Here is a 57,671-nt window from a genome sequence, read left to right as displayed (position 1 = left end):
TTGGAAGAATGGGCAGGTCAATGCTCTAACAACAGGAGGGAGGTATAGGAATGAATCATGTGTTAACCTATCTAGATTTAGCGGATTCTCTGTTGTGCTCCCTTCCCTCCAGGGCTCGGATTGCAGGAAGCCCTAAGCTCCCATGCAATCGAACCTTCCGAATACGAGTCGACAGAACGATGCCCTTTGAGTTTGTTGCCAATTTGATGCCTCCGTTTTGCGGATTATGGGAGGCTGATGTCTGTTTTGATTACTCTGATTATGATAGCGCTCTGTCCGGTATTGGAGGGGAAACTCAGGCGGATGTATATATCATCTGGTTAGATTGGCGGATCTACGCCAGCTCAATGAGCGCACAGGAAGCTGCACATTGGCTGAATGAACGGATCGTTAAACTGCGTATGGTAACGGATAAACCGATCTGGATAAATAACTGGCCGGAGTCCTTGGAAGATGCCGATAGGGTGCTCAGCTTCCGTGCCAGTGACCGTGGATGGTTCCGGAAGTTAAATTCGTATTTGTTGGAGTCCGTTGAGAACAACACAGGATGTGTTCTGATCGATTTAGCCGAATTGGCCCATGAAGGTACCGAGTCCTTCTATGATTATCGGAACGAGGAAATCAGCAGCTATCCATTTTCCAATCAGGCAACGATAATTATCTCCCGTCACCTTGGTGTACATCTCTTACCCGCTTCCTGTGTTCCGAGACTTAAAGCGATTGCTCTTGATCTTGATGATACGCTTTATCACGGGGTATTGGGAGAGGAAGGGGCTGAAGGGGTAACTTTAACGGAAGGTCATCATCGGTTGCAAAGGCTGCTGCTCAAACTTAAACAATCGGGAGTGCTGCTCACGTTATGCAGCCGTAATGAAGAAGAAGATGTTAAGGCTCTGTTTGATACCCGGAGCGATTTCCCGCTGAGATGGAACGATTTTGCCGCTGTCTGCGCGAATTGGCAGACAAAAGCAGAAAATCTGAATCGCTTGGCGCGAATACTGAATATTGACCCGTCTGCTTTCGTATTTGTGGATGACAATCCGGCAGAGTTGGTGAAGATGGCCGCTGTACTGCCAGAGGTTCGTCTTTTACGAGCAAAGCAAAACGGTGAAGAAACGATGTTTGGATTATGTCATTTTCCCGGATTATATCAACTTCACCAGGATAACATGGCCGTATCCAGAACAACCGATATTCAGGCCAATCAGACAAGGGAGAAGATTAGACAATCAGCATCGGACTATCGTTCCTATTTAGACAGCTTGAACATGGTTGTAACCATCTATGAGAATGAAGCTTCCCATGTCACGCGGCTGCATGAATTAAGTCATAAAACGAATCAGTTTAACCTGGCATTAAGGCGGATGACAGAAGTGGAGGCGAATGACGTTATGAATGCCTCGAAATATGCTACGATTACGATTCGCCTCTCCGATATACTGTCAGACAGTGGAATTATCGGCGCTTTTATATGCCGGTTGGATGGTGAGCAAGCGCATTTAATCGAAACGCTTTTTAGCTGCAGGGCGCTTGGCCGTGAGATTGAAACGGTAGCCTTTGCCTGGATCTTGGAGAAATTAATGGATCGAGGGGTGCAGCGTATCAATATCGAAATGGCTCAGGGGCCGCGAAATGCTCCTGCCTTGGACTGGATAAAGCGTTTTGTTACAGGCTCGCCTGAACAACTGGCGCTTAAAGATCTCTATGCACGTGTAAAAGCAGCTTGCGGAAGTCATCCTGCTAGAGTGGAGGTAAATCGATGACTACAGAATTACGCAAACAAATCGGGTCGATCTTATCCGAGGTATTAAACACTGCATTACCGCCTCATGATAATCCAAAGCGGGAAGAGCTGGCGAATTGGGATTCTTTAAAACATATGGAACTCATTCTTCGTCTTGAAGAACAATTTGATGTTCGCTTCTCCATTAGGGAAGTAGCGGGAATTCAAAGCTTGGATGACATCGCCAAGATCATTGAGGTGAAGTCGTGAAGCACAACATCAAAGTTGAACGCTTCGGGATTCGATTAAGACCCATTACGATGGACGACGCTGATTTTATTTTCAAACTAAGAAGATCCCCTGATTTATCCAAGTATATTGGAGAAATCGACTCTCGTTATTCTACTCATGAATCATGGTTGAAACAATATTTTCACAGAGAAGGCGACTATTACTTCTGCATTGAGCTTCTCTCGGGCGTACCTATCGGAACCATAGCGATCTATGATATTGATGGTCAAGCCGGGAATTGGGGAAGATGGATTATTTCCGATTCGATCCCTGCCGCTCCTGCCAGCGTATGGCTTATTTTTCACGTTGCGTTTGATATTCTGGGTTTGTCCAGTGTGTTCTCCAACACGGTTATTGATAATGCGAGTGTCGTTTCTTTTCATGATAACTGCGGTTTGCCCCGGACCGGAATTGAACGTAATGGCCTTACCATTAGAGGCGTATCCTATGACATGGTTATTCATACGGCTACGAAGGAGAACTGGCCTATGATTCAACAAAGATTAGAGAAGCCTGCAATATTGGCGGAGCGTCTGCTGAGGGAGAATCCGGAAGAATAATTAACATTACGGAATGAAAGAAAATATGACTTGTTTACTGACGACAGCGAAACAACTCGCTGTCTTTTCTGTATATATCAAACGAAAAGAATGACATGGGTAATATGTCTGGTGGATTCGCCGTTGCTTCTCTCAGGCGTATTTCATATTTTATCAGGAGAAGGAAATTTATGATGGCCCGGTAATTTCATCATGGGTGTTTTTTGAACAATGACTTACTCTTCAAGAAAGGATGGACAACCAGGATGAGCGAAATCTTGCATAAAATAAAAACCAAGACGGCAACGGTGGCCGTGATCGGTCTTGGTTACGTCGGACTATCTGTGGCAGTGGAGGCGGCAAGAGCCAATTACAGGGTGTACGGAATTGACATTGATAAGAATAAAACGGAACAGTTACAACGCGGAAAATCGTATGTTACGGATATAAAGGATGAAGATATCGATTCTTTGATCCATCAGCGCCTGTATGCCGTTCATGAGTTTTCAGTGCTGGCTGAAGCAGATATCATCGTTATTTGCTTGCCCACTCCGCTTAACATCAACAGAGATCCTGACGTTTCCATGATTCTGTCAGCGGTTGATTCCATCATCCGGTATGCTTCGAGAGATACGCTCATTATTTTGGAAAGCACCACCTATCCCGGAACGACCGAAGAATTAATTAAGAATGTGATTGAAGCCAATACGCAATGGGAAGCGGGTAAGGATGTTTTTGTATGTTATTCTCCGGAAAGAGTGGACCCTGGAAACCGTAAATTCAATGTAAAAAACACACCTAAAATCTTAGGTGGAATCACAGAGAAATGTACCCATCTCGGCCTTCAATTTTATCGTTCTTTTTTGGATAACGTGATTCCAGTAAGCTCAACGGCCGCGGCCGAAATGGTAAAGTTGCTCGAGAACACGTTTCGAAGTGTTAACATTGCGCTTGTGAACGAGCTGACGCTCATGTGTGATCGAATGGGGATTAACATCTGGGAAGTGATCGACGCTGCTTCGACCAAGCCGTTTGGTTACATCCCCTTTTTCCCAGGGCCGGGGATCGGCGGCCACTGCATCCCGATCGATCCGACCTATCTGTCATGGAGAGCTAAAAAGTTCGGCTTCTATAACAAATTTATTGAATTGACCAGCGATATCAACAGCAATATGCCCCGCTATGTCATATCGCAGATTACCGACATACTCAATGACCATGAAAAGCCGCTAAAAAACTCAAATATTATATGCATTGGAATGGCTTATAAAAAGGATGTCAATGATATGCGGGAATCGCCTGCACTCGAAGTGTTCAGGCTTCTACAGCAGAAGGGGGCCGCTGTAACCTATTATGACCCGCTCATTCCATGGTTTATAGACAATGGCCACAGGATATCCTCCATAGAACTTTTGCCGGATCTGATTGCCTCCGCCGACCTGGTCGTTATTACTACCGATCATAGTACGATCGATTACCAGTTTATTGCTGAGCATGCCGCTTTGCTGTATGACACGAAAAATGTGACTCGGTCGATTAAAGGAAACATCGTATTGCTCGGCGGACATAAGCGATTGGAGAAAAGTTTATCCCCGGTTGTGTCGATCAAAGATAACGGGGAAGGGAGGGAAGGGATTGATTGATGTTGTCATTTGTGTGCATAACGGTTTGAATGCGGTAAAACAATGTTTGAACTCCATTCAAAATAATACGACACAAAAAATTAATGTCATTATCATAGATGATGGAAGCGATCAAACCACAAAGCGATATCTGGAACAGTACACACGACAATTTCACTATACATTAATTCGACACGATAAACCGCAAGGCTATACTGCTTCTGCGAATCAAGGATTAAAACAGTCAACATCGCGATACTGCGTCCTCCTCAACAGCGATACGATCGTAACCGGTCAGTGGTTGGAAAGGCTGACGGAAACCATGGAATCCGATCGCAGGATCGGTATCGTCGGTCCGCTGTCTAATGCAGCCAGCTGGCAATCCATTCCCCATCGGGACTGGAACCGTAATGGATTGGAGCCCAACTTGACAATCGAACAAATGGCCGAGCTTGTCTATCAATCCTCCGATAAGAATTTTCCGAGAGTCATGTTTTTGAACGGCTTCTGTTTAATGATCAAGAAGGAAGTTATAGACAAAATCGGGTATTTCGATGAAAAGAACTTTCCGATAGGTTACGGGGAAGAAGATGATTATTGTCTTCGTGCCCGCGCTGCCAACTTTAAATTAAAGGTTGCCACTCATTGTTATATTTATCATCAAAAGTCGGCAAGCTTTGGAAAGGATAGAAGGAAGCGATTAGCACAGAATGGGAAAGCTGCCCTCATTCGCAAACATGGCGTGGAAAGGATTAAGCAATCGATACAAAAAATGGTCGATCATCGATTGCTCAAAGAAACAAGGGAAAAATTAAAATGGCTATTAGCTTGCAGACGACAAATCATCACAAGTAATCAACGAAAAAACGTAATATACACAGCGATAACCGGTAATTACGATAAGCTACAGGATCCTTTACAAATGAGCAAGCATTGTGATTACTATTGTTTCACGGATAATCCGAAATTAAAGTCCGGGACCTGGAAAATGATTAAGTTAGATAAAATATTCGCTGATACGGCCCGTCAAGCTAGATGGGTAAAAGTTATGCCACACTTATTATTCCCGACCTACAAATACAGTGTTTGGGTTGACGGGAATATCCGAATTGTCGGAGATATCGATCGGTTTATTGAAAAATATAGCGCCACTTCACCGCTGGTGTTCTACAAACATTCACATCGGAATTGTATCTATAAAGAAGCGGATGCTTGTATTGCCTTGAAAAAGGATAAGAAAGAGGTCATATTAAAACAAGTAGCCTTGTATAAGAATGCGGGATATCCGAGGGATAACGGACTAATTGAGTCCGGCGTGATCCTAAGACGCCATAATGATCCTATCGTTACGGGGGCAATGACCACATGGTGGAGACAAATCATAAGTTATAGTAAAAGAGACCAAATCAGCTTTAATTACGTTGCCTGGAAGAATAACGTTCCATTTACCGCGATCAATGGCAATATCCGTAATAATGAATTTTTTAATTGGAGCAAGCATCACAATAAGCCGGTTATGAAAAGATTGAAACGCTAATATGTATCTTAGGGGCTGTTATCGTACAACGGCCCCTTCGTCATGTCTTTAAGCATGGCGGTGGTTAGTGTGGTGGAAGGAAAAATGTTTTATTTAACGCCACCCAAATGCCTGCTTACGATATCATCCTTCTTCAGTTCGTCTAATACAATCTCCTGTACCCGGGAACTCTTCAGGGGGAGTTTCATTTGCCTGATCGATCCGCCGAGGTAGTAGTAGAGGCTGTAAGGAAAAATCGCGTCTATATAGTAGAGTTCTTCAAAGGACTTCCCTTCAGGAAATCTCGCAAAATACTCTTTATTATATGAAGACAACACAATCCTCGGTAATAAATAACGGATATCCTTGATGGGAGAGTCAATTCTTGAATGCTCCAGGTCAATAATCCATATATCTCCTGATGTTGTTTTTATTGCGTTTAAATGGGTTAGATCCCCATGTACGACCCGTCTTCTTTTGCTCACGGCTTTGAGATGGTCAGCGAGGAGGGGCGCTCTCCGGGAAGAAACTCTTATACATTTCTCAGCTAATTGTATACATGGTTGAATATGCTTCAAGGAGTACTGGTCTTTCCATTTCAACAATTCTTTTAATTTGAGTTGATATTCAGATATCCACCTGTTTATTCCGACCTTCAAGTCGTCCGGATTTTGTTTGGGTGTGAGTGAACTTGGACACCTGGCGTGTTGATGAAAATCTCCGATTACCCTTACGCGGTCAATTATCGATGCAGGACCGCCGGAGATATATCTAGACAAATAATAACGATGCTCACCTTGTTTCGTACATAGTTTCCGTTGATTCGTGGCGATTACCTCAGGAACCTTTAACCCCTGTTGGGATAGCGCGTATTGTAGAGTGATTGAAGGGGTGAACGTTTTACTTGATCTATAGTCCGACTTAAGGATATAGGTTTCGTTGTTATTGATTACCTTCCACACCGCTTTATCCGGCTCGTTCTGAATCCATTCGATTTTCGGCTTTTTGATATCATAATACTGGTTAAGAACCAACATTGCATCTTGAATTGTAGGCATGCCATCACCTCTCCATCGAGATCATAGGACAAGATCATCATCTAATCTATTACAGGTCCTATGGTACGTCGAGCAGGCCTTGAAACAGAGCCCTCCAATTTTCCGCATTCTGTTTGACCGTAAAGTTCTTGGCCACGGCATTTGCGGCCTTTTGTGAAATTTTTTTCCGAAGTTTGGGATTTTCGATCATTTCTCGAATCCCGACGTACCAACCTTGCTCTGTTTGAGGAACAAAATAACCCGTTTTTTTGTGGAATACCCAATCACGGTATATGGGGGATAATGAATAAATGCCGGGAATGCGGCAGGATGCGTAGTCGCGGAATTTCACATTACTTTTGCAGTGGTAGAACAGATCATCATCCATGGGTGCAAGACCGATATCCCAATTGGCCCGATACAGCCGCTGCATGAACTGGCTGTAATTTTCATTATGTTTACAATGCGAGACATTAGGATGACCCTTCAATTCTTCAGGACAGTACCCATAGAACTCCAGTCTGACAAAATCTCCGTATTCCTTAAGTATACGCTTCAATGCGGGAATAACGGGTCGGAAAGAACTCTCTTTTTTTGCACCTTCGTATCCGATCACGAGTCGATCTTCCTTTTCCGGACCTCTGGACAATTTTGTAAATGAAAGATCGATACTCCCTGGAAAATAGATCACTTTAGGAGTGAATTGCTTCTTAATCACTTCGCGAAAGACGGGTGATTCTACTTTGACCATGTGTACATTTCTTAGAAAGTAAGTATAGGTTTTTTTATAAGCGGGTTTTGCGTATATCTGGCCAAGTCGAGTGGTTTGAGGGATCGCGAGAAAATGGTCGTCAATGACGTATACGGTCTTCTTTCCCTCACGGTGTGCCCATTCTAAACATTGGAGCGCTGCTGGCTCAATGCTTCTTAGAAACAAAATAATATCGTATGAAGAAATGATAGATCGGGTTACCTGTTTATGGGGAAGGATCTTAAAACTGCAGTATCCTTGTCCTTCCAGATAACGGAGAGGTGGGAGAAGAATGATTTGGTACGATGCGGTTCCCTCTGAGCCGACCACAAGAATTCTTCTCATTTAGTGACCCCCAATCAACAATGATTACTGGATGCCCTTGCGGGTAACTCAGTTGAAAAATAGTGCTTGCCCTCACGAGGAGAGCAAGCGTAAAAGCCATACGTGAAACAAGGAATTTAGAACAAGTTATTATCTGTACCTGTTACGGAGATTTGAGTCGGGGTGTTACCCGTGAACCGATTTCCGAATGCGGTGTTTTCATTGCCTGAAATGACGAGTCCAAAATTCTGGTTTAATTTCATTTCGTTGAATTCCAGACTGTTGAACGCCGTGCCAATGGCGATACCGGTTTGAGTGTTTTCATCGGAATTGTTGGCTCCGAGAAGTCCGTTATCGCCAGTTGTGATCGAAATGCCGGTCCCCGTATTCTTTTCCACAATATTGCGGAGCAGTACGTTGTTTGCTGCTGCAACGGTGATTCCGCTTGTTCCGTTTTGCGAGACCGTGTTGCCGAATAACAGATTGTTCGCTGCGGTGCTCAAGATGCCGATCGTGCCGTTTTGAGAGACAGTATTACCGATAGCCGCATTATTGGCGCCGGCCAACAAAATACCCACACTTGTATTGCTGAAGGATACATTCTGTACGATCCAGCTGTCGGTGCTTACTACGTTGATTCCTGCAGCGCCGCCTGCGTCTTGAACACTGTTTCTCCACGCTACATGACCGGTACCGGCAGCTAAATCAATGCCAATACCAAGCGTGTTGTTAATGGTATTGCCAATAATGCGGTGATTGGTACCAGCGGTAACATCAATCGCATCGGCCGTGTAGTTTTGAATCTTAAATCCGTTAATTTCAACCCCCGTAGCTGCCGTGACAATGAACGCACTTGCCGCAGCGTTGAGTCCTTGGCGTATCGCCGAACCTTCATTTTTAGCTATAACTTTTACGTTGGAAGTCGCTACAGTCACCGCCGGCTCTGGATACGTTCCATCATTAACCAATACGACATCACCAGCGACAGCTGAAGCTACCGCAGTTGCAATTGGCGTCCCTGTAGGTGAAGGGAAGACCGAAATAATGGCCATCACGTCTACCTCCTTATATAGAATTGATTAAGGTTTTGTATTCTTAATCTAGTAACAGTTAATGCAATGGAAGAAAGTTATGTTAAGGCAGATGAATGAGATAAAATGCACATTTTTGAGAGGTTGAAAGGACAGATAGGTTAAAGCCTAGGTTCCTGCTGGCAAGACGTTATTTCATTTGATGATGTGCTTCTATCGGTGAACCTGGCCGCGAATTTCCCCATCCGGATTTTGGATCGTGTGAACAGGCGGTACCTCGTTTCTTCCTAATAATAAAGCCTGGAATGTTCTGATAGGTCTTCACTTTCTTTCTTTTTAATGTTCCAGTTTATTCAATGTAGATAGAGTTGGTATGTTTATTGGTCTATAGCTCAACCCAATTTATTTCGCCTCAGGTACGAATGCCGTTACAGTAAAAAAACCTATACATAAAATGAGGGGGAAGTCTTCTTAATCCAAACTTGGCAGGTGAGAAACATGAAGAAACGAAGTCCTTCGAGTCCCGTTAACAGAACAAAGAGGAGAAGATCCCTGTCCTCGATCAAAAATGCGGAGCTTCCGAAGGTATCCGTCATCATTCCTGCTATGAACGAATCGAAGACCATTGCGGCAGTCATTCGGCAAGCCTATCAAGTGCACCCCGACACGGAGGTTATCGTTGTTGCCAATGGTTCAACGGACGGTACAGCCGAAATTGCTCAAAGCATCGGAGCGAGGGTGATTCACCTGCCCTTTCCGCTCGGTCATGATGTGGGACGAAGTATCGGCGCTGCATCGGCTAGAGGAGACATCTTGCTGTTTACCGATGCAGACATTGTTATTCAAGCAAGTGATTTGACGCCTTTGACGAAAGCTGTGGAAGAAGGTGTGGATGTAGCTTTGAACAAGTACTTGGGTCCAACCGACAAGCATCACGTTCACAGCGTGATCCTCGCCAAGCATACGTTAAACATTTTGGTTTCCAATCCCGAATTGAAAGGAGCTTCTTTAACAACGATTCCACATGCAATGAGCCGTAAAGCCGTAAATCTGATTGGCATTGACAATTTGGCTGTCCCCCCGAAAGCTCAAGCAATGGCCATTTATAATGGTTTGAAGGTACGAGGGGTCCATTACGTGGATGTGGGAAGAAGAAACCCCAGAAGGGGTAGAACCAGAGGAAATGATCCCCTTGAAACCTTAATCGTTGGGGATCATTTGGAGGCGATAGATTGGTTAATCTCTAAATCCGGCATGCGGGGAAATCGGTCGGATCTCACACGAAAAAGAGAAAGCGTGTGGTGATGGGATGGTGCGAAGAAAGCAGAGACGAGTTATGATGCCAGCCTCATATTCTTTTCGTAGAGCAATGAAGCCAATAAGTAAAAGAACAAGTGCCAAGAACAAACGCAGCCGCCATAAATTAGGGGCTCGGATGTTCAAGAATCGTCTGAGTTCAAACGGAGTTATCGACTATTGGAAAGAGAAAGCATACACTGTCGGCTATCAACAAGCAGTCCATGAAGATATTGAGCGTGAAGATACTGACCCCCATATCAAATTGAATGAGAGTTGGAACCGCTGGTACCATTCAGTTAGGCCGCTACCATGGGCGATTTACCACGCGGCGGCCTCTAAATTTGTGGAAGGACACCGTAAGCATTCTGGAATCTATCCAGGAAATGCAGTACTCCTGCCAACGGACAAAAGAGTAGCGGCAATTGTCTTGGTGATGAACGAGAAAGATACGATTTTACAATTGCTGGAACAGCTTCATCGGCTGCCACTACATGAGATCATTTTTGTGGTGAACGGATCAACCGATGAAAGCTTTGAAATGATCCGTAACCAATCGAAAGCGATTATTGTGCACTATAAACAAGCGTTGGGACACGATGTTGGCAGAGCAGTTGGGGCGAAGTTGGCAGATTCTGATATTCTGCTGTTCCTTGATGGAGATGTTCCGATATTAGCCGAGCATCTCGTACCGTTCATCGATGCCATTGAACAGGGTAGCGATATTGCCTTAAATGATATTTCTCCATGGATCGGGATGTTTTCCAAAAGGGACTACGTAACCATAGTTAAGGAGTTTATTAACCGATCCATGGGCAGGGCGGACCTCGAAGCGAATTCGCTTACGGCGGTGCCTCACGCGATCAAGAAAGAAGCAGCGCAGATCATTGGGTACGCCAATTTATCCGTCCCACCGAAAGCGCAAGTCATCGCCCTTGAAAAGGGTTTAAAAATAAATGCACCGGCCAGTGTAGACGTTATTACAAAAAATCGACTCCGGGCTCGAAATGTCGGACTACAGAATGCCGTTTCCAATTTGATCATTGGAGATCACATCGAAGCTCTAAAAACAGCATTCGATTTAAAGGGATCACGGCTATCTTTTTCGGATCAGATTAGACAAAGGCAGCTAACCAAGGTTTAGAAGGTGGAAGCTATGCAAAAAACAAGTATCATTATTCCAACGTTCAATGGAAAGGATCTGCTAAAAGATTGTATTTATTCCATTAAACTTCATACGAAAGAGCCCTATGAGATCATTGTTGTCGATAATGGTTCTTCCGACGGTACCGTTGATATTTGCCGTCAGGAGGGGATTACCTTCATTTCATTGGCAAGTAACGTTGGCTTTCCGGCAGCATGCAACAAGGGATTAAAAATCGCAACCGGCGATACGATACTTCTGCTGAATAATGATGTCATTGTCACCCGCAACTGGTTACAGAATATGTTGAATTGTTTGAACAGCGATACGAATATCGGCATCGTCGGACCGCTTACCAACTATGCGAGCGGCAAGCAACAGATCGATATGCCTTATACCAGTTTAGAAGAGATGTCGAGCCAGCTGAATGAGCCGGATGCGAAAAAGTGGCTACAGGTGGAACGAATCGTCGGAATGTGCTTCCTGTTTAAACGGGAGTTAATGGACCGCATCGGACTGCTGGACGAACGTTATTCCCCGGGTCATTTTGAGGACGATGATTATTGTCACCGGGCCAGGAATGCGGGATATACGTTCAGGATAGCTGGGGATGTCTTTGTTTTTCATCATGGGAGTGCCAGCTTTGCCAAGCAGGACATGAGTAAAGTGAAGCATCTTGTTGATATAAACAGACAGAAGTTTATTGATAAATGGGGCGTCGATCCAACGATCTATGTATAATTATATAGTTTGCGAAAGGAAGGGTTATATGAAAGGCGTCATTCTGGCAGGAGGTACGGGCACCCGTCTTTATCCATTGACCAAAGTCATAAATAAACATCTGCTGCCTGTCGGGAAAGTTCCGATGATATGTCACGGAATAGAGAAATTCAAAAAAGCGGGTATTGAAGATATTCTCATTGTGATCGGCAAGCAATCTGCGGGTTTATATATAGACCTGATCGGCAGTGGAAAAGAGTGGGGAGTAAATGCCACGTTTAAAATCCAGGAAGAAGCCGGGGGGATTGCCCAAGCTTTATACCTTGCCGAACCGTTCGTAATACCAGGCGAAAAGTTCGTGGTACTTCTTGGGGATAATCTGTTTGAAGATCATCTAACCACTTATGTTCAAGATTTTGAAAAACAAGCCGATGGGGCGCGTGTGCTTCTGAAGAAAGTTCATGATCCAAAGCGATACGGAGTTCCAGTCTTTGAGAAAGACAACATCGTAATGATTGAAGAAAAACCGGAGGAACCCCAATCTGATTATTGTGTAACCGGTATTTATATGTATGATTCGACTGTGTTTGAAACGATCCGAGCCATTAAACCATCGGCACGAGGTGAATTGGAAATAACAGACGTTAACAATGTGTACGCGTCGAAGGGGAAACTTGCCTATGACATTTTAGAGGGATGGTGGACGGATGCAGGAACCTTCCAGTCCTTATACCAAGCCAGTGGCCGATTGTAGAGAACTCAATATTTGGAATGAATAAGTCCGGAGGCATGACTGCATGAGAATAATGAATGATCATTTGTTGCTTCAGGGAGAGGAACAATCGGCTCACATGGAAGGATACAGAAACGGTTTTACAGAGGGGAGGAGAGAGGGGTACCGGATTGGTTTTTCCGATGCAGTTATACGATCTTTACCCAAGGAAGAGGAGCCGATCCGGGATCTCCGAATTCTCTATGTCACCACAGGCATTGGCGTTCCGTATCCTGCGCTTGATCAAGCGGTGACTGAAGCTTTAAAGGTACTGGTTCGAAGTCTTTCGGTTGCAAATCCTTCAGATGATATCGTTCTTTTGGCTAAGAAATTTCAGCCGGATCTAGTACTAGCGTTAAACGGAGTTGTTTTGGAAGCTGATACGCTCAAGGAGCTGCGGGATAGCGGATTTAAAACGGCCATTTGGTTTACTGACGACCCGTACTATACGGACTGGACGGTATCGATCGCTCCCCGTTACGATTACATTTTTACGCTTGAATCAAACTGCGTATCTTTTTATCGAGATTTAGGTTGTGAACACGTCTATCATTTGCCTTTTGCAGTTAATCCTAATGTATTTTACCCGAAGCATGTACCCACCTCATATCAAACCGATATCTGTTTTATTGGAACAGCGTATTGGAACAGAGTGGAGTTAATGGATCATCTCGCCCCGATCCTGAAAAATAAAAAAGTGGTTATCTCCGGATGGTGGTGGGACCGGATGCAGCATTACGCCCAGCTGTCTGACAAGATCAAACTCGGAGATTGGATGACGCCAGAGGATACGGCCACCTATTATAATGGTGCCAAAATTGTGATCAACCAGCACCGTTCATCCGATGATGATACGATCAATGCCAACAGTAGAAAAGTACAGGCGCTTTCCGTTAATCCCCGCACTTTTGAAATATCCGGCTGTGGCACACTTCAGTTATCGGATATCCGCCATGATATGAGCCAGTTATATTCCCCTGGATCGGAGATAGAGACCTATGGTTCTTATGGTGATTTGATGGATAAAATCGACTATTATTTGCGTCATGAGGAAGAGAGACAGCGAATTGCGTTGAACGGCTTGATGAGAACAAGAAAGGATCATACCTATCATAAACGTTTGGATATGATGCTTCGTACTATTTTCCCCTAGTTGTCGGGTCAAAATGGATTGTTATACCCGTTTCCTAATGAATTCTAAAGAATATATTGTGCGTAAGACGGGGTGATTATCATACGACAGCACTTGGAAAAAAAAAGAAAAAGGTTGGTAAAGAGGCGACCTAAGCGGAAGTTAACTCTTCAAAGAACAAAAGTCCATGCACAAAACGAGTGCACCCAAAAATTGCTGGAGCAAGCTGCAGCTTCTTTTAATGAAGGCTTTGATACCGGTTATGACGAAGCCATGATGCGGTCGCAGCATTCCGTACCCGAAACAAAGGTCAAACCAAGCTCGGGAGAGGGGTACGCTAAGGGATACTATGATGGAGGAGAAGGGATTGTGGACTCGATTCTCCCGGAGCTCGAGGTTCTCCCCGAAATTTCGGTTCGCCAGGTTATTGAAGAAGGGATGAAGCAACTGAGTTCTCAGTATTATCGTCTGATGAGCGCGGCGGAAGTTGCGGAAAGGATTAAAGAAGCCTTAGATTCAAGTTCCCCGCTGTCTGTAATCCGATTAGGGGATGGAGAACTGCTTACGCTTGCGCAAGAAATGGTTTTGAACGAGGATGAGGTGCGAAAAGAAGGCCATTTTTTAAGCTATGCCGGTGTTAGTTTACCTGATCTAAAAGCAAGGGATATGCTGGCAGCCTCTGTGAGAAATGCAGATATTGTCGGAATTCCCAAATTAAGATTGTCAAACTTTCAACCTCTTTGCTTTTCCGTGTTTAGAGCTCACGGCATTGATTATCGAAAGTTACAGCTAACGTTATCGACAGTCAACTATGCATTACATTTGGAAGGTTTGTTGCCTGGGATCCTAGCAGGACGTCGAGTTCTCGTTGTGGGCAATTCTGCCCCTGGTCTTTCACGGGTGTTGTTAGATCATGGAATCAAGGTGACTGGCACGGTTGCTCCCGTTGAAGGAATGAACGATATTCCCAGAACAATGGATGAAATTCGAGGGCGTCCATTCGACATCGCACTTGTGGGTGCCGGCATTCCGGCTGTCGTGATTACAGAGCGCATAGCTTCCGAGCTCGGGAAAGTCGCTATGGATTTCGGGCATTTGGCTGATTCCTTGTCCAGTGGAGAATCAACCTTATGAGCCACATTAGCAAACATAAAAGAAACGGTTACAACGACGGAGCTAACAAAGGATTCAATTCCGGCTACAAGGCTGGATACACCCGTGGTCGGCATGTGGGAATAACCCAATTCACAAATGTCTTCGAAGGTACAAGTATCATTGTGCCGACCTATAATCAGCTTGACTATTTAAAAGAATGCATTGAAAGTATCCTCCACTATACTGATGCGCCGTATGAACTCATTATTATTGATAATGCATCTGATGACGGTACAGCAGAATTTCTCAAATCCTCCCAAGGACTCCGCTTTCAAATTAATGAAGAAAATTTAGGCTTTGCAGGTGCTGTCAATCAGGGACTTATGATGGCAAAAGGAACAACGTTGATGATCTTAAATAATGATTCCGTAGTAACGACCAACTGGCTCTCGAATTTGCTCAACTGTTTGCAAAGCGACTCACGGTTCGGAATTGTCGGACCGGTGACAAATTATATCAGCGGAGATCAACTGATCCATGTAAGCTACCAAGATATAGCTGAGATGCAGCAATTCTCCAAATCATACAATCAATCTAATGTGAACAGCTGGATCGTGACAGAACGATTGACGGGTTTTTGCATGTTGATTCGGCGAGATGACTTTAACCGATTGGGTTTTTTTGACGAAGGTTTTGAGATTGGAAACTGTGAAGACGACGATTATGGGCTGCGTGCCCGGCTTCTTGGCATGCAGCTAGTTATAGCAAAGGATACGTTTATTCATCATTACGGCAGCGTCAGTATGAAGACGTTAAATTCCAAATTCGAACAAGTGTATGCAAATAATCTTACGTTCTACTCCAGTAAATGGGGAGATCCCCATGATATGTTGTCCCTGAAGTGGCAGCAAAACATGAACAGCACGATAAAGCTGCGTACCATTGATTTGTATCCGACATGTATCTTCGTGAGAGGCGCCAGTTCGAAAACGTATTGGATAGAGAACGGGATCAGGTATCCGGTTCATGGTGCCAGCGGAATTCAGCCAGTCCGAGTTTCACAGGTTGATCTGCGTTGCTGGCCGCTTGGGGATGGTATTTCTGCGGAGGACGCCATTGGGCGTATGAAGACTGTATATTTCTCATCGGATTCATGGGAGCAAGAAGGCAGGCTGATCAAACTTAAGAATGACAGTGTATATCAGTACAAGGGGAAGAGACTGCACCGATTCATGAATCGACTCGCAGTGGCCGCTTGGCACCTTGATTCTTACGAGCCATTGCTAGTGAACGAGCAAGAGGTTCAGAAATATGAGGAGGAAGCTCCGATCATTTCTCCTCCGGTAATTAAGTCGGATAACATTTAATAAAGAGCAGAGGGTGAGATGAATGAAAGCACGGAGAAAAAATGGCGGTGTATCGCTCAGATTGAAAAGAAAAGGTATCCGTGGAAGAGGTTTAAGAGGTAAGGGAACAGATAGAGCTTTTGCTGGAAAGAGAAGGAGGGGAACCGGGAGAATAGCTCCGAGTCAAACGGCTGCCGAATACAATCAATCCTATGATGCGGGGTTTGATAAAGCGTATAATGAAGGATTTAACGTTGGTTATGCGGAGGGTATGGAGGCCGGTCATCAAGAAGCTTATAAAGGAGAAGGATAAGATGGCTTTAAGAAAAAAAACAAGGCCTCGAAAGCGAGTTGGAAAAGGAAAACGCCGACCTGTTCGTCTTAGCGCATATCAAATAGGGAGTATGGATGGTTTTCAGCGAGGAAAAGAGGAAGGTTTTGCACAAGGGCGCGCGGAAGCCCAGAAGAGGTCTCATAACGCTGTGGCCGTTATCGAGTCGGAGCTGCCAAAGATGGATGTTCTCGTTATCGCGGCAGGCATGATACCTTCGCTTGAAATCGGCGTTATTCAGCCCCTTAATGCACTGAAAAAACAAGAGAATCTGCAATTCGACGTGAAATTGGAAACCGATGTGACCCATGAAATGGTTGCTGCCGCAAACACGATCGTATTTGTTCGTAATGTTGAGCCAGCCGCTTATGCATTACTGGAGATGGCCCATCAGCTGAAAAAAAGGACGGTATATGTTATTGATGATAATTTTTTGGAGATTCAGCCGACGACTTCAGTGGGGGAATATTATAACGATCCGATCCGAAGAGAGACGTTTATTAAGTTTTTGAAAAACACGGAAATCATTAAAGTAGATGCGCCTGATCTCGGCACCTATATTCATGAGCGATACAATAGACATGTCATTTATTTTCCTGCCAGCATTGATTTTGAGTGGCTGGATCAGAACGACAGGGGAGATAAGAGTCAGGAGCAAGTTGTCATCGGTTATGCAGGAGGGGACAAAGAGGAAGATTTCGTTCCCGTCATTTCCGCTCTGAACAAAATTTTGGATTACTACGGGGGATTTGTGAGTTTGGAATTTTTTGGCTACCTTCCGCCTTCATTGGCGGAACATCCAAGCGTTAAGTATGAAGGCGGGGGGATGGAATACAAGGAATTCATGAAGAAATTAAATCAAAGCAACTGGAACATCGGAATTGCGCCCCTCGCCAACAATTCATTTAACAAAGGCAAAACGAATACGAAATTCCGTGAATACGGCGCCTGCGGTATTCCGGGTATATACTCGAAGTCTCCTGTTTATATGCATTGGGTCGAGCAAGGGGAAACAGGCTACCTAGTTGAGCATAACGAGGAGCATTGGTATGAGGGAATCAAGGCCATGATAGAAGATCCAGAGATGCGGCAGCGAATCAAGGAGAATGCGCAAAGGGCAGCTCGGCAGCATTTTGCACTTCAGACATGCATCGATAACTGGAAGAAATTCATATTCAAAACGTAAAATCGGGGGAGAGAGCGGGAACATGGGGAAAAGAGGGGATATAAACGTTCTCATCATCGGATCGGATAAAATCGCATCCTATAAAATCGGCATTGAGCAGCCGCTTCGCCATCTGCAGAAGATGGGAGTCTGCGAATTTGACGTCAGATCCGATAATGAGATGGACAGATCAAGGCTGGCTGATGCGGATATCGTGCTCTTCTTCCGAACGGTTCAGCCTGAAGCATATAAGTTTCTGGAGATGGCCCGGGAGATGGGGAAAAAAACGGTGTATGTTATCGACGACCATTTTATCGCGATGTCTCCGGGGTCGGATATGGGAAGATACTATCATGATTCCTCACGAAGAAAGGCGTATGTTAATTTTCTGAAAAACGCTCAAATCGTAAAGGTAGCTTCCGGTTTTTTTGCCAAACATCTTGATACGCATTTTAGTCCCCAGAAAATCGTCTATTTTCCGGGAAGCGTTGATTTCGCTGCTATCTCCGGGTTGAGAAAGAAACGCAAGGAAGAAGGTAAAGTTGTGATCGGGTATGAAGGTGGAAAAAAACAGGCGGCTTTTGAACCGGTTACCAGTGCATTGATTAAAATCATCGAGAAATATGGGGATAAAATCAAAATGGAGTTCTGCGGGTATGTTCCTGATGAACTCAGAGAGAAGCCACAGGTCTTTGCGGAATCCTATGACGAGAACTATAAAAACTTTCTAAAGCGTCTTTACCGGTCCAACTGGGATATCGGGTTGGCGCCGTTGGAACGAACGCTGCTGCATGATTGCAAAAGCAACAATAAATTCCGTGAGTATTCCGCCTGTAGGATTCCGGGCATTTATACTTCCTCTCCAGCATACGAAGAATGGGTAACCGGGAAGGAAAACGGTCTGATTGTTTCCGGTACTAGTGATGATTGGTATGAAGCTATGGTCCAACTGATAGAACAGCCAGAACTGCGTCAGAACATTGCAGACCATGCCGAACAAGTAGCATGGGCAAATTTTTCAGTGGAAGCTTGCGCCGAACGATGGCGCTCACAAATTCTAATGTCGGAATAACGAGGATAACGAAAGGGGAGGTTCACTTGGACCATAAGCTGATACCTGTTCTTCAACCGAGTATAGGTCAAGAGGAAATTGACGCTGTGTCGGATGTTTTACGGTCCGGATGGCTTGGTCTTGGCCCCAGAACGGAACAGTTTGAGCAAGAATTTGCCAAGTATGTCGGCAGTCGTTTTGCGGTTGCTCTTAACTCCGGTACGGCTGCGCTCCATCTAGCCATGGACATTTTAGGGATTGGGCCCGGTGACGAGGTAATCGTTCCTTCCATCACGTTCATATCCACAGTCCATGCGGTTAGCTATGTGGGAGCAACGCCGGTTTTTGCGGATATTGAACCCGATACGATGAACATATCACCGGAAGATATCAAGCGGAAGATAACAGATAAAACCAAGGCAATTATCGTCGTTCACATGGGCGGGCATCCCTGCGATATGGATACCATCCATGAGTTGGCGCATGCCAATGGAATCAAGGTAGTAGAAGATGCTGCGCATGCATGCGGCGCGGAATATAAAGGCAAAAAGATCGGCTCCATCAGCGATATTACCTGCTTCAGTTTTCACGCCGTCAAAAATTTGACGAGTGGTGAAGGCGGCGCAATCACCTGCAATACCGAGTGGATGAACCGTAAGCTGCGTGAGAAGAGGTGGGTTGGCATTTCACGCGATACGTGGATACGGTCGTCACATGAGAAGGTGTATGCATGGCAGTATTTCGTTGATGACGTAGGATACAAATATCATATGAACGACATGCAGGCTGCCATCGGGCTCGTTCAGTTAAATAAGCTGAGCCAATTGAACGGAAGACGAAAAGAAATAGCGGCTCGTTACCAATCCGAACTGAAGGATTTGGAATGGCTGGAACTTCCTCATGAACAGCCGTATGCTCAAAGCTCCTGGCATTTGTTCCAGGTTAAATTCAGCAAGGAAAGCCAGAGGGACCGTATGATTGACCACTTGCAGGAACACAATATCGCGACGGGCGTCCATTATTATCCGTGCCATCTGCATCCGAGCTACCTGCATCTAAAAGCGATCGTGCCGCTCTCCTCAGAGATCTGGAAAAGAATTCTGACCCTTCCTATTCATCCGAACATTACGGAGGAGGACTTGGATCGGATCATAACCCGTATAAGGGAGTTTAAGCCATGAGAAAACTGTTGGTTCTAGGTGCGGGAATCTCCCAGCTCCCATTAATTGAAACCGCGAAAAGAATGGGATTATACGTTATTGTTGTGAGCCGCCAAGGAAACTATCCCGGGTTTGCCAAGGCAGACAAGGTTTACTACGAGGATACGACCCATATGGATAAGATTGTCGAAATCGCCCGGCATGAAGGAATTCATGGAATCTGTACAACGGGTACGGACGTGGCCGTCAAGTCGATCGGCAGAGTCGTGGATGAATTGGGAGTTAGCGGATTGAGTTATGAGTCCGCTCAACTCTCCTCAAATAAATGGAAGATGAAACAGGCCTTTATGAAACATGGCGTAAGAACAGCCCGGTTTCTAAAGGTCACAACTTTAGAGGAAGCTTACAGCGCTTTCGAAGTATTGTCGCCGCCGCTTATCTTTAAGGCAGTGGACGGGGGAGCAAGCAAGGGCATTGTGAAGGTTTCGGATATCGCCCATGTAGAATACGCATTTGAAACCGTGCGCAAGGATACGAAACTGGATTTTTTCATCGTTGAAGAGTTTATTGAAGGAACCGAGTTCGGCGCACAGGCATTCGTTTACGATAACCAAATTCAATTCATCATGCCGCACGGGGATTTCGTCTTTTATGGGGATACCGGTGTTCCCATCGGTCATTATGTCCCATATGAATTGCCCGAAGAAGTGCAGCAAGATCTGTTTTTCCAGTTGAAACAAAGTATCGAAGCGCTGGAATTAAATCATTGCGCAATCAATGCGGATTTTATTTTGAAAGACGGGCATGTGTATGTTCTTGAAATCGGAGGCAGAGCAGGAGCTACATGCTTACCCGAACTGGTGTCCACTTTCTATGGATTCGATTACTATGAGCAGATCATCAAGGCTGCTCTTCGTATGAATCCGTCATTTCCCTCTCATACTTCACAGCCTTGTGCGTGTGAACTACTGATCTCCGATAAAGATGGGGATATTACTGGACTTGAGAACGGAAATGATCAGCATGAGAATATTATTCAAATATCATTTGATTATCATATAGGCGAGAAGGTAAATAAATTCAGGGTCGGCACAGACCGAATCGGCCAGATCATCGTGAAAGGGGACCGTTTGGAAGAAGCGCTGAGCCTGCTGGAAGAAGTTAAAGAGAAGATAAGAATCGACTTAGGATAGATCTCATATATATCATATCGAAATCTCGATCTGCAGCGGCGATCGGGATTTTTGCATGGGGGAGTGCATTGCCTATATCCTAATTTGGGATAAGACATATAAATAATTGAGAGAGCGGCAACCGACGTTTTCGGTAAAGCTCTCTAATCCATGTACCGGAGGCAGCAGATGAAAATCACGGATACAAAGCTTCAAGGCGTGAAACGGATTGAACCGGCCGTTCACCAAGACCATCGGGGATTTTTTATGGAAAGTTTCAATGATCGAGTTCTTAAAGGATGCGGCATTAACGACCATTTTATTCAGGACAATCACTCGATGTCACGTGAGGCGGGTGTTATTAGAGGACTGCATTACCAACTGTCTCCCGAGGGACAGACGAAATTGATCCGCGTTGTAAGCGGGGCGATCTATGATGTGGTCGTTGATATTCGGTCGGGCTCTCCTACCTATGGGCAATGGCAAGGTTTTATCTTATCTGCAGCCAATTGCCTTCAACTTCTCGTTCCCAAAGGATTTGCCCATGGTTTTTGTACCCTTGTTCACGATACGGAAGTCATATACAAGGTCGATGCCTACTATTCGCCAGAGCATGATCGAGGTATAGCCTGGAACGATCCGGATCTTAATATCGATTGGCCTGTGAACAAACCTGTTCTCTCAGACAAAGATTCAAAGCATCCTCGATTGGCTTTGGCAGAAAATAACTATATATACGAGGGGTGAGGTGGCATGAAGATCGTTGTCACAGGCGGTGCGGGATTTATAGGCAGTAACTTTATACGATATATGCTGTCTCAACATCCGCATGACGAATTTATTAATGTGGATAAACTAACGTATGCCGGCAATTCAGGAAATCTGAGCGAAGTGCGGACGAATCCTAAATATCGTTTTGTGAAAGCGGATATCAGAGACCGGGCAGCTTTAGAACCCCTCTTTAAGGAGGGGGTTGATGCGGTAGTTAATCTTGCAGCTGAATCTCATGTCGACCGCAGCATTTTGCAGCCTGAATTGTTTGTCTTGACGAATGTGGCAGGAACTCAGACGCTCCTCGATCTGTCGAGGCAATATGGAGTCGGCAAGTTTGTCCAGGTCTCTACAGACGAGGTCTATGGAACGCTGGGAGCCACCGGCCTATTTACCGAAGAATCACCGCTTCAACCCAACAGTCCTTATTCTGCAAGCAAAGCAGGCGCTGATTTGCTTGTTCGAGCTTATTATGAGACGTTTGGATTACCGATCAATATCACGCGCTGTTCAAATAATTACGGCCCATATCAGTATCCTGAAAAGTTAATACCGCTTATCATTTACAATGCTTTGCATAACAAGCCCCTTCCGGTATATGGCGACGGTTTGAACGTTCGCGATTGGCTGTACGTAGAAGATCATTGCCGGGCAATCGATCTGGTTTTGCGCCGCGGCGTTGATGGAGAAATATATAATATTGGAGGACACAATGAAAGGAATAATTTGCAGGTCATCCGTACGATCCTGACTGAACTGAACAAACCTGAATCATTGATTCAGCACATTGAAGATCGCCTAGGACATGATCGTCGTTATGCGATTAATGCTGATAAGATAAGGAAGGAGCTTGGTTGGACTCCCCAATATAATTATGAAAGCGGCATTCGTGCGACGATCCGATGGTATCAGGACAACATAGCTTGGCTTGAACAAGTGTCAACACCGCTTGAAGAGGGTGATTAACAGGGTTTGCCCTGATTTCGTTTAACTGAATAAACCCGGACATTATAATGGAATGAAACACCGATGCGGCGTTTTTGGTGCATAAAAGGTCTAGTCAGCATTTATCTTCCATGTTAAAACCTTTCAGCATACCGGCTCTGCTGCAAGGTCATCCTATACGATGTTAACACACTCACTATAGAGATGGAGGATGAATCATGATTAAGTCCAAAGCCCTCAACCTGACCGTCTCCACAGCATTGCTGCTTAGTATGGCTGCGGTAGCAGGGTGCGGTAACACTACTGACGGCAAAACGACGCGTACCCAAAGTGTGGACGGTGGCCGTGTCGGTGTGAAATCCGTGCGGAATAATAACCTGCACGTGCGAAGCACGCAACAGCATGACCTGACGAACCTGAAGTACAGCAAAACGTTGTCCAAAAAGGTGTCTGATCTTGGCGTTGGTACAGCACATGTATTTGTGACCAACCACAACGCCTACGTTTCACTGTCCAAGGATGGGGCGCACACCAACAACATTGACGGTCATGTGACGGGTATGAGCACTCCAAACCGTTATACAGACGGCCGGACGACGACAGGCATGAACAGAACAAATGTTAGGAACCGTACGTTCGGAACTTCAAGCACGGGCAGCGTTGGCCTTCTGAACAACATGGCTAGGGGTACAGAACGTGTCGTGGGAAAAACCACACGTGCTGTAGAAAACACAACAGGCCTTGGTCGCACTGCTGATAACCGCGGCTTCGGTGTAAACGGAACGACCACCCATGGCGGATTTGGCGGCAGCAATTATAATACGTTAAACGGAACACGCACGAATGGACTTATGGGTACTAACGGCACACGCACTGATGGAATTATGGGAACACGCACTGACGGACTTACGGGTACTGACGGTATACGAACCAACAGCCTTACAGGAACTAGGGGAACGACTAATAACACTTATATGGGAACAGGCATCAATGGCGTTCCTTATGGAACTTACAACAATAACAACATGGGTATGATGAGCACTCGTGAAGAGGTTCCTCAGCATGTTCGAAATGAAATTACGAGCAAGATTCGCAAAACCGCTCCACATATCAGTCAAGTATATGTTTCCACAGATGAAGGATTTTATCAGCATGCCCGTCGTTTTGGAACGGATGGTCATGCAGCGAACACGGTTGGAACGCTTTCGCGCGATTTCGGCACATGGATTAACCGCGTGTTTCCGCTTCATGTTGGCGGTCGTGACGGCATGAACGATACCCGCGGTAACCTGATGAAGAATGATACGGATGACGGTTGGTTTGGCGGTAATCGGAATAGCCGGTAAAACCTCTATACCAAAAGGAGCTGCTCTTTAGGAATGAAATTATCCCTAAAAAGGCAGCTCCTTTGCTTTGTTTGCTATAGGCAATCATCAATCAGATTAATGTTTGCGTTGTCCTTGAATCCAAACGCCTTGAAGCTCTAGATCACTTGAAAGGATTAGCACGTCGGCAAGCTTGCCGACTTCAAGCGAGCCTGTAAGATCAGCGATGCCGATTTTTGTGGCGGGATTCAGACTTCCGACGCGGGAAGCCTGTTCAATGCTCAATCCAACCTCTCGGACCAACAGTTGAAAGCCTTTGATCATCGTCAGCGTACTGCCAGCCAGGCTGTCTCTGTTGCTCTTGAGCGTGGCGATGCCGTTCTCCACAACGACCGGCAGGTCACCCAGCGTATATTCGCCGTCAGCCATACCGGTAGCGGACATCGCATCGGTAATCAGAATTAGATTTCCGTCCTGCTTCATACGGGCTAGAATTCGAATGGCAGCGGGGTGAACATGGATACCATCAGCGATAATCTCGCAGCTTAAGCGATCATCACTCAGCATTGCGCCCACCACGCCAGGCTTGCGGTGATGCAATCCTGTCATCGCATTAAACGTATGCACGCCATGGCTAAGACCTGCTTCCACGGCGGCTTCGACTTCCTCATAGGTGGCATCCGTATGCCCCAGAGCGGCTACGATCCCGTGGTTGTTCAGCCAAGAGATGGCCTCTAGTGCTCCCTCACGCTCCGGTGCCAGCGTCACCTGGCGAACCAGGTCAGGGTAAGTGGATACCCACTCTTCCAGCCAATCGATATTAGCATGGACGATATGCTCCGGATTTTGTGCGCCAGGCCATTTTGGACTGATAAAAGGGCCTTCCAGATGTACGCCTACCAGTCTTGTGTAAGGCATATCTTGGCTCTGGTAGTCTTTAACTTCTTGCAATACATGGTCGATGGCTGCCTTAGGGGCCGTCATCGTGGTAGCAAGCATGGCCGTAGTGCCCTGAGAGCTGTGGAACGACGTGATTTTATCCAGGACATCCTTGGTGGCATCCATGAAATCTTCACCGTTACCCCCGTGTACGTGGATATCAATAAAACCGGGAATAATGTAGCCATCCGGTTGATTGATCACTTCCGCTGCTGCCTGCTTCAGATCAGCAGGGAGCCCGGAAGTATCACCGGCGTATGAAATGCTCTCTCCTTGAATGGCCAGCACGCCGTCTTTGCAGATACCGTTTGGCGTCAGGACTTGACCATACAGCAGTTGGACAGATTCTTTTCGTTCGCCACTCATACCATCAGTCTCCCTGCGCCTTGATCCAGAAGGACAACCACGTTCGGATGACATTGAAGCAGCGATGCCGGACACTCTGTGGTAATCGGTCCTTTCAATGCGCGGTGAACAATTTCCGCTTTATCCTCACCGCGGACGAGAAGAAGGATTTGACGGGCTTTCATGATCGTAGCAACACCCATCGTAATCGCATGGGTTGGCACATCATCCAGGGTAGGGAAGAACCTTGCGTTGGCGTGACGTGTTTTCTCCTGCAGCTCAACCACATGCGTACCGCCGCTTAAGGATTCGCCAGGTTCGTTGAAACCGATATGTCCGTTATGTCCAAGGCCTAGAAGCTGGAGATCAACCGGGCCGAATTCTTCCAGCATTTTATCGTAATTCAAGCATTCTTCTTCCGGATTGGTGGCATTACCGTTTGGTACATGGGTCCGTTCGATCTGGATGTCCACATGATTAAAGAACTTCTCATTCATGAAGGTGCGGTAGCTCTCGGGATGATTCTCGGGAAGGCCTACATATTCATCCAAATTATATGTTGTGGTTTGGGCGAAGCTGACCAGGCCTTGACGATTCATTTCAATCAGCTTGTTATAGAGCCCGACCGGCGTGCTTCCTGTAGCCAGTCCCAGTGTGGCGCGCGGATTGGTGTGGAGCAGGCTGGAGATCTGGTTAGCGGCTGTTTGTACAAATTGTTCTTCATCGCTGAATGTGTAAATATTCATTGGTTATTGTCCTCCTCGGCTTTTGCGATAGTTTTGAACATTAAGATATGATTGCTCCAGACGGGGAACATACGTAGAGAAGTCCCGACTGGCCATACCCATGAACAGGATGTCAATAATGTGAAGCTGGGCGATACGCGAAGCCATGTCTCCCCGACGCATTCCTTCCTCTAATGAAGATGAATACAGTGTGATGTCTGCCAGAGCGGAGATGGCACTGCTTCGGTACGACGTGATGCTGACCGTGAAGGCGCCGGCGTCTTTGGCACAATTCAACGCATCGATGGTCTCCGGCGTTTCGCCGGAGTATGAAACAGCCACGGCAACATCGCTTGAAGTCAGTGTGGAGGCTGATGTGATCTGCATATGCGAATCTGCAAAAGCCGTGCAGTTTTTGCCGATCCGGATCAGCTTCTGGTAGAAGTCCTGTGCCACAATGGAAGAGGTAGCCACTCCATACAGATCAATGCGCTTCGCGCGGCATAGGGCATCCACCGCACGCTCCAGCTGACCCAAATCGAGCAGCTCTGTCGTATCCCGGATCGAAGTCAGATGATTGGATTCAATCGCCTCGACGATGCCGGCAAGCGGGTTGCCAGCAACGATATCCTGGTAGCGCGTATTTCCCGTGCGCGAAGCCATCTCGGCATGAGCGATCTCAGCCGCGAGCTTGAGCTTAAAATCAGGATACCCCTTACACTGAAAGTTCTTACAAAAACGGGTTACAGTGGCAGCGCTGACCTCACACTGCTCTGCAAGATCTTTAATGCCCATATGCACAATCTCGGATGGAGCTGTCAAAATAAACTCTGCGAGTCGTCGTTCCTGACGGGGCAGACTTTCCTTTTCGACAGAAATAATATGCAAGATTGGTGTCATCAAAAGCCTCCTTCAAGGTTCCCGGTGAGCTTATTGCCTGGGCATAACGAATGGGATTCTCATTTTGAAAATAATTTTTAAAAATATGAAAAAAAAAGAAAATAATTTTTACACCCCCATCATAGACCAACTTACGAGAGGAAGCAAGGACAAAAATCGCCATTATGGACCAATCGCCCAAATTGTTCACCTCATTCGCACCTTCTCTCCTGATCTGACATAAGATGAGTTGACTGTATCCCTTACCCTTGTTAGACCACACATACCCGGGCAAGGAGGGGTGACACCATTGAAGGGGACCGACCACAACAGTAAGTTCTTGTTAACCCACCGTGAACGCGAAGTTTTTGAATTGCTAGTGCAGGACAAAACGACTCGCGATATCGCCGGGCAGTTGTTTATTAGCGAAAAGACGGTGCGTAACCACATCTCCAATGTCATGCAAAAATTAAACGTCAAGGGCCGTTCGCAAGCTGTCGTTGAGTTGATAAAACTCGGTGAGTTGAAGATCTGACACCATGCCGGTTGCATGAACGAAAGCACAGCGAAAGCCTTCCTTCCCGTAGCAACGGGAGTGAGAAGGCTTTTTTGTGTTTTCATTCCGGGAAAATATATTCTGTGATTGGAAATGGTAGGAACCGCCATGACAAATAGAGATATGTTAAAATGTTCGCAGTTGGTATTAGTTGTAGCATTCGTCGTTTATACGTGATCATGGGGTGCGAATCTGCTAATCGTTTGGTAGCTATTTTGTACAAATAGCCTGTACATGTCGGAGGTGAAATAAACATGGGATGGATGATCGGGATGATGGCCGGAGTGGTTCTTGTTCTTCTTGTATTTGTAGGGTTCCGGCGCAAGAAAAGCAGCGGAAGTGAGCGTAATGTCATTCATTTGAAAACAAAAACGCGGACCCGCAGCGGGCAGGATGGACAAGCGTGCAGTAAATGCCGCCGCAAGCGCCAATTAATCTTTTGCGCGGATGACTCCGGCGCTGTAAGAGGGCTGTGCACCGATTGCAAAAGAGAGCTTGAACGGCATCAGGAATTATATCCCCTTTAGTGAATAACAGTTCCCAATCGAAAGGGAGTGCAGAACTTGAACAGGTTTGGCAGGCTGAATACACTGCGGAATCAAATTTTCCTTGGATTTATGCTGGTGATGGTTATCGTATTGGCATTGGTCGGGGTGTTTGTATATGATCAGGTTTCGGCCTTGCTGCGCACCAGTGCGGAGAAGCATATTCAGCAGACGGCCGTGCAGGCCACGGGTAAGCTGGATGCGCTGCTCAAGCAGGTGGATACATTGACGGCTCAAGTCTCGACGAACGCAACGGTTCAGCGTTTTCTGGCGCAGGAGACCGCGGGTAAGTCGATTACATTCGGAGAACGGCAGTCCCTTCAACAGGAGGTTCGTAAATATGAAGCCTATGCTACGGGCATCCGGTCGCTGGAATTATATACGAAGGACTATCGGCGGCTGTTTCCGCTGGATGAAGGCCGTCTGACCAGCCGGGTTAGGGGCGATTGGATTGCTACGGCAGACCAGGGCATGGGGAAGCTGGTATGGTTCGGTCAGGATCCCCGGGATCCGGATGTGGTGGTAGCGGTACGGAGAATCCGTCTGATTGACCATTCCTTTGCCCACGGCGGGTACTTGCTCGTGAAGCTGGAGAAGGACTATTTTGCGCTGGCGGATTCGGCTGGCGGTACGGGCAGCGATTCGCGTGAAACGATGGGATTGTTTGATCAGGCTGGGAATGAAATCTCGTCGGATTTTGTTACCCCGGTGGATGCGAAGGAGGTTTTGCAACGCGAAGGGGAGACGGTTACGCTTGGTCATGAAAATTACATTGCCGTACAGAAACAGTCTGAGGCCACGGGTTGGAACTTGGTCATCATGACACCTGTTGATTATACGACTGAGGGGATATCGGTGCTGCGAACCGCGATTATCGTATCCGGGGGCGTTGGTGCGCTGCTGTTTCTGATTTTAAGCTTTATTCTGACCACGATGATCATCCGGCCGATTTTGAATCTGATCAAAGCCATGCGCGGCGTGAGGCTGGGGACGCTGAGGCCCATTGCCGTCACCTCGAAGACGATGGAGATCAACGAGCTTAACAATTCATACAACCAGATGGTAGATTCGCTGAACGAATTAATCGAGGTCGTGTATCAGAAGGAAATCATTCAGAGCCGGACAGAACTTAAAGCGCTGCAGGCACAGATCAATCCGCACTTTCTCTTTAACACATTGGAAGCGTTTTATTGGGCGCTGGATGATCAAGGCGAAGAAGAGCTGGCCCAAATCGTGGTTGCGATGTCCGGCTTATTCCGTTACGTCATTAACCGCAAAGACGAGGATGAGTGGGTAACAATCAGGGACGAGCTGGATCATGCTGAACGTTATTTGATGATTATGAAAATGCGGATGCTGGACCGGTTATCCTGGAAAATTGAGGCCGATGAAGCTAGCAAAAGCGTGCCGATTCCGAAGCTGTTGATTCAGCCGATCGTGGAAAATGCGATCCTGCACGGGGTTGAACAGCGATTGGGGCCAGGCGCCGTCATTGTGCGGGCGAATGCCTCCGATCACCCTGGATATACGGTCATTTCGGTTACCGACGACGGCCCCGGAATGGACGAGGAGACGGTGGCCTCTCTTTATTCCTCCATGGAAAAAGGATACACGGAATCTTCTAAAAAAAGCGGTGTCGGCATTGCCAATGTAGAGCAACGAATCCGGTTGTATTACGCTTCCGGACAAGCCGGCCTGCTTATTCACAGCGTGGTGGGTCAGGGAACGACGGTCTCATTTCAAATTCCGAATGATGTTCAGGCTAACGATGCCAAGGGGGAGAAGCATGAAAACGATACTGATCGTGGATGATGAACCGAGAACGAGGGAAGGGGTAAGAAAGACCCTGGAGGCATGGTCGTCTGGCCGCTGCAGAATCGTGACGGCATCAAGCGGCGTAGAGGCGCTGGAGTGGCTGCAGGGACAGGTGGCTCATCTGGTGGTGACGGACATCCGCATGCCGGAAATCGGGGGACTCGAGCTCATAGAGAGATTGCATGAATTAGAGCATCCGCCGGTCATTATTGTCATATCCGGTTATTCGGTATTCGATTATGCCCGGAAAGCGCTGCAATATGGCGTCGTGGATTACCTCCTGAAGCCGCTGGATAAGCGGAAGCTGGTGGCTGCGGTCGAATCGGCTCTGGAACGCCGGGAAAAAATAGATCGGATCGAGCGGATGGAGAAGCTGGTGGATCCCAAACTGCTGGAGACGTCGCAGCAGGATAAGCGCTACAGCATCCAGGTACAGGAAGCGCTGAAGCACGTGGATCAGCATCTTCAGGAGTCGGTATCGCTTAAGGAAGTTGCAGACGTGCTTCATCTGAATTCCAGTTATTTCAGCGTGTTATTCAAAGAGCAGACGGGGCTCACCTTCAGCGAATATCTGACGCGCCGCAGGGTGCAGCGGGCCAAGGAGCTGCTGGCGGGCACCTCGCTGCCTGTCGCGGAAATTGCAGAGAAGGTAGGATACCAAACGGCAAAATATTTTGTGAAGGTGTTCCGTGATCTTGAGGAAGTAAGCCCGAGTCAATACCGCCAGAGCGTATCCGATAACGGGGCGGAAATCTAATAAAAGTGGAATTAGTCCCAATCATTATGACCTTATACAATCATCCCCTCACTGATAAAATTTGATTAAAGCGGTTTCAATACGCGAACAGCATACTAGAAAAGGGGTTGTAAACGTGTTCAATAAAAAATGGACGGTTCTGCTTTTAACATTGTGTCTCGCTCTGGTTGCGGCTGGTTGTGGATCGAGCAACAGCAGCACGGGGGACTCAGGCAGCAGCGGCAGCGAAGGCGAGAAAGTTACGGTGAACTTCATGCACTTATGGCCGGCAGGCGTTTCTGCAGGACAGAACAAAATCGTGAATCAGATCATCGAAGAATATCAAAAAGAGAATCCGAACGTGACGATCAAACAGGAAGTTCTGGATAATGAGCAATACAAAAATAAATTGAAAGTGCTTTCCGCGTCGAACGAGCTTCCGGACGTAGGGGTGACCTGGGCAGCCGGATTCCTGAAGCCTTATGTAGAAGGCAGCTTGTTCGCGCCGGTAGATGATTTGCTGGGGGGTCAGCTTAACGGTAAATTCGTAGCTGGCACGACCGAGGCTTATGCGATTGACGGCAAAACGTATGCGCTTCCACTCGAGTTCAATATCGCGCCGGTATATTACAACAAAACGATATTCGAACAGCTTAACTTGGAAGTGCCGCAAACCTACGAAGAATTCAAGAATGTTGTGAAGGCGCTGTCCGATAACGGGATTGCTCCTATCGCACTAGGCAACAAGGACCGCTGGACCGGTTCGCTCTGGTACATGTACCTGGCAGATCGAATCGGCGGACAAGAAACGCTTTCCAGTGCAATTAGCGGTTCGGGTTCCTTCAAGGATGAATCGCTTGTAAAGGCAGCCGCAGAGGTTCAATCGCTGGTGGATGGCAATGCGTTTGTCAAAGGGTTCAACGGCTTATCCAACGAGGAAGCGAAATCCGAATTCCTGAACGGCAAAGCGGCCATGTACATGATGGGCACCTGGGAACTGCCTAACTTTACGACCAATGAAGAGATCCCGCAAGAGTTCCGCGACAGCGTCGGTTTCTTCAAATTCCCGACGGTTGAAGGCGGCAAAGGCGATATTAACAGCTGGGTAGGCGGACCGGGTGTTGGCTTGTTTATTGGCGAGAACTCCAAGGTGAAAGAGGAATCCAAGAAGTTCGTTGAGTATTTCGTAACCAAGTGGGGCGAGCAGTCCGTTACAGGTGCTGGTGTCATCCCGGCAACGAAGGTGGATACCTCAACGCTTGAGCTTCCACAGCTGTACATCGATCTGTTTGATGAAATGAATCAAGCAAGCAGTATCACCTTGTTCGCGGATGTACAGATGGAGGCGAATGCCGCCGAGACGCATCTGAACATGATTCAGGCGCTCTTCGGCAAAGCCGTAACGCCGGACAAATTCTCCGAGGAGCATGATGCAGCGATCTCCAAAGGGAACTAAGACTCTTTAGGACAACAAAGAAACGGGACCCTGGTTTATCCGGCAGTGATGCCGGATAAATCTTTCCTCTAGACCATATGGAGAAAGGAGTCGGACACTTTGGATAAAGTGATGTCCAACAAAAAAATCATCGCGCTGTACGTGCTGCCTGCACTGCTTGTGATTATGGCCGTCGTTTATATTCCAATTCTATTGACCGCCTATTACGGACTGAACGAATGGAACGGCATTGGTGCAATGACCTTTATCGGACTCGATAATTACCAGGCGCTGCTCTCGGACGGCAAGTTCTGGGATAGTGCATGGCACTCTCTGCTGTTAGCCGTATTCTCGGCTGCAAGCCTTATGATCTATCTGGCCGTGGCGATGGTGCTGGCCTCCAAGATCAAAGGCGCCAACCTGTTCCGCAAAATCTATCTCATACCCATGCTGCTGTCCTCCGTTGCGATCGCGCAGCTGTGGCTCCGCATTTACCACCCGACGAACGGGATTGTGAACAGCTTCCTGGAGTCCATCGGGATCACGAACCCGCCTGCATGGCTTGCTGAGTCGTCGCTTGTCTTGTTTGCTTTGTTTATTCCGATTCTGTGGCAGTATGCCGGTTTTTATATTTTGATCTATTATGCAGCTCTGAAGAACATCCCGGCATCGCTGGTCGAAGCTGCAAAGATCGACGGGGCAACCTCCATGCAAATTGCGTTCCGGATCAAGCTTCCACTCATCATGGAAGTGATTAAGGTTACGATCGTGCTGGCGGTGGTAGGTTCCTTGAAATATTTTGACCTCATCTTTGTCATGACGGACGGGGGGCCTAACGGCGCGAGCGAAGTGATGGCTTCCTATATGTATCATACGGCTTTCCGCGCTTATGATTTCGGTTACGGCAGCGCGATCGGGTTCTTCCTGCTGGTGATCTGTCTGATCGTAACGTGGGTCATCCGGAAATTAACGGCATCAAAAGAAACGATCCAATATTCATAAGGAGGGAAACTTCATGATATCCGGAGCCACAGGACAACTCCAAGACCGGCGCGCTCGGTCCGGAAACGGAGTGGGAGGTAAGCTGGGTTACACGCTGCTGTATATCGTGCTGATCGGAGTAGCCGTATTTCAGCTGTTTCCGCTCGTATGGCTGCTGCTGTTCTCATTAAAAAACAATCAGGAAGTATTCGATCTTCCTCCGCTGTCCCTTCCGATGAATCCGCGCTGGGAGAATTACGAGAAAGTATGGAGTGCCGGCAACATCAGCGTTTATTTTCTGAATAGCGTCTGGATTACCGTCGTAGCAACAGCACTAACGGTCATATTAGGGAGTCTTGTCACCTTCGCGATTACCAGAATGAAGTGGAAGGGCAGTTCCTTTGTCCTCGGTTTGTTCATGGTTGCCATGATGATACCGGTTCATTCCACCTTGATCCCGCTGTTCAGCATGTTCAACAAGGTTGGCTTGACCGATCATCCGGTTTCTTTGATATTGTCGTACGTGGCTTTCAATATGCCGATTACGATTATGATTCTGCTCGGGTTTTATTACACACTGCCAAAGGAAGTGGAAGAAGCAGCGGTCATGGACGGCTGCTCGGTTCACCGGGTCTTCTTCCGGATTGTGCTTCCGATGACGGGCTCGGTGCTGGCGACAACAGCAATCATTAACATGATCTACAACTGGAACGAGTTTATTTTCGTGAATACGTTTATCAGCTCAGATATGTTCAAGACGCTTACCGTCGGCGTACAGAATTTTATCGGGCAATATACAACCGATTGGGGTGCTATCGGCGCAACCTTGATGATCAGTATTTTGCCAATTCTGCTGATGTTCCTTTTCCTCAGCGATCGTATCGTGGAAGGCATCGCTGCAGGGTCGGTGAAAGGTTAAGTTTCATAGAACTCATCTATTTCCGGATGAAAAAATATCGAGCCGCTTCAAGAGACTTCTTGGGGTGGCTCGTTTGCTTTATATATGTTTCTATTTGCAGCATGGCTATCAGAAGAAGAGGCATCCCAAGGTTGGATCAACCTTTTGGGATGCCTCATAGAATGTACGATTTTGCTTTGTTTGATGCAGATTCCATCCCTATCGTTACGTTAAACCCATCCCAATGCCCGGGCCACCTGAGTAACAAGGAAGGTAACGCCGATTGCGATAGCCGTCGGGATGGCAAAGGACAGGAACGTCCACTTCGCGCTTTTGGTTTCCTTCCAGATGTTGACGAGCGTGGTTCCGCAAGGATAGTGGAGCAGTGAGAACAGCATCATGTTTAGCGCGGTCAGCCAGGTCCAGCCTTGATCCAGGAAGATTTGCTTAAGGGCAAACATATCGGTAACCTCGGTCAGGGAGCCCGTAGCCAAATATCCCATCAGCAGGATTGGCAGCACGATTTCATTTGCGGGCAGTCCGATGATGAAGGCCATCAGAATGAAGCCGTCGAGTCCGAGCGCTCGCGCAAACGGATCAAGGAATTCAACGAAATGAACCAGAATGCTGGAATCGCCAATATAGATGTTGGCAAGTACCCAGGTAAGCACGCCTGCAGGCGCTGCTACGATAATGGCTCTGCGCAGGACATAGATGGTTTTATCCAGGGTTGACCGGAGAATCGTATTCAGAATCTTCGGTTTACGGTATGGCGGCAGCTCCAGGGTGTAGTGGGAAGGAATGCCTTTCAAGGCGGTTTTAGATAATCCCCATGATACCGCGAGCGTGACAACGACACCGATCAGCACCATGCCCATAACAACGGAAGCCGTCACGAGCGTCTGGGCTCCTCCCGAAAAACCTGCAGCCATGAACAAGGAGGCCAGCAGGATCAGGGTTGGCCAGCGGCCGTTGCAGGGTACGAAGTTGTTGGTCAGAATGGCGAGCATTCGCTCCCGCGGCGACTCGATAATCCGGGTCGACATAATGGCCGCCGCATTGCAGCCGAATCCCATCGCCATGGTAAGGGACTGCTTGCCGTGCGCCCCCGTTTTTTTGAACAGGCGGTCCAGGTTAAAGGCTACCCGAGGCAAATAGCCATAGTTCTCAAGCAGCGCAAAGGCCGGAAAGAAGATGGCCATGGGAGGCAGCATGACACTGACGACCCAGGAGGTACCCCGGAACAATCCGAGTATCAGCACACCATAGAGCCAATCGGGAGCATGGAGAGCCTGAAAGGCCATCGTCAGGTATCCTTCGATCCAGCCAAAGAAACTTGCCAGCATGGAGGAAGGCACGTTAGCGCCTGCGATCGTTAAGTAAAAAATAACGCCGAGCATGGCCAGCATGATCGGAAATCCCCACAGCTTGGAGGTGAAGATGCGGTCCAGACGCTCGGAACGGTACAGAAGCTCCCGGTTGGTCACGGTGACGGCTTCACTGCACAGCTCGCGGGATTTTCTGAATAACTCACCCACGATATCTTCCCGAACATCCTCTACCTGCTCAGCAGGAATGATGGCTGTTAGAGCTTCCAAGCGCTTTAGCTGTTCCAAGTGAAATCCCCCCTTTATCCGAAGCTTTTAATCGGTCTTTCAGCGTCGCGATCAGCCTCCGGTCTCCATCGAGAAAACGGATGGCCAGCCATCTGGCTGGATATTCATCGCCGAAAATGTCTCGTAATTCGGACTCCAGGCCGGAAATTTGCGCTTCCAGCTGTTCGTTATATTTCATCCGGTACGGCGTAGTCGGAGTCTGCCCTGTGCACATTAGAAGCAGCTGCTCGGACAGGGTATCCAGCCCATCGTTATTTCTGGCTGATATCGGAATGACGGGAACGCCGAGCTGATCCGTAAGCTTGCGTGTGTTAATCTTGATTCCTTTTTTCTTCGCTTCATCCATCAGATTCAGGCAGACGATGACCCGGTCGGTCATTTCCAACACTTGAAGCGCAAGGTTAAGACTTCTTTCCAGCGCCGTAGAATCCAGAACCAGCAGGGTAACGTCCGGTTTCTCAAAAATAATATAATCGCGCGCCACTTCTTCATCGGCCGAGTTGGAGAACAAGGAGTACGTTCCGGGCAGATCGATAAATTGGAAGCGGGTGTCTTTGTAATCGTAATTGCCGCTTGCGAGACTAACCGTTTTGCCGGACCAGTTGCCGGTGTGCTGCTTTAGGCCGGTGAGGGCATTAAAAAGCGTGCTTTTGCCCGTGTTCGGGTTGCCAGCCAGTGCGACAGTAAAAGTTCTCATGATGACATCACCTTACCCCAGATTAACTGACTTTCTTCTTTTCTTAATGCAATGACGGTACCTGCTACTCTATAAGAGGTGGGGTCACCGAGCGGGCTGGCTTTCAGCACTTCGATAACGGAACCCGGAACGAATCCGAGGTCCAGAAGCCGCCGTTTATGCTCCCCGCGGATATCCACCTGTTCAATCAGAAACCGCTCGCCGAGCGCTGCCTGATGCAAATGCTGCCTATTCTTTGTCTCATCCATAAAGTTTAACCTCTCCCTACTAAATTGGGCCGAGCATATAATGTTTCCTCAAAGCAACTTTATGCCTATATTATGACTGAATGCGTGTGTTGTCAACTGAATTCATCAGATATTTATTCGAGTTTCATGCGGCGTTTGACGATGCAATCACCATTTTATGCTTGAAGGGAGAACAAGATCCATGTAATATGTATATATGAGCAATTATTCATATAATTGGAGTGATACCAATATGATGTGGGATGTAATCGTTATCGGCGCGGGGCAGGCAGGATTGGCAACCGGCTATTGGTTGCGGCAGGCAGGGATGAAGTTTCTGTTGTTGGATCGGGGATCGGAGGCAGGCGATGCATGGAAGACGAGATATGATTCGCTGAAGTTGTTTACACCGAGAACTCACAGTGCATTGCATGGAATGAGGATAGATGGGGATCCGGACGGGTTCCCGGACAAAGATGAAATGGCTTCCTATCTGAAATCCTATGCAGAACGGTTTAAGCTGCCCATCCAATTTGAGACGGATGTGAAGTGTGTCCATAAGGAAGAAGATAGGTTTATAATCGAAACCCATGAGGGAGAATATCATGCGAAGTCGCTGATCATCGCTACCGGGCCGTTCCGGCAGCCTCGTATTCCGGTGTTTGCAGCATCGGTTCCAGCGGATATTGTCCAGATGCACTCCTCCGATTACAGGCGACCTTCCCAGCTTCAAGAGGGCGGCGTTCTTGTAGTTGGCGGCGGGAACAGCGGGGCGCAGCTAGCGGTCGAACTGTCTGGCGGTCGGGAAACGTATTTGGCTCTTGGACAGCAGCCGCGGTATTTACCCATGACCGTTGGGGGCAAGGGGATGTTCTGGTGGTTGGACAAACTCGGCATTTTATCAGCCAGCGGTTCCTCCTGGGTGGGACGTAAGCTGAAGCGTCGGGGAGACCCGATTTTTGGATATGAATTGAAACAAGCGGTCAAGTGCGGTAAAGTGGTGTTGAAAAAGAGAGTCGTTGATGCCGGCGCTTCCGGCATGCGATTCGAGGATGGAACGGAGCTTAAGGTCCGGAATATCATCTGGGCAACCGGCTTTGTTTCCAGCTATGATTGGCTTCATGTGGATCAAGCGCTGAATCATAAGAAGGCTGTTATTCATACACGCGGTATCAGTCCGGTGAAGGGGCTCTATTATGTAGGTTTGCCTTGGCAGACGCACCGGGGCTCCGCACTCTTGGCAGGAGTTTCACGGGATGCCCGCGAAATCGTTCAAGCCATTATGGAGAAGAGGGGATTAGTTTATGGAAAAAGAGCACCATGAGCTGCTGCACGAAGACCAGGCCATGGAAGCGTCACGACTGCTGAAGGCCATTTCGGATCCGACGCGGATCCGGATTCTTCATTTGCTCTCGCAAGAAGAATGCCCGGTCGGCCATATTGCCGAGGTGCTTGGCATGAGTCAGTCGGCGGTATCCCACCAGCTTGGCTATCTGCGCAGTTTAAGACTGGTCAAATACCGCAGGGATGGAAATACATATTTTTATACGTATGAAGATGAGCATGTCATCGGGATCTTACGGCAGGTGCTGGACCATATCGCTCATTAGAAATGCCTAACCTAATCATGCTTGACATTCCAACCGTCCGGCTGTAATGTATTGGAAAATGAATTTCCCGTGAATAACGATCATCAAGGACATGAGGATGCATGATTCGGCGAGACAGAAAAGAAGCCCCCGGCTGAAAGGCTTCCACCGCTTGGCTGCGTCCTTCCTACCTTGTAGTTGCCCGCTGTCAACAAGCGGAGCCGGTTCGGCCCGTTACCGCCTGATGAAGCATCTTGCAAGGAGCGCCTTTTGCGCCTCACAAGATGGAATCAGGGTGGTACCACGAGCACATTCGTCCCTAGGAGCGAATGTGCTCTTTTTTGCGCTCAGGCAGGTTCATTCATGGATATAAGAAGGAGTATGAGGAAGATGCGGCAAAGCCAATTATTGATGACAACGATGCGTGATGTGCCTTCCGAGGCGGAGGCACTGAGCCATCAATGGATGCTCCGCGGCGGCTATATCCGTCAAACGGCGGCAGGAATCTATTCGTATCTGCCGCTGGGATGGCGGGTCTTGCGGAAGATCGAAGCGATTATTCGGAAGGAAATGGATGCCTCTGGCGGGCAGGAGATGCTCATGCCCGCTGTCCAGCCCGCCGAGCTGTGGAAGGAATCGGGCAGGTACGATATTTACGGATCGGAACTCATCAGGCTGCATGACCGCCATGACCGGGAGTTCGTGCTTGGGCCAACCCATGAAGAAGTGATTACGTCTATCGTTCGCCAAGAGATTTCTTCCTACCGGAAGCTGCCGGTCAACCTGTACCAAATTCAGAGCAAATACCGGGATGAGCGGCGTCCGCGATTCGGCCTGCTGCGGGGCCGTGAATTCCTGATGAAGGATGCGTATTCTTTCGACCGGGACTGGGAGGGCCTGGATGTGTCCTACCGGAACATGTATGAAACGTATGAACGAATCTTTAGGCGCTGCGGTCTGACGTTCCGGGCGGTGGAAGCTGATGCAGGTGCCATTGGTGGGCAAGGGGAAACCCATGAGTTTATGGCGCTGGCGGATATAGGCGAGGATACCGTTGTTTCGTGCAGCGATTGCAGTTATGCAGCAAATCTGGAGCGTGCGGAGTCTAAGGTTCCGGCTGAGCAGGCTGATAGGAAGTCCGCGGCCGCTGACGTTCATTCTGCCATAGAGCAGATATTGACGCCAAATGTGAAGAGTATTCAGGAATTGACTAACTTCCTCCAAGTCGGCTCGGAGCAATTGATCAAGACACTGATTTATCAAGTGGACGGAGAACGAGTCGCGGTCCTTGTCCGGGGAGACCGTGAAGCGAACGAGGCAAAAGTGAAGTCTTACCTAGAAGCAGAACTCGCGGAATTAGCGAGTGCCGAAGAGGTGATGCAGGCGACGGGAGCCCCAGTCGGGTTTGCGGGACCGGTAGGCCTTTCCCTAAAAGTATTGGTCGATTGCGAAGTAGCAGCGATGGCAGAGGGGATTACCGGTGGCAACCAAGGGGATCTCCATTTAAAGGGGGTCCGCCCAGGACGTGATTTTTCGCTGGAGTATACCGGCGACTTTCGGAATGTAATCGAAGGAGAACCTTGCCCGCGCTGCGGAGCACCGCTCGAATTTCATCGCGGGATTGAGCTTGGACATGTGTTCAAGCTGGGTACGAAATACAGTGACGCCATGAACGGTATGTATCTGGATTCCGACGGGCGGGAGAAGCCGCTGATCATGGGCTGCTACGGTATTGGCGTCTCCCGCGTCATGGCCGCCATCGCCGAGCAGCGTATCTCGGATGAGCGATTGGTCTGGCCGATGTCCGTCGCTCCGTTCAAGGTGCACATTATCCCGGTTGCGGTTAAGGATGAGGCCCAAATGAAACTGGCTGAACATATCTACAGCGAGCTGAACAAGGCTGGTCTGGAGCCGCTGTTGGATGACCGGGACGAACGGGCCGGCGTCAAGTTCAAGGATGCCGACCTCGCCGGCGCTCCGCTGCGTCTGATCGTTGGCCGCGGTGCAGCTAACGGAGAGGTCGAATGGATGGGCGAGGACGGAATCAAGATCCACCTGCCTGTCGAGGAAGCCATCCAGCGCTCACGCGAGGAGGTAGCCCGCCAGCTGAAGTGAATACTACGGAGCCTCTCAATATGAGTTGGGTATTCATTAAGCTGGAGATGAGTAGAAGGTATTAAATTTAAGTCGCCCAACGGCAGGTCCTATATTGGAGATTAGAAGCTCGGAAATGTAGTGGGCACCGTGCAAGTCAGTAGGAGAGAAGGCAACCCAAACAGTTTTTGAGGTTGCCTTTTTGTTTTGTTAGAAGGGGAATGTGTGCATAGGCTTTCATGATTATGTTATGAATGACACAGCCGATCTACGCTTTATTATGAACGAGCACGAAGCAGCGGAGCGGACGAAACGATTCCGGAAAAGCGGCAGCGATTGGAGGAACGATACGTAGGTGCAGCGTCCTTTAATGGAAAACAGTAGCACTCTATACGAGGGACCCTTCTATACATATCCTGAATACAAGCTTATGATGAAAGAGTCGAATTTGAAGTCATAATGCGGATGGAGGTTGCATCTACAATGAATCAGGAAGAGAAGGGATCAAGCCCGGACATTCATTATATAGAAGAACATCAGCTCAGTCAGGTGAAGATTACATTGTCCAATCCCTTAAGATGGGTGAACAGCTATGTGCTGCGCGGAGATGACGGTATGACCGTCATCGATCCGGGGCCGCGTACGGCTGCTTCGGAGCGGGAATGGCTGGCGGCGATGGAGCAGCTCGGGTTCGGATTTAGCGACATCAACTCGATCGTGCTGACCCATCATCACCCGGACCACTATGGGCTTGCCGGGTGGTTTCAGGAGCGGTCGGGCGCCAAGGTGTGGATGTCAGAGCGGGCGCATCGGGAAGCGATGCTCATGTGGGGAACAGATTCCACGATGGATCACGAGCTCCCGGCGTTCTTCCGGCAGCATGGCATGCCGGAAACCAAGCTTTCCCTGCTGCCGGAGCATCTGAACGGCTTCTTCCCGCAAGTCACGCCGCAGCCGGACATATCGTTTATCGGCGAGGACCTGCCGTTTCGGATGGGCAACCGGATATGGGTACCGGTGCAAACGGCCGGCCATGCTCCGGGGCATCTGTCGTTCTTCCATGCGGAGAGCGGCGTTCTGTTATGCGGCGATGCCGTGCTGCCGCAAATTTCGCCCAACGTGAGCCTGCTGCCCGGCAGCGACGCCGAGCCGTTGGCGCTTTTCCTTGCAGGGCTGCGCCGCCTGCACGAACTGCATGTCCGGACGGCGTACCCCGGACACCGCCACCCGTTCACGCATTTCCGTGAACGGATCGATGCGCTCCTCCTCCATCACGAGGAGCGCCTGGCGACCATCGCCGGCATGCTGAGCGCTGCCGGACGGCTAACGGCCTTCGAGGTCTGCACCGCCCTCTTCGGCGAGAAGCTCGGCATCCACCAGCTGCGCTTCGCCATGTGCGAAGCGCTGGCCCATCTCGCCGAGTTGACCCGCCGCGGGGAAGCCGAGATGATCGAAACCGGGGACGGAATGCGCTATTTTTCTGTACGGAAATAGCCGTATTTCTGATATAATCAAGACATGAATAAAACCGTCTGCTTGTACGTTGACTTCCATCATGCGTAGAAAGGGCGGTTTTTTGTTTAATAGATTTAGAAGGTTACAATGTGGAGCATCCGTTGTCTGATACGGACCAGATCGTTACCCGCATAAATGCCGCAATCAGGATGCTTGGAAAGCGGCACCACGGCACTTTTTCTCTAGAGAAGAGAAGGCGCGTTCATTCCTAAGAAGGGGCTTTCTCCTGATTAGAGTCAGAGTTTCTCTCTACCCCGCATATAGTTGATATACCTTGCTGTTTAAGCAAGGCATCCCCTCAAGCGTTTTTTTCTTAATTACTCATCACCATGATCCACTCCACCATATTCGTATCGAAGCGTTCCCTTGGTTTAATCCGCAATTTTCATGTTCTAGGATTCGTATCTTATAAAGCCCCTTAAAGGAGAATCTGCCATGAAGAAAAAAGATGTGGTCGCCATGCTGCTCGCAGGAGGTCAAGGCAAACGGCTGAAAGGTCTGACGAAGACGCTGGCCAAGCCGGCTGTTTATTTTGGGGGTACATACCGGATCATTGATTTTCCGCTGAGCAACTGCTCCCATTCGGGAATCGACACGGTCGGGGTGTTAACCCAGTATGAACCACTGGTTCTGCATTCTTACATTGGCGTAGGAAGCGATTGGGATATGGACCGGTTGAATGGGGGCGTATTCGTGCTCCCGCCCCATGAACGCGAGGACGGGACGACCTGGTACCGCGGGACAGCGGATGCGATTTATCGGAATCTCAAGTTTATTGACCAGTACGATCCCGAGCACGTTTTGATTTTGTCGGGAGATCACATCTATAAGATGGATTACGACCGGATGCTGATTTATCACAAGGAGAAGGATGCCGATTGCACCATCTCCGTCATTGAGGTGAGCCTGGATGAAGCGAAGCGGTTCGGCATGGTGAATACGGATGAGAACTACCGTATTTTCGAGTTCGAGGAGAAGCCTGCGCACCCGAGGAGTACGACGGCATCCATGGGCGTTTATCTGTTCCGCTGGAAGCTGCTGCGATCTTATTTAATGCGGAATGCGGAGCTTTCGGATACAAGCCATGATTTTGGCAAAGACATTCTCCCGAGCATGCTAGAGGACGGCAAAACGCTGTACGCTTATCCGTTCGAAGGGTACTGGAAGGACGTCGGCACCATCGAGAGCCTATGGGAAGCTAACATGGATCTGCTCTGCAAGCACCCCAAGCTGGACTTGAACGATCCGATGTGGCGCATTTACACCCGGAACCCGAATCAGCCCGCAGAGTATATTTCTCCAACCGGCGTCGTCCGGAACAGCATGATTAACGAGGGCTGCACCGTATGTGGCGAGGTAGAGCATTCGATCCTCTTTTATGGGGTGGAGGTAGGGGAAGGCAGCGTCATTACCGATTCCGTCATCATGCCCAAGGTGCGCATCGGCAGCCATGTACGCATACACCGGGCTATTATCACCGAGGACATGGTTATTCAAGATCATGCCGTCATCGGTCCGCCTAAGGAAGATCCATCCCGAATTGTGCTTGTAAGCGATCAAGATGAAGACGTCCTGAAGCTGCTTCAATCGTCGTCTTCGTCCCATAATAATCAAGGTTAGGACGGGATACGCAGATGAGAGAACTCATGGGTATCATTAATTTGGAGCACGAACGGGATGTGCTGAGTGAATTGACGTATTACCGGTGCGGGGCTGCTGTGCCATTCGCGGGAAGGTATCGCCTGATCGACTTTGTGATGTCGAATATGATGCATGCGGGCATTGAGGATATTGCGCTGTTCGTTCGCAGGAAATACCGCTCCCTGATGGATCATCTGGGTGAAGGCAGGCCGTGGGATATGCACCGCAAGCGTGGCGGCCTATTTATACTTCCGCCGGATTGGAATGATGAAGCGGATGTGTCCGCTGGCGAGCTGCGGCATATCTATAACAATCTCGATTTTTTTGAGCGTGGAGCTGCAAAGCATATCGTGCACTCCGGCAGCCAGCATATCAGCACAGTCGATTTGAACGAGGTGTACGAATACCATCTGGAGCAGGGTGCTGACGTGACGCTTGTTTATACTAGGGTAAATGCGCCGAGGGAAGAGCATCGTTCCTGCACCCGGCTCGATGTCGATGAGGACGGCATGGTCACGGATATTCATTACGATCATAAGCATGATGCGGTATACATGGAGATGTTCGTGATGGAGAAATCGCGGTTTCTTGAGATGGCCGATCATTGCATCGCTCATGGGGGCAATCACTTTTTCCGGGACGCGATTATGCATAACATGAACAAGCTGAACATTGCGGGATATGAATACCGCGGGTATCACGCGGTGATCAATTCGCTCGAAAGCTATTATCGTACCAGCATGAACCTTCTGAACCCGAAGGCGTACAACAGCTTATTCCGCAAGCAGGCGGTCCACACCAAGATCAAGTATGAGGTTCCCGCCAAATATTTGAATTCAGCCGATGTGAGCAACGCGCTGGTCGCCAACGGTTGCCAGATCGACGGGGAAGTAAAGAACAGTATTCTGTTTCGCGGAGTACAGGTAAAGCGAGGCGCAAGCATCCATAACTCCATCATCATGCAAAAATGCATCATAGGCGAGAACGTGAGGCTGGAGAACGTCATACTCGATAAAGATGTGATGATCTCGCGAGATCATAAGCTTCAAGGCGATTTTCGCAAACCTTTTGTCATTGCCAAGGACATCTCGATTTAATCGCAAAATAATACGAATCCGTCAGGAGGAACTTTCTTTTGTTTAACAACAAGGAAACATTCAAGCAGGTCTTTACGGAGCAGTTGGTGAGTCGGTTGGGGAAGGGACTTGAGGAAGCGACGGCTGAGGATGTATACAAAATACTCGGCGGCATGATTCGGGAGTATGTCGGACGGGAATGGGCGGCTGCCAATCGGATATACCGGGATACCGGGCAGAAGCAGGTGTATTATTTCTCGCTTGAATTTTTGATCGGGCGGCTGCTGGGAAACAATCTGCTGAACCTGGGTGTACTGGATATGGTCCGCAGCGGCCTTTTGGACCTGGGATGGAATTTGGAAGAGATTGAGGAGCAGGAACCGGACGCGGGGCTCGGCAACGGGGGGCTCGGACGTCTTGCGGCATGTTTTCTCGATTCGTTGGCGTCGCTAAGCTATGCAGGCCATGGGTGCGGCATCCGGTATAAGTACGGATTGTTTGAACAGAAGATAATTGACGGCCATCAAGTCGAGCTGCCGGACAACTGGCTCCAGCGGGGCAACGTCTGGGAAGAGCGGCGGGCTGACAAGGCGGTGGAAGTCCAATTCTGGGGTTGCGTGGAAGTGGGTGTGCAGGAGGGGCGAACTGTATTTCACACGGTGGATTATGAACGTGTTCAGGCTGTACCGTACGACGTTCCGGTGATCGGTTATGGCGAGGGGCAGGTAAATACGCTGCGGCTGTGGAGCGCCGAGTCCGCTTCGGATATATCCAGAATCCGTTCGGCCCATCATCATAACAGCTATTATAAATTTTTGGAATATAACCGTTCGGTCGAATCGATATCGGAGTTTCTGTACCCGGATGATTCGGCATACGAAGGCAAGCTCCTTCGGCTGAAACAGCAGTACTTCCTCTGTTCCGCAGGCGTTCAAAGCATTCTTAGAACGTTCGACAAGCTGGGACGGACCTATCATGAACTTCCCGAGCATGTTGCCATTCATATCAATGATACCCACCCGACGCTGGTGATTCCGGAGCTGATGCGGATTCTGATCGATGACAAGGGCTTCGGTTGGGATGAGGCCTGGGACATCGCGAGCCGGACCGTATCCTACACGAACCACACCTTGCTTAGCGAAGCGTTGGAAAAATGGCCTGCCGGGATGGTTCGTGAGCTGCTGCCGCGCATTTACATGATGATTGAAGAGATCAATAAACGCTTCTGCGGCATGCTGCTGGAACGCTATCCAGGGGACCATGAGCGCATATCGCAGCTCGCCATCATCGAAAGCGACCAGATCCGCATGGCCAATCTGGCGATTGTGGGTAGCTATCATGTGAACGGCGTAGCTGCGCTGCACACGGAACTGCTGAAGACCCAGGTGATGAAGCCGCATTATGAGCTGTATCCGGAGCGATTCAGTAATAAAACCAACGGGATTACCCACCGGCGCTGGCTGATGCACAGCAACCCCGGCCTGAGTCAATTGGTCTGCGACGGTATCGGCACTTCATGGATCACGGATCCTCATCAATTGATCCAGCTCAAGTCACTCAAGACCGACACCGCCTTTCAGCAGGGGATTCAGCGGATCAAACGGAGCAATAAAGAACGGCTTGCCGAATACATCGCGAATAAGCAAGGGGTCGTGATCAATCCCGATTCCATATTCGATGTCCATGTGAAGCGGCTGCACGGTTATAAGCGGCAATTGTTGAATATTTTACGAGTGATGCACGTGTATAACGAGATTAAGGATCAGCCAAGCGCGGATCGCGTTCCCCGTACCGTCATTTTTGGAGCGAAGGCAGCGCCGGGTTACTATCTGGCCAAAAGCATCATCAAACTCATTAATGTCGTTGCCGAAGTCGTGAATAAGGATCCGCAGGTCAATGACAAACTCCAGGTGCTGTTTCTGGAAAATTATTCGGTGTCTCTGGCGGAGAAGATTATTCCCGCAGCCGATGTGAGCGAGCAGATTTCCACGGCTGGCAAGGAGGCATCCGGCACGGGAAACATGAAGTTCATGATGAACGGTGCGTTGACCATCGGCACGCTGGATGGGGCTAACGTGGAGATGTTCGAGCTGCTCGGCAATGAGAATATGTTCCTGTTCGGTTTGAAGCTGGAGGAAGTGCTCGAGTATTACAGGACGGGAGCTTATGTATCCAGGGAACGGTATGAGCAGGATCCGAGAATCGCCCGCGTGCTGAATCAGTTGATATCCTCAGGACCGTTCTGCTGTCACGAGTTGGAGTTTGGTCAGATTCTTCAGTCCCTGCTGGATCATAACGATGAGTTTTTTGTATTAGCGGACTTTGCCAGTTATGTGGCAACCCAGTCGGATATCGATGATGCTTATTTGAATAGTGGATCCTGGACCGAGAAGTCAATTGTAAATATCGCACACTCGGGACATTTCTCCAGTGATAACACGATTCACCGTTATGCATCCGACATCTGGAATGTTTCTCCTGTTAAAGTCGGTGTGAATAGATAATCTATCTCTATTACAAAATCTAAAAAAAGAACCCCGCCATAGGCTTGGCGGGGTTTCCATAGGTGCTCTATTGGAATGTTCTTCATCATAGCATATATGGATGCTTGGAAAATGACTAGATAGATTTACCGATTTACGTGATTGGACTGCCCGTTTTTTCATAGGTGAGAATAGCCTTCTTATTGGTTAGCGGAGGCCTGCTTATTATAGAAGAAACTCATCGTTCCGGCCCGAAATGCTAAAATGCTTTCTACTGCAATCGTCTATCATTCTTTGAAATCACCCAGTTCACGATTGGAATAGGATAGGTTCGGTGAGTTCCTTCCTTCTGATAGGTAGGGAAAAAGGAGATTCGCATTCTGTGCGAATCTCCTTTTTTGGAGAGTGGTTTATTCTTTTGGAAGCTCTTCGGTCGTTCCGAACAGCTCGATCTCCCGCTCCGCTTGCTTGCGATGGGCGATCCGGCTGCTGGCGGCCGCGGCAACCGCGCCGACGATATCGTCGAGGAAGGTATGTACACGGCCGCTTGATTTATCATTCAATTGCTCGAGAATGCCGGGCTTGAGCTTGTCAATATACCCGTAGTTCGTGAAGCCGATGCTTCCATATACGTTAACGATGGAAAATGCCAGGATTTCATCCACGCCGTATAACCCTTCGTCATTGGCCAGCATTTCTTGAAGCGGGGATATGAGATTGCCTTCCTCCGCCAAAATATCTAATTGAATTCCGGTTAACACCGCGTTTTGGACTTCGCGTTTGCTAAGTACGGCATCCACATTCTCCATGCACTCTTCCATAGTCAAATTCGGGTAGTATTTTTTCTGAAGGATCATCACTAGTTCAGCGATTTCCTCCAACTTGATTCCACGCTTATGCAGCAGGCTCCGTGTCGCTTCCGCTACCTTCTTGCTGTTCAGACTGTATGGAATGTTTGAATCGTTTTCTGCCATGATGGAACTCACCTCATTTTCGTGGTTGATGAAGATGCTTACGACGATTGTACTTTTTCCACCCCCCTTTGTCCAGAAAGGTTATTTTTTTGGAAAGGGCTCGTATACATAGGAGTACAACCTGTACAAAAAAATGTTAGGGAGGAACAATACATGAAACGTAGTAATCGTAATCTTCGCAGGCTTTCCGCCGCCGGGCTGCTTGCTGTTCCGATCGTGTTGTCCGGCTGCGGCGTGTTTTCCGGGAAGCAATCGGAGGCGATTGACCCGCCGCCTGCGCAAGTGGAGAAGCAGATGCTGAACACGGCCGGATCCACAGCGGCACAAAGAGACATTGGCATGCAGACAACGGTTTATCTTTCGGATGCGCGGGGAATGCTGGCACCTGTAACCTTGGGTATTCCGAAGGTAGAAGGTGCAAGCGCAGTGAAAGAATCTCTTGAAGTTCTTGTGAACGGAGGCCGCTATGCTGGCTATGTTCCACAGGGCTTCCAGGCGGTATTGCCTGCCGGTACGCAGATCCATAATGTGACGGTTGATCCGGAGAGTAAATTGGCCGTTGTTGAATTCAATAAATCGTTTACGGAGTATCAAGCGGCAGATGAACGAAGAATCTTGGAGGCGTTGACGTGGACGCTGACGGGACACGAAGGCATCGAGTCGATGCAGGTATGGGTGGACGGAGTCAAACTGACGGAAATGCCAGTCAACCACACGCCGCTGGACCGTCCGCTTTCACGTGCGATGGGTATCAACCTTCAAAAGGCGGATGACGCATTGTATACTTCCTCTTCGCCGGTTACCGTTTATTTCTCTTCCGTGACGCCTGACGGCATTCAGTATTATGTACCTGTTACAAGACTTGTTCCAACCGGACAGGATGCGGTTAAGGCTGCCTTGAATGAACTGATCCGGGGACCGCATTACGGTGATGGGCTTGTCGAGGTCATCCCGGACGATACCACCGTTGCATCGGTCGAAAAAGGTGAGGACGGCGCTGTTACCGTATCGCTTCAGGACAGCATGTTTGAGCAGGGAGAGCAGGTTCCAACCGAATTACTGCAGGCCGTCGTGCTAACCGTAGCCGAGAATTCGGATGATGCGAAGGTGAAAATTCGGATGAATGATCTCTCTGAGGTGGTTGGAACGGATAGCCGCAATTATAGCGAGCCTGTCGGCCGTCCGGAGTTCATTAACGAAATTTCGATTTGACGCTTCACCGCTATCTTTGAAATATGCGCCGGAAAAGGTGCTTTTGTGCCTGCACTTTGGTAGAATAGGGAATGCTAATCAGGATTGCGATAAGAAGTAGGAGGCAGAAAACATGAGATCTAACGGACGTAAGAGCGATGAGCTTCGACCGATGAATTTATCGACCCATGTGAATAAATATGCGGAAGGCTCCGTGTACATCGAAATGGGAGACACTAAGGTGCTGATTACGGCGACCGTGGATGAGAAGGTTCCCCCGTTTCTGAAAGGACAAGGAAAGGGCTGGGTGACGGCTGAATACTCCATGCTGCCGCGCGCAACACAATCCCGCAACCAACGGGAAGCCAATCGCGGTAAACTCAGTGGCCGGACGATGGAAATTCAGCGGCTGATCGGCAGAGCGCTTAGGTCTGTTGTGAATCTGCATGCTCTTGGCGAGCGGACAATTACGCTGGACTGCGATGTAATCCAGGCGGATGGCGGAACGCGGACCACCTCCATTACAGGAGCATTTGTAGCTTTAGCCATAGCGGTAAATAAAATTGCAGAACAACATAAACTAGCGGTATTTCCGATAACGGACTACCTGGCCTCCATTAGCGTGGGCATTGCTGGCGGACAGGCGCTGCTGGATCTGAACTATGAAGAGGATTCCAAAGCGAAGGTAGATATGAATCTGGTCATGACCGGAAGCGGCAAATTCGTTGAGGTTCAGGGGACTGGCGAAGAGAGCCCGTTTTCTCGTGAGGAGCTGGATCAGATCCTGGAGCTTGGGGAACAGGGAATCCGCGAGCTCATCGAGCGTCAGCAGGAGGCACTTGGCCCCATCGCAGCTAAAATCGGTTCCGTGAATGCGGGTACTGGAGTATAGTCCCATGACATTGACACTTGGAGACACGCTAATTGTAGCTACCCGCAATCAGGGGAAAGTCAAGGAATTTGCACATGCTTTTGCTGCTCTCGGTACGGAGGTCAAGAGCATGTACGATTACCCTGATCTGCCGGATGTCGTTGAGGATGGAGCAACGTTCGCAGCCAATGCATTTAAAAAAGCCAAGGCGGTTGGCGACGCACTGGGATTGCCTGTCCTGGCTGATGATTCCGGATTATGCGTGGATGCGCTGAACGGCGCGCCAGGCGTTTATTCCGCGAGGTATGCCGGCGAACACGGCGCGGACGAGGACAATAACGAGAAGCTGCTCGGGGAATTGGAACAATTAAGGCTCGGTGAGGATACGGAGCAGCCCTTGCTAAGTCCGGCCCGATTTGTCTGTGTGCTGGTGCTGTATGATCCGGTCTCGGGAGAAAAGCTCGAGGCTGAGGGGAGCGTTGAAGGCTGGATCACGTCGGATCCGTCCGGAAAGGGCGGATTTGGATATGACCCGCTGTTCTACCTGCCAAGCCATGAGAAGACGATGGCCGAGCTTTCCCTGGAAGAGAAACAGGAGATCAGCCATCGGGGAAAAGCACTGCGCAAGCTTGTAGCGGACCTGCAGGCGCGATAACCGAATAAGGTGCTATAAAAAGAAACCATACCGGCCTACTGCTGGTATGGTTTCTTTGATTTTTTAGAACAATAAGGACTTAACGTATGGATACGTTATACTCTTTGAGCCAGTAATGCACCTGGGCCAGGTAGGCGAACAGCTGCGGACCGGACATCAATTGACCGAACCAAGGGAGATTGGAGGACGCATCCGGCGAAGAAGCCAGCTCCCGGATTCGTGCCGTATCGACGAGCGGAAGCAGCGGCGAAGAAGGATCGTCCAGAATGGACAGCACCTGCGCTTTGACGGCTGCCAGATAGTTTGGATTGTGAGTTTTGGGATATGGGCTTTTTTTGCGGTACAGGACATCGTCCGGAAGCACATCTTCAAGGGCTTTGCGCAGAATGCCTTTTTCACGGTCGCCTGTCGTTTTGATGCTCCAAGGAATGTTCCACACATAGTCGATCAGTCGATGATCTGTGTAAGGTACGCGGACCTCCAGTCCAACGCCCATGCTCATCCGGTCTTTACGATCGAGGAGCGTTGGCATGAAACGGGTGATATTGAGATAGGACATGACCCGCATTTTGGCCTGCTGCCCGGTCTCCCCGGTCAGCTTCGGCACTTCGGCTACCGCATCGGTATAGCGGTCTCCGAGGTAATCCAGCGGCTTGATCCAGTCCCGGATCTCGGCAGACAACAGCCCGGCTCTCATATCTGGGGCAACAGACCATGGGAAAGTACCGGAATTCAGCATTTCTTCCCGGTGAAACCAAGGGTAACCGCCGAATATTTCATCAGCGGCTTCACCGGATATGGCGACGGTTGCGCCTTTTTTAATCTCACGGCAGAAGAGGAGCAAGGAGGCGTCAACGTCAGCCATTCCCGGGAGGTCCCGCTTCTGCGTAGTGACATCTAGCGCTTCGACCAGTTCGGGGGTGTCGAATTCGATCCAATGGTGGTTTGTGCCCAGCTCCTCGTGCATCCGTTTAATCCATGGCGCATCCGCATCCGGCTGGAAGGAGTGGGATTTAAAATGTTTGTTGTTGTCCACATAATCGACGGAGTAGGTGTGCACTTGTCCTTGGCCCGTCCGCTTGTAGTAATCGACGGCCAGCGAGGAAAGCGCGCTGGAATCGAGCCCGCCGGATAACAGCGAGCAGACCGGTACATCGGATACCAGCTGACGTTCAACGGTGTCGCGCAGCAAATCGCGCAAGAAGCTTGCCGTCTGATTCACATCATCTTCATGGGGCTTGCTTTCCAGTTTCCAGTAAGTATATTTGCGCAATCCTTCCCGGTTAAAGATCATGGCCATACCAGGACGAAGCTCTGCAATATCCTTGTAGACACCGTGTCCCGGGGTTCGGGCCGGACCGATAATAAATACTTCAGCAAGCCCCTCTGCCCCGACCACAGGCTCCACCTTCGGATGCTGAAGCAACGCTTTCGGTTCCGATCCGAATACAAGCGTTCCGTCAATGTAGCTGTAGAACAGGGGTTTCACGCCTACCCGGTCCCGAGCCAAAAACACCTGTTCCCGCACGCTGTCCCAAATCGCGAATGCAAATATGCCATTGAGGCGCTCCAGACAATCGGGGCCCCATTCGATATAGGATACTAACAAAACTTCCGTGTCGCATTTGGTATTGAAACGATGACCACGTCGTACCAATTCGTCTTTAAGCTCCGCAGCGTTATATAATTCCCCGTTATATACAATGGCATAGACTTCCTCTTCCTGATGAATGATCATCGGCTGAGCGCCATTTTCGGGGTCGATCACGCTGAGTCTTCGGTGACCGAATGCGCACGGGTTGGAAATCCAAGTGCCGGATCCGTCAGGTCCGCGGTGAGCCAAACTTTCTGTCATTTTTACCAGCAGCTGCGAATCCTGCGTCAAATCGCCGCTCCATTGTATAAAACCGGTTATTCCGCACATGACGGTTCATCCTCTCTTTGTCTTTGTCATACGCTGTCCCATCTTTTTAATCCTACGTCGCCAAAGTGATACAGATATATGCCGAAGGAAGGCATAAAATGTCTGTCCTTTTACGAAAACTAAGAAAGAGGACGAATATTCAAGAGAAGGAGAGATGCGTCCATGAATAAGTCGACCTACTATGTTTCCGTACAGAGCCGCTCTGTGTTGACTGAACAGGGAGCGAGCGCTTATGAATGGGAGATCGAAGCAACGCCGGAAGAGGCGGATCAAGTTCGGATTGAGCTGGACATGATGCAGGAGAAGGACGAAGAAGCGATAGGATACATGTTTCCTTGGGCGGATACGCCGCAACAAAGCACCAATGCCCTGTTTCAAGCCTCCCTGGACAAGGTGTATCGAACCATTTATCAATTGGGTACACCGGCCACACGCCAGCAAATGGAAGAGCTGCGATTGCTCTCGGATTTGACATGATAATAATAAGGATTGTGCAGTCCCTGCACATCTTGATGAAGGAGAATGTATGATGTATGCAATCAGAGATGCAAAAATTCGCCGCATTACGGAAGTAAACGGTGCCCCTTGCGCTGAGGTTGAGGTCTATCCAGCAGTGGAAGGAGAAAGTGCATTGTTGGCTTATCTGACGCCATCTTCCCCGCTGGGAGGCTATGAGCTGGTGAAAATCGTCCGCAGCAACGCCAGCACGGATGTGGATTGGTTCGACAACAGCATGCATGATGCATTTGTTGATGCCACGGACGAAGCGTTCGAGAACGACGTTCAATCCACCGCGGAGGAAGACCGGGATGCCTTCAAGCAGCAGCTGCTTTCTACAGGCCAGCTATATGAGCAGCTGAATCATAGGCTCAGTGAAGGACCCCGATATTTCTAGAGTCTTGAAGAATGAAGAGATCTGTCCGGCACTATGGGCAGATCTCTTTTTGTATGGATTCGGCACCGCGGATGGTGAAAGGCACCACAATGGTGCCGCTGCCGTTTTTGTGGCATCCACGCTGGGCTGTGAAGTGAAGACGGCAATGAGAAAATGGACTGATTACAACAAAATAACACAAGAAAGACCATACGGTTAACCGCATGGTCCTTTTAGGATAAGATGCTCAATAAGCATGCTCCCTCAGCACTTGAATGCCCATGATCACGTTATAAACAAAAGCCCCGAAGTAGAGGATGCCGAAGAGGATAAGGTATCCAATGATGGAACCGAAGGACCCTGAGGTAACGGCCATGTAAATCAGCGGTATCGCTGCTATGACGGGAAATACGTGCGAGAACAGGGCGCGACGGGCGTGCTTGGCAACATAGGCGTCCGGGGAGAAAATCCATACGAGGAGAGGAAGGAGGAAGGGGGCAAAGAAGATGCTGAAATACGATAAAGAGGATAAAAGTTGTCTCATGATATCACGCTCCTGAAGTCATTTTCATGATATACATATTACCCAGTAAGCCCGCTCCTGATTCGGTTCTGAACCATTCCGAAAAAAAGTTCTTTGAAAAATACAAAAGATGCGATATAATATACTTCGTTACTGTTTAAAAGATTTTCATACATATATGTCCCAGTAGCTCAGCTGGATAGAGCAACGGCCTTCTAAGCCGTCGGTCAGGGGTTCGAATCCCTTCTGGGACGTAAAAGAAAGAAGCTGCCATGATTGGCAGCTTCTTTACGTATTCCAGAGGGGTGATGAACTCCACAAATGGGGTTCGTCGGAGGTTAAGCTTCGTAAGGATTACATCGCAGTCGGCCGAAGGCCGTATCCCGACTGGGACAAGAACGTCCCATGAGGATGAGAACCCCTGGTAGGGGTTCGCCTGCGCATAAGCTTCGGGAGGGCACTTCGCAGTCGGTCTGATTCGCGCTTGGAAACAGGCGAGCCGCAGAAGGAAGCCGTTCATTTTTATAAGAAGCTGGGGTATGCCCAGCTTGAACCAATTGGTGAATACATCGGGAGCGAATATAGCGTATGTTTTGAGAAGTGTCTGACATCCTAGCGGTTTCGCCTTATAATAGAAGAAAAAGTATTTTACGAGCCATATTGAGGAGGCATCGAGCATGCAGCTTACTAAAATATCACAAAATACCGCCATTTTATTGGAGCATGCCAGAAAATCGGGGCTGACTTCCTCCCAACTGCTGGAGGCTGTTCGCTCTGGCGAGGTAGAAAGATTCCAAGTCGCGAACAATGGTCATTTTCACTACGAGGAACTGTTCTCTTATGCTGGAGAGCATGGGGAAGATTTGGAGAAGGCCGTTAGCGAGGGATACAAAATTACGTTTAACACCCGCAACGGGTTGAAAATCTGGCTGGAGGAAGCCTTTTGCATCAGCTCGGAATCCGATTTTAGTGTAGGTGAAGGCATTATTGAAGGGCTGAAGTTCCAGGAGGAGCAGGTCGCACGCTTGAAGGAAGCGCTGGCTGTCAACTGGACCCTGCAGGAAGAGCCAACTGCAGATGGTGTCCAGGTCAGACTGACCGTCAGAGGATTGCAATAATATCTAAGATAGCCACCGTACTTGTTCAACAAGACTAGTACGGTGGCTTTTTTTAAATACAGCATGATTCGTTAATTCTTCAGAGGGAGATTTACATCCGGCTTGGCGTGGGCAGTCCCAGCACCTCCAGCGCTTCGCCAAGGGTGTTCTTGAATAAGGAAGTGAGCCATACACGGAATTGGAGCACTTCATCCGCCGATTTTAGAATAGGGCATGCCGAATAAAAATTGTTGAACAAAGAGCACAGCTCATAAGTAAAGTTGCAGATGGCGCTTGGGGATAGATCCCGCCCGGCGGCGTATAGGGTATCATGCCAGGTACTGATATGGCGAAGCAGAGCATGCTCCGCTTTTTCCATAGCAGGGAACCGAGCAGGCACAGACGGCGCAACACCGGCTTCTTGAGCTTTATTGAGCACGCTGAGTGCACGCGCGTAGGAATAGAGCAGGTATACCCCCGTATTTCCTGATATTTCAGTGGCCTGCTTCAGATCGAACACCACCTCGGTTTGCAGTGCAAAGCGAAGCAGGTAGTAACGGATGGAGGCGGCTGCGATCGTATGACTGGACAAACCGTTTTTATCGGAACGGGTATCTTCGATGACCTTGGCTACTTGGTGGATAAGCTCGGTGATTTTAATTCCGATTCCCTGACGTCCGGACATCGCATAGGACGCTTTCCCGTCGGTAGTATCGATTCCGAGGTCCGCAGCCGCAGAAGGGCTTAACGAAACAACGCCGTAGCTGACATGACGGAGCTTGTCGGCCTCTTTATGGAATCCCAAGCTTTCCAGTGCCTGCTTCACCATCGCCTGCGGGTACTGCTGTCTGTAATCGATGACGTTGATGACCATGTCTGCTTTGCCGAAAGAGAGCTGCTCGCCATGGGTACTCGTCGTCCACACCTCATCCGTGAATTTTTTGTATACAAAATCATTGGAGAGCACACCGTATTTCCACAAGTGGTAGGCGATGTCTTTGGCCGTGTAAGTCAGAATGCCATTGGAGCGGACGAGCACTTTATCCATACTGTGGTCTGACTCCGGATCGTCCACGGCTTCCGTTCCTGTTTGCTTGAGCACCCAGCAGCCTGCAAGTTTACCCTCGGTTTCCTGATGGAAGAGCGGCGTATTCTTCAACAGCTCGAAAGCGGACGACCAAAATCCCTCTCTGACAATGCTGCTCTCCCACACAAGCAGATCATAGTCAATGCCGAACTGCTTCATTTCTTCAAGATGCTCTTTGACAATTCTCTCGGCAACGAGCAGTCCGATCCAGGATAAATTCTGGTTGCCCTCTTCCAGTGCGTGCAGAACCTCAGTCCGATGCTGAACCAGCCCAGGCTCCCTTTCATAGGCTTTATTGGTACTTGAGTACACGTCCCAGCAGTAATCGCCGAACCGGGCATGTTCCTTCGATAGCGGCGTGTGGAGCATCCCAACCACCGTATCTGCCAGTTGATTGCCAAGGTCGTCGATATAATTATGAACCTCTACCTCGTAACCAAGCTTCCTCATCAACCTGACCAGGGTATCTCCGATACAGGAGTTTCTTAGATGGCCGATATGGGCGGATTTGTTCGGATTAATGGAAGTGTGCTCAATGACAATCTTCTCGTTAGCTGCCGGAGGCAGTTCAAAGTGGTGCCCGGCCCAATATTCCCAATCGATACGCAGATTCATAAAGCCTGGGGCTACAATCTCCGTGGAATAGACCAGTTGTTTGTACGACGCGTCCTGCTCAAGCTCGGCTTGAATCAGCTCGGCAATGTGCAGCGGAGCCTTACGAAGCAGCTTCGCAAGCTGCATCGCAATATTGGTGGCATAATCCCCATGCTCCATGCTGGCAGGCTGCTCAATCCGGATTGGAGTGGAATCCGGCAGTTTGGAGCCACAAGCTTCACACACCTGGTTTACAGCTTGTTGTAGGCTTGAAGTAATCAAATGACTTAACACATTAAATCCCCCTTTTTGAAAAAAACACGTCAGAAAAATCAAAAAAGCCCTCATCTCCTAAAGAGACGAGGACTTGTGCTCGCGGTACCACTCTTGTTGTTAAACCGAAGGGTTTAACCACCTTTATACGATAACGGTGTAAGCCGGGGCTTCCTACAGTATTTTACTTCGGAAGACCATCTCCTGGGTCCGCTTCACGGCCGACTTTGTACCGGTTTACACCCTCCCGGCTCGCTTGGACTAAAGTCAAGTGCAGTTACTCTCCCAATCAACGAAAATCACATGTTCAAGTTTTTCATATTATTAACCATTCTATTTAGAAAATCAACCCTAAAATGACTAAACCTTCTCTGCAAAGACACGCAGGCGCCTGTAATCTCCATAAAACGCATCCTCATGCCAGAGTGTCGCTTGGGCAGCTTCGCTGATGCGGGCAATGGCTTCGTCCTTCTCATCAGCCGAGAATTCAGTGAAGAAACGATCGCCAAAATGCAGCAGCCAATACTTCACGCCATTCTTGCCCTCAGGCAGCTTCG

At 48.7% G+C, this 57,671-nt stretch carries 54 protein-coding genes, 1 tRNA gene and 1 other annotated feature (1 of these 56 only partly in view); of the genes, 41 read left to right on the top strand and 14 right to left on the bottom strand.

From position 1 onward, the window contains the following. Positions 1-50: 50 nt before the first annotated feature. From AB4124_RS29115 to AB4124_RS29095, 5 genes are all read left to right on the top strand, one after another. Positions 51-1,763, top strand: a complete 1,713-nt coding sequence (locus tag AB4124_RS29115) for an HAD-IIIC family phosphatase (protein ID WP_441975000.1) — start codon at positions 51-53, stop codon at positions 1,761-1,763. Continuing rightward, a complete protein-coding gene (locus tag AB4124_RS29110; RefSeq protein ID WP_076323051.1) occupies positions 1,760-1,993 on the top strand; it encodes an acyl carrier protein in 234 nt (77 codons plus the stop codon). The genes AB4124_RS29115 and AB4124_RS29110 overlap by 4 nt, the downstream gene beginning before the upstream one ends. Beyond that, positions 1,990-2,574, top strand: a complete 585-nt coding sequence (locus AB4124_RS29105; protein WP_441974999.1) for a GNAT family N-acetyltransferase — start codon at positions 1,990-1,992, stop codon at positions 2,572-2,574. Before AB4124_RS29110 ends, AB4124_RS29105 begins: the two co-directional genes overlap by 4 nt. Positions 2,575-2,819: 245 nt before the next feature. Continuing rightward, positions 2,820-4,196 carry a nucleotide sugar dehydrogenase gene (locus AB4124_RS29100; protein WP_441974998.1) on the top strand — a complete coding sequence of 459 codons (1,377 nt, stop codon included), beginning with the start codon at positions 2,820-2,822 and terminating at the stop codon, positions 4,194-4,196. Then, complete coding sequence (locus AB4124_RS29095) at positions 4,189-5,712, top strand: glycosyltransferase (protein ID WP_441974997.1); 1,524 nt, start codon at positions 4,189-4,191, stop codon at positions 5,710-5,712. Before AB4124_RS29100 ends, AB4124_RS29095 begins: the two co-directional genes overlap by 8 nt. A gap of 89 nt (positions 5,713-5,801) precedes the next feature. Here the strand turns inward: AB4124_RS29095 and AB4124_RS29090 are convergent, their stop codons facing one another. The 3 genes from AB4124_RS29090 to AB4124_RS29080 form a co-directional block, all read right to left on the bottom strand. Next, positions 5,802-6,749: a phosphotransferase gene (locus tag AB4124_RS29090; RefSeq protein WP_441974996.1), complete on the bottom strand. Its 948-nt coding sequence runs from the start codon at positions 6,747-6,749 to the stop codon at positions 5,802-5,804. Between the two features lie 58 nt (positions 6,750-6,807). Further along, a complete protein-coding gene (locus tag AB4124_RS29085) occupies positions 6,808-7,824 on the bottom strand; it encodes a hypothetical protein (RefSeq protein ID WP_441974995.1) in 1,017 nt (338 codons plus the stop codon). Positions 7,825-7,940: 116 nt separating this feature from the next. Next, the gene (locus AB4124_RS29080; RefSeq protein WP_441974994.1) at positions 7,941-8,855 is read right to left on the bottom strand and encodes a right-handed parallel beta-helix repeat-containing protein; all 915 of its coding nucleotides are present in this window, start codon (positions 8,853-8,855) and stop codon (positions 7,941-7,943) included. Between the two features lie 477 nt (positions 8,856-9,332). On the opposite strand from AB4124_RS29080, the gene AB4124_RS29075 reads away from it, so the two are divergent. The 15 genes from AB4124_RS29075 to AB4124_RS29005 all read left to right on the top strand — a co-directional run bounded on the left by AB4124_RS29075 (position 9,333) and on the right by AB4124_RS29005 (position 24,280). Beyond that, positions 9,333-10,139, top strand: a complete 807-nt coding sequence (locus AB4124_RS29075) for a glycosyltransferase family 2 protein (protein WP_441974993.1) — start codon at positions 9,333-9,335, stop codon at positions 10,137-10,139. A gap of 31 nt (positions 10,140-10,170) precedes the next feature. Next, positions 10,171-11,274, top strand: a complete 1,104-nt coding sequence (locus tag AB4124_RS29070) for a glycosyltransferase family A protein (protein WP_441974992.1) — start codon at positions 10,171-10,173, stop codon at positions 11,272-11,274. Positions 11,275-11,286: 12 nt separating this feature from the next. Continuing rightward, on the top strand, positions 11,287-12,015 hold the full coding sequence (locus AB4124_RS29065; protein ID WP_430186569.1) for a glycosyltransferase family 2 protein: 729 nt from the start codon (positions 11,287-11,289) through the stop codon (positions 12,013-12,015). A 28-nt stretch (positions 12,016-12,043) separates the two neighbouring features. Continuing rightward, on the top strand, positions 12,044-12,748 hold the full coding sequence (locus tag AB4124_RS29060) for a sugar phosphate nucleotidyltransferase (RefSeq protein ID WP_441974991.1): 705 nt from the start codon (positions 12,044-12,046) through the stop codon (positions 12,746-12,748). Positions 12,749-12,791: 43 nt separating this feature from the next. Then, on the top strand, positions 12,792-13,919 hold the full coding sequence (locus tag AB4124_RS29055; RefSeq protein ID WP_441974990.1) for a CgeB family protein: 1,128 nt from the start codon (positions 12,792-12,794) through the stop codon (positions 13,917-13,919). Positions 13,920-14,111: 192 nt separating this feature from the next. Continuing rightward, on the top strand, positions 14,112-15,032 hold the full coding sequence (locus AB4124_RS29050) for a GT-D fold domain-containing protein (RefSeq protein ID WP_430169784.1): 921 nt from the start codon (positions 14,112-14,114) through the stop codon (positions 15,030-15,032). After that, positions 15,029-16,360 (top strand): glycosyltransferase family 2 protein, encoded by a 1,332-nt coding sequence (locus AB4124_RS29045; RefSeq protein ID WP_441974989.1) that lies wholly within the window; start codon positions 15,029-15,031, stop codon positions 16,358-16,360. Before AB4124_RS29050 ends, AB4124_RS29045 begins: the two co-directional genes overlap by 4 nt. Before the next feature lie 22 nt (positions 16,361-16,382). After that, positions 16,383-16,652 carry a hypothetical protein gene (locus tag AB4124_RS29040; RefSeq protein WP_379411300.1) on the top strand — a complete coding sequence of 90 codons (270 nt, stop codon included), beginning with the start codon at positions 16,383-16,385 and terminating at the stop codon, positions 16,650-16,652. Between the two features lies 1 nt (position 16,653). After that, positions 16,654-17,856, top strand: coding sequence for a glycosyltransferase (locus AB4124_RS29035; RefSeq protein ID WP_441974988.1), 1,203 nt, complete (start codon positions 16,654-16,656; stop codon positions 17,854-17,856). 22 nt (positions 17,857-17,878) lie between these two features. Then, complete coding sequence (locus AB4124_RS29030; protein WP_430111359.1) at positions 17,879-18,907, top strand: glycosyltransferase family 1 protein; 1,029 nt, start codon at positions 17,879-17,881, stop codon at positions 18,905-18,907. Positions 18,908-18,933: 26 nt separating this feature from the next. Then, the gene (locus AB4124_RS29025) at positions 18,934-20,067 is read left to right on the top strand and encodes a DegT/DnrJ/EryC1/StrS family aminotransferase (RefSeq protein ID WP_430111357.1); all 1,134 of its coding nucleotides are present in this window, start codon (positions 18,934-18,936) and stop codon (positions 20,065-20,067) included. Then, entirely contained in the window at positions 20,064-21,239 is a 1,176-nt protein-coding gene (locus AB4124_RS29020; protein ID WP_441974987.1) for an ATP-grasp domain-containing protein, read from the top strand. Before AB4124_RS29025 ends, AB4124_RS29020 begins: the two co-directional genes overlap by 4 nt. 168 nt (positions 21,240-21,407) lie before the next feature. Next, entirely contained in the window at positions 21,408-21,965 is a 558-nt protein-coding gene (gene rfbC, locus AB4124_RS29015; RefSeq protein ID WP_441974986.1) for a dTDP-4-dehydrorhamnose 3,5-epimerase, read from the top strand. 6 nt (positions 21,966-21,971) lie between these two features. Continuing rightward, complete coding sequence (gene rfbB, locus AB4124_RS29010) at positions 21,972-22,955, top strand: dTDP-glucose 4,6-dehydratase (RefSeq protein ID WP_441974985.1); 984 nt, start codon at positions 21,972-21,974, stop codon at positions 22,953-22,955. Between the two features lie 197 nt (positions 22,956-23,152). Further along, the gene (locus AB4124_RS29005; RefSeq protein ID WP_441974984.1) at positions 23,153-24,280 is read left to right on the top strand and encodes a YhcN/YlaJ family sporulation lipoprotein; all 1,128 of its coding nucleotides are present in this window, start codon (positions 23,153-23,155) and stop codon (positions 24,278-24,280) included. Between the two features lie 96 nt (positions 24,281-24,376). Here the strand turns inward: AB4124_RS29005 and nagA are convergent, their stop codons facing one another. The 3 genes from nagA to AB4124_RS28990 are packed head-to-tail and all read right to left on the bottom strand — an operon-like array spanning position 24,377 to position 27,168. Further along, positions 24,377-25,564 (bottom strand): N-acetylglucosamine-6-phosphate deacetylase, encoded by a 1,188-nt coding sequence (gene nagA, locus AB4124_RS29000; RefSeq protein WP_430111342.1) that lies wholly within the window; start codon positions 25,562-25,564, stop codon positions 24,377-24,379. Next, entirely contained in the window at positions 25,561-26,289 is a 729-nt protein-coding gene (gene nagB / locus AB4124_RS28995) for a glucosamine-6-phosphate deaminase (protein WP_441974983.1), read from the bottom strand. The genes nagA and nagB overlap by 4 nt, the downstream gene beginning before the upstream one ends. A 3-nt stretch (positions 26,290-26,292) precedes the next feature. Further along, on the bottom strand, positions 26,293-27,168 hold the full coding sequence (locus AB4124_RS28990) for a MurR/RpiR family transcriptional regulator (protein WP_076323073.1): 876 nt from the start codon (positions 27,166-27,168) through the stop codon (positions 26,293-26,295). Positions 27,169-27,457: 289 nt separating this feature from the next. Here AB4124_RS28990 and AB4124_RS28985 point away from each other — a divergent pair, with 289 nt between their 5' ends. From AB4124_RS28985 to AB4124_RS28955, 7 genes are all read left to right on the top strand, one after another. Beyond that, complete coding sequence (locus tag AB4124_RS28985) at positions 27,458-27,682, top strand: helix-turn-helix domain-containing protein (protein WP_006208732.1); 225 nt, start codon at positions 27,458-27,460, stop codon at positions 27,680-27,682. Positions 27,683-27,957: 275 nt separating this feature from the next. Further along, a complete protein-coding gene (locus AB4124_RS28980) occupies positions 27,958-28,230 on the top strand; it encodes a hypothetical protein (RefSeq protein ID WP_379411269.1) in 273 nt (90 codons plus the stop codon). A 36-nt stretch (positions 28,231-28,266) separates the two neighbouring features. Further along, positions 28,267-30,060 (top strand): cache domain-containing sensor histidine kinase, encoded by a 1,794-nt coding sequence (locus tag AB4124_RS28975; protein WP_441974982.1) that lies wholly within the window; start codon positions 28,267-28,269, stop codon positions 30,058-30,060. After that, on the top strand, positions 30,035-30,820 hold the full coding sequence (locus AB4124_RS28970; RefSeq protein ID WP_441974981.1) for a response regulator transcription factor: 786 nt from the start codon (positions 30,035-30,037) through the stop codon (positions 30,818-30,820). Before AB4124_RS28975 ends, AB4124_RS28970 begins: the two co-directional genes overlap by 26 nt. Before the next feature lie 115 nt (positions 30,821-30,935). Beyond that, positions 30,936-32,255: an extracellular solute-binding protein gene (locus tag AB4124_RS28965; RefSeq protein ID WP_441974980.1), complete on the top strand. Its 1,320-nt coding sequence runs from the start codon at positions 30,936-30,938 to the stop codon at positions 32,253-32,255. Positions 32,256-32,354: 99 nt separating this feature from the next. Continuing rightward, a complete protein-coding gene (locus AB4124_RS28960; RefSeq protein ID WP_076323078.1) occupies positions 32,355-33,236 on the top strand; it encodes a carbohydrate ABC transporter permease in 882 nt (293 codons plus the stop codon). Between the two features lie 13 nt (positions 33,237-33,249). Then, the gene (locus tag AB4124_RS28955) at positions 33,250-34,134 is read left to right on the top strand and encodes a carbohydrate ABC transporter permease (protein WP_441974979.1); all 885 of its coding nucleotides are present in this window, start codon (positions 33,250-33,252) and stop codon (positions 34,132-34,134) included. Between the two features lie 209 nt (positions 34,135-34,343). On the opposite strand, the gene AB4124_RS28950 is transcribed toward AB4124_RS28955, so the two are convergent. Genes AB4124_RS28950 through AB4124_RS28940 form a run of 3 tightly spaced genes read right to left on the bottom strand, consistent with a single transcriptional unit; the run spans position 34,344 to position 36,674 of the window. Continuing rightward, entirely contained in the window at positions 34,344-35,729 is a 1,386-nt protein-coding gene (locus tag AB4124_RS28950; protein WP_441974978.1) for a nucleoside recognition domain-containing protein, read from the bottom strand. Then, positions 35,680-36,426, bottom strand: coding sequence for a FeoB small GTPase domain-containing protein (locus tag AB4124_RS28945; RefSeq protein WP_441974977.1), 747 nt, complete (start codon positions 36,424-36,426; stop codon positions 35,680-35,682). The genes AB4124_RS28950 and AB4124_RS28945 overlap by 50 nt, the downstream gene beginning before the upstream one ends. Next, positions 36,423-36,674 carry a FeoA family protein gene (locus tag AB4124_RS28940; protein WP_098742506.1) on the bottom strand — a complete coding sequence of 84 codons (252 nt, stop codon included), beginning with the start codon at positions 36,672-36,674 and terminating at the stop codon, positions 36,423-36,425. The genes AB4124_RS28945 and AB4124_RS28940 overlap by 4 nt, the downstream gene beginning before the upstream one ends. 235 nt (positions 36,675-36,909) lie before the next feature. On the opposite strand from AB4124_RS28940, the gene AB4124_RS28935 reads away from it, so the two are divergent. From AB4124_RS28935 to AB4124_RS28905, 7 genes are all read left to right on the top strand, one after another. After that, complete coding sequence (locus tag AB4124_RS28935; protein ID WP_441975012.1) at positions 36,910-37,977, top strand: flavin-containing monooxygenase; 1,068 nt, start codon at positions 36,910-36,912, stop codon at positions 37,975-37,977. Next, entirely contained in the window at positions 37,958-38,263 is a 306-nt protein-coding gene (locus tag AB4124_RS28930) for an ArsR/SmtB family transcription factor (RefSeq protein WP_100540774.1), read from the top strand. The genes AB4124_RS28935 and AB4124_RS28930 overlap by 20 nt, the downstream gene beginning before the upstream one ends. A gap of 369 nt (positions 38,264-38,632) precedes the next feature. Continuing rightward, entirely contained in the window at positions 38,633-40,357 is a 1,725-nt protein-coding gene (locus AB4124_RS28925) for a proline--tRNA ligase (RefSeq protein WP_441974976.1), read from the top strand. Positions 40,358-40,819: 462 nt separating this feature from the next. Continuing rightward, positions 40,820-41,830, top strand: coding sequence for an MBL fold metallo-hydrolase (locus tag AB4124_RS28920; protein ID WP_441974975.1), 1,011 nt, complete (start codon positions 40,820-40,822; stop codon positions 41,828-41,830). Positions 41,831-42,286: 456 nt separating this feature from the next. After that, the gene (locus AB4124_RS28915) at positions 42,287-43,471 is read left to right on the top strand and encodes a glucose-1-phosphate adenylyltransferase (protein WP_441974974.1); all 1,185 of its coding nucleotides are present in this window, start codon (positions 42,287-42,289) and stop codon (positions 43,469-43,471) included. A 14-nt stretch (positions 43,472-43,485) separates the two neighbouring features. Then, positions 43,486-44,589, top strand: coding sequence for a glucose-1-phosphate adenylyltransferase subunit GlgD (glgD, locus tag AB4124_RS28910; RefSeq protein ID WP_441974973.1), 1,104 nt, complete (start codon positions 43,486-43,488; stop codon positions 44,587-44,589). Positions 44,590-44,627: 38 nt separating this feature from the next. Next, on the top strand, positions 44,628-47,072 hold the full coding sequence (locus AB4124_RS28905) for a glycogen/starch/alpha-glucan phosphorylase (RefSeq protein ID WP_441974972.1): 2,445 nt from the start codon (positions 44,628-44,630) through the stop codon (positions 47,070-47,072). Between the two features lie 389 nt (positions 47,073-47,461). Here the strand turns inward: AB4124_RS28905 and AB4124_RS28900 are convergent, their stop codons facing one another. Then, complete coding sequence (locus tag AB4124_RS28900; RefSeq protein ID WP_076323093.1) at positions 47,462-48,025, bottom strand: phosphatidylglycerophosphatase A family protein; 564 nt, start codon at positions 48,023-48,025, stop codon at positions 47,462-47,464. Positions 48,026-48,178: 153 nt separating this feature from the next. Here AB4124_RS28900 and AB4124_RS28895 point away from each other — a divergent pair, with 153 nt between their 5' ends. The 3 genes from AB4124_RS28895 to AB4124_RS28885 all read left to right on the top strand — a co-directional run bounded on the left by AB4124_RS28895 (position 48,179) and on the right by AB4124_RS28885 (position 50,742). Next, positions 48,179-49,237 (top strand): GerMN domain-containing protein, encoded by a 1,059-nt coding sequence (locus AB4124_RS28895; RefSeq protein ID WP_430186527.1) that lies wholly within the window; start codon positions 48,179-48,181, stop codon positions 49,235-49,237. A 112-nt stretch (positions 49,238-49,349) separates the two neighbouring features. Then, positions 49,350-50,108 (top strand): ribonuclease PH, encoded by a 759-nt coding sequence (gene rph, locus AB4124_RS28890; protein WP_076323095.1) that lies wholly within the window; start codon positions 49,350-49,352, stop codon positions 50,106-50,108. Between the two features lie 4 nt (positions 50,109-50,112). Beyond that, a complete protein-coding gene (locus tag AB4124_RS28885) occupies positions 50,113-50,742 on the top strand; it encodes an XTP/dITP diphosphatase (RefSeq protein WP_441974971.1) in 630 nt (209 codons plus the stop codon). 79 nt (positions 50,743-50,821) lie between these two features. Here AB4124_RS28885 and asnB read toward each other — a convergent pair whose 3' ends face one another. Continuing rightward, positions 50,822-52,666, bottom strand: coding sequence for an asparagine synthase (glutamine-hydrolyzing) (gene asnB / locus AB4124_RS28880; RefSeq protein ID WP_441974970.1), 1,845 nt, complete (start codon positions 52,664-52,666; stop codon positions 50,822-50,824). A gap of 162 nt (positions 52,667-52,828) precedes the next feature. Here asnB and AB4124_RS28875 point away from each other — a divergent pair, with 162 nt between their 5' ends. Continuing rightward, positions 52,829-53,143, top strand: a complete 315-nt coding sequence (locus AB4124_RS28875) for a hypothetical protein (protein ID WP_430111291.1) — start codon at positions 52,829-52,831, stop codon at positions 53,141-53,143. A 49-nt stretch (positions 53,144-53,192) separates the two neighbouring features. Next, a complete protein-coding gene (locus tag AB4124_RS28870; RefSeq protein ID WP_237566335.1) occupies positions 53,193-53,561 on the top strand; it encodes a hypothetical protein in 369 nt (122 codons plus the stop codon). 226 nt (positions 53,562-53,787) lie between these two features. On the opposite strand, the gene AB4124_RS28865 is transcribed toward AB4124_RS28870, so the two are convergent. Next, positions 53,788-54,084: a DUF4870 domain-containing protein gene (locus tag AB4124_RS28865; protein ID WP_076323100.1), complete on the bottom strand. Its 297-nt coding sequence runs from the start codon at positions 54,082-54,084 to the stop codon at positions 53,788-53,790. A gap of 159 nt (positions 54,085-54,243) precedes the next feature. Here AB4124_RS28865 and AB4124_RS28860 point away from each other — a divergent pair. Continuing rightward, positions 54,244-54,317, top strand: a tRNA-Arg gene (locus AB4124_RS28860). Positions 54,318-54,740: 423 nt separating this feature from the next. Next, positions 54,741-55,181 carry a hypothetical protein gene (locus AB4124_RS28855; protein ID WP_430111286.1) on the top strand — a complete coding sequence of 147 codons (441 nt, stop codon included), beginning with the start codon at positions 54,741-54,743 and terminating at the stop codon, positions 55,179-55,181. 91 nt (positions 55,182-55,272) lie between these two features. On the opposite strand, the gene AB4124_RS28850 is transcribed toward AB4124_RS28855, so the two are convergent. Together AB4124_RS28850 and AB4124_RS28845 are read right to left on the bottom strand one after the other, a co-directional pair. Further along, entirely contained in the window at positions 55,273-57,135 is a 1,863-nt protein-coding gene (locus tag AB4124_RS28850; protein WP_441974969.1) for an arginine--tRNA ligase, read from the bottom strand. Between the two features lie 58 nt (positions 57,136-57,193). Further along, positions 57,194-57,416 (bottom strand) — a binding site (T-box leader). Positions 57,417-57,474: 58 nt separating this feature from the next. Then, positions 57,475-57,671, bottom strand: partial view of a class I SAM-dependent methyltransferase gene (locus tag AB4124_RS28845; protein WP_441974968.1) — the end only. 568 nt of this gene lie beyond the right edge of the window; 197 of the gene's 765 nt are visible here — the last part of the coding sequence; its start codon lies off the right edge, out of view — the gene reads right to left on this strand; it ends in the stop codon at positions 57,475-57,477.

This window comes from Paenibacillus sp. 2KB_20 (assembly GCF_052115765.1).
Taxonomy (GTDB): Bacteria; Bacillota; Bacilli; order Paenibacillales; family Paenibacillaceae; genus Paenibacillus_AQ.
Note: the sequence above shows the minus strand (reverse complement) of the source record. Positions and strands in the feature narration are given on the sequence as shown.

Bases quoted from the DNA above. Each gene is read 5' to 3' on its own strand.
- AB4124_RS29115 (WP_441975000.1), top strand. From the start codon at position 51: ATGAATCATGTGTTAACCTATCTAGATTTAGCGGATTCTCTGTTGTGC.
- AB4124_RS29110 (WP_076323051.1), top strand. From the start codon at position 1,760: ATGACTACAGAATTACGCAAACAAATCGGGTCGATCTTATCCGAGGTA.
- AB4124_RS29100 (WP_441974998.1), top strand. From the start codon at position 2,820: ATGAGCGAAATCTTGCATAAAATAAAAACCAAGACGGCAACGGTGGCC.
- AB4124_RS29090 (WP_441974996.1), bottom strand. From the start codon at position 6,749: ATGCCTACAATTCAAGATGCAATGTTGGTTCTTAACCAGTATTATGAT.
- AB4124_RS29085 (WP_441974995.1), bottom strand. From the start codon at position 7,824: ATGAGAAGAATTCTTGTGGTCGGCTCAGAGGGAACCGCATCGTACCAA.
- AB4124_RS29080 (WP_441974994.1), bottom strand. From the start codon at position 8,855: ATGGCCATTATTTCGGTCTTCCCTTCACCTACAGGGACGCCAATTGCA.
- AB4124_RS29075 (WP_441974993.1), top strand. From the start codon at position 9,333: ATGAAGAAACGAAGTCCTTCGAGTCCCGTTAACAGAACAAAGAGGAGA.
- AB4124_RS29070 (WP_441974992.1), top strand. From the start codon at position 10,171: ATGATGCCAGCCTCATATTCTTTTCGTAGAGCAATGAAGCCAATAAGT.
- AB4124_RS29065 (WP_430186569.1), top strand. From the start codon at position 11,287: ATGCAAAAAACAAGTATCATTATTCCAACGTTCAATGGAAAGGATCTG.
- AB4124_RS29060 (WP_441974991.1), top strand. From the start codon at position 12,044: ATGAAAGGCGTCATTCTGGCAGGAGGTACGGGCACCCGTCTTTATCCA.
- AB4124_RS29055 (WP_441974990.1), top strand. From the start codon at position 12,792: ATGAGAATAATGAATGATCATTTGTTGCTTCAGGGAGAGGAACAATCG.
- AB4124_RS29045 (WP_441974989.1), top strand. From the start codon at position 15,029: ATGAGCCACATTAGCAAACATAAAAGAAACGGTTACAACGACGGAGCT.
- AB4124_RS29040 (WP_379411300.1), top strand. From the start codon at position 16,383: ATGAAAGCACGGAGAAAAAATGGCGGTGTATCGCTCAGATTGAAAAGA.
- AB4124_RS29035 (WP_441974988.1), top strand. From the start codon at position 16,654: ATGGCTTTAAGAAAAAAAACAAGGCCTCGAAAGCGAGTTGGAAAAGGA.
- AB4124_RS29030 (WP_430111359.1), top strand. From the start codon at position 17,879: ATGGGGAAAAGAGGGGATATAAACGTTCTCATCATCGGATCGGATAAA.
- AB4124_RS29020 (WP_441974987.1), top strand. From the start codon at position 20,064: ATGAGAAAACTGTTGGTTCTAGGTGCGGGAATCTCCCAGCTCCCATTA.
- rfbC (WP_441974986.1), top strand. From the start codon at position 21,408: ATGAAAATCACGGATACAAAGCTTCAAGGCGTGAAACGGATTGAACCG.
- rfbB (WP_441974985.1), top strand. From the start codon at position 21,972: ATGAAGATCGTTGTCACAGGCGGTGCGGGATTTATAGGCAGTAACTTT.
- AB4124_RS29005 (WP_441974984.1), top strand. From the start codon at position 23,153: ATGATTAAGTCCAAAGCCCTCAACCTGACCGTCTCCACAGCATTGCTG.
- nagA (WP_430111342.1), bottom strand. From the start codon at position 25,564: ATGAGTGGCGAACGAAAAGAATCTGTCCAACTGCTGTATGGTCAAGTC.
- nagB (WP_441974983.1), bottom strand. From the start codon at position 26,289: ATGAATATTTACACATTCAGCGATGAAGAACAATTTGTACAAACAGCC.
- AB4124_RS28990 (WP_076323073.1), bottom strand. From the start codon at position 27,168: ATGACACCAATCTTGCATATTATTTCTGTCGAAAAGGAAAGTCTGCCC.
- AB4124_RS28980 (WP_379411269.1), top strand. From the start codon at position 27,958: ATGGGATGGATGATCGGGATGATGGCCGGAGTGGTTCTTGTTCTTCTT.
- AB4124_RS28970 (WP_441974981.1), top strand. From the start codon at position 30,035: ATGAAAACGATACTGATCGTGGATGATGAACCGAGAACGAGGGAAGGG.
- AB4124_RS28955 (WP_441974979.1), top strand. From the start codon at position 33,250: ATGATATCCGGAGCCACAGGACAACTCCAAGACCGGCGCGCTCGGTCC.
- AB4124_RS28945 (WP_441974977.1), bottom strand. From the start codon at position 36,426: ATGAGAACTTTTACTGTCGCACTGGCTGGCAACCCGAACACGGGCAAA.
- AB4124_RS28940 (WP_098742506.1), bottom strand. From the start codon at position 36,674: ATGGATGAGACAAAGAATAGGCAGCATTTGCATCAGGCAGCGCTCGGC.
- AB4124_RS28935 (WP_441975012.1), top strand. From the start codon at position 36,910: ATGTGGGATGTAATCGTTATCGGCGCGGGGCAGGCAGGATTGGCAACC.
- AB4124_RS28930 (WP_100540774.1), top strand. From the start codon at position 37,958: ATGGAAAAAGAGCACCATGAGCTGCTGCACGAAGACCAGGCCATGGAA.
- AB4124_RS28925 (WP_441974976.1), top strand. From the start codon at position 38,633: ATGCGGCAAAGCCAATTATTGATGACAACGATGCGTGATGTGCCTTCC.
- AB4124_RS28920 (WP_441974975.1), top strand. From the start codon at position 40,820: ATGAATCAGGAAGAGAAGGGATCAAGCCCGGACATTCATTATATAGAA.
- AB4124_RS28915 (WP_441974974.1), top strand. From the start codon at position 42,287: ATGAAGAAAAAAGATGTGGTCGCCATGCTGCTCGCAGGAGGTCAAGGC.
- glgD (WP_441974973.1), top strand. From the start codon at position 43,486: ATGAGAGAACTCATGGGTATCATTAATTTGGAGCACGAACGGGATGTG.
- AB4124_RS28900 (WP_076323093.1), bottom strand. From the start codon at position 48,025: ATGGCAGAAAACGATTCAAACATTCCATACAGTCTGAACAGCAAGAAG.
- AB4124_RS28895 (WP_430186527.1), top strand. From the start codon at position 48,179: ATGAAACGTAGTAATCGTAATCTTCGCAGGCTTTCCGCCGCCGGGCTG.
- rph (WP_076323095.1), top strand. From the start codon at position 49,350: ATGAGATCTAACGGACGTAAGAGCGATGAGCTTCGACCGATGAATTTA.
- AB4124_RS28885 (WP_441974971.1), top strand. From the start codon at position 50,113: ATGACATTGACACTTGGAGACACGCTAATTGTAGCTACCCGCAATCAG.
- asnB (WP_441974970.1), bottom strand. From the start codon at position 52,666: ATGTGCGGAATAACCGGTTTTATACAATGGAGCGGCGATTTGACGCAG.
- AB4124_RS28875 (WP_430111291.1), top strand. From the start codon at position 52,829: ATGAATAAGTCGACCTACTATGTTTCCGTACAGAGCCGCTCTGTGTTG.
- AB4124_RS28870 (WP_237566335.1), top strand. From the start codon at position 53,193: ATGATGTATGCAATCAGAGATGCAAAAATTCGCCGCATTACGGAAGTA.
- AB4124_RS28865 (WP_076323100.1), bottom strand. From the start codon at position 54,084: ATGAGACAACTTTTATCCTCTTTATCGTATTTCAGCATCTTCTTTGCC.
- AB4124_RS28855 (WP_430111286.1), top strand. From the start codon at position 54,741: ATGCAGCTTACTAAAATATCACAAAATACCGCCATTTTATTGGAGCAT.